Source organism: Streptococcus sp. CF8_Ac1-9, assembly GCF_024295565.1.
Classification (GTDB): Bacteria; Bacillota; Bacilli; order Lactobacillales; family Streptococcaceae; genus Streptococcus; species Streptococcus parasanguinis_X.
This window is the reverse complement of record NZ_JANCOY010000001.1, coordinates 576,588-634,258: the sequence shown is the minus strand read 5'-3', so window position 1 is coordinate 634,258 and position 57,671 is coordinate 576,588. Positions and strand designations below refer to the sequence as shown.

Sequence of the window (57,671 nt, the reverse complement as noted above, 5' to 3'; positions counted from 1 at the left end):
TTGATTACCAAGTTAGTAGAACTTGGAAAAGAAGTCTTCCAAAAACACGAAGCGCATTTGTTGTAAGAAAAGAGAGAGTGGGACAAAAATCGGTAATTCGTTAGAATTCGATTTCGTCGTCCCACCTCCGCACAGTTGAGTAGGGCTGTAAAAGCTGATGAAATCCGCGTAGTAGAGCCCACTCAACCACTGCGTCTTGCTCGACAATCCAAAAACAATCAAGAGGCTAGGACTTCTGTCCCAGCCACTTTTTTTGTGGTCTAGAATATGGTATAATGAGAAGAATTTGATAGGAGTGTCCAAATCTTAGAGGACGCTACGGAGAACTGAGGAGTCGGATATGAATCTCACATTACATGAAGTTGCTCATCTAGTACATGCAAAAAATGATATCAGCCAATTTGAAGATGTGGCCCTCGTCAAGCCGGAATTTGACAGCCGTTTGATTGGGCCTGGAGACCTGTTTGTTCCTTTAAAGGGAGCGCGTGATGGTCATGACTTTATTGAGACTGCTTTTGAAAACGGAGCCGTAGCCACTTTTTCAGAGAAAGTGGTAGAAGGCCACCCTTATATTTTGGTGGAAAATGTGCTGAGCGCTTTTCAAACACTTGCTGCAGCCTATCTTCAAAAGACAAAAGTAGATGTTTTTGCAGTGACGGGGTCAAATGGTAAAACCACCACAAAAGATATGTTGGCACAGCTTTTGTCCACTACTTACCTAACCTATAAAACACAGGGAAACTATAATAACGAAATTGGTCTTCCTTATACGGTTTTGCATATGCCAGAAGGGACAGACAAACTGGTCCTTGAAATGGGGCAAGACCATCTAGGAGATATCCATCTCTTGTCAGAACTGGCGCATCCAAAAGCTGCTATTGTCACCTTGATTGGGGAAGCCCATTTGGAATTCTTTAAAGATCGAAGTGAGATCGCAAAAGGAAAACTCCAGATTGCGGATGGCATGCCAGAAGGCGGTCTTCTGGTAGTTCCAGCTGATCCAATCGTGAATGCCTACCTCCCTGAAAAACAAAAAGTGGTCCGCTTTGGTCCAGACGAGGAGATTTTTATTACCGAGTTAATCGAGCGAAAGGATAGCTTAACTTTCCGAGCGAATTTCTTAGAAGAAGCGATTGATCTTCCAGTAACAGGAAAATACAATGCGACCAATGCCATGATTGCAGCTTATGTTGCCCTGCAAGAAGGGGTGAGTGAAGCTGCGATTCGTGACAGTTTTGAAACCTTGCAATTGACGCGCAACCGCACAGAATGGAAGAAGGCCAGTAACGGAGCGGATATCCTATCCGATGTCTACAATGCTAATCCGACGGCTATGCGCCTAATCTTAGAAACCTTCTCAACTATTCCTGCCAATCCAAATGGTCGAAAATTAGCTGTCCTGGCGGATATGAAAGAACTAGGGGAGCAATCCATTGATCTGCACAACCAAATGATTCTCAGCCTCTCGCCAGATGTCTTGGATACGGTTATTTTCTACGGCCAAGACATTGCGGGATTGGCTCAGTTAGCGAGTCAGATGTTCCCACTCGGACATGTCTATTATTTCAAGAAAACAGCTGAGGAAGACCAGTTTGAGGACATGGTCAAACAAGTCAAGGAAAGCTTGAAAGAGCAAGACCAAATCCTTATCAAGGGAAGCAATTCCATGAATCTAGCCAAATTGGTAGAGGAGTTGGAGAATGGTAAGTAATAATGTACTGAAGGACATTCAGCGCTTGATTTCAATCACCAATACAGGCTTAGCCTTCTCAAAAGATCCATTTGATCAAGAGCGCTACCAGGATATTCGTGAAATTTTACAGGATCTTGTGAGAGAAACGACTGATCTGAATTCACAAGAATTATCAGATTTGTTTCGACCGACAAACTATTATGACACCCCCTTAATTGATGTTAGGGCTTGGATTGTCAAAGATAGAAAACTTTGTCTGGTGAAAGGTCAGGGAGAAGAGACCTGGGCTTTGCCGGGTGGTTTTGGTGAGGTTGGCTATTCTCCTAAAGAAAATATTTTAAAGGAAATTCAAGAAGAAACGGGCTATGTAGCACGTGTCAATCGGTTGTTGGCAGTATTTGATACCAATCGCTACCAATTGCAAAGCCGCCAATATGTGAAATTGGTATTTGAATGTGAATTGCTGGATGGAAGTTTTCAACAGAATCAGGAAATTTCCGATCTTGCATTTTTTGAGAGAGAGAAAATGCCTGCTCTTTCTACCAAGCGCAATACAGAAGAACAATTGAATTTCCTTTGGGAGGTTTATGATGGGAAACGAGATTTGTATTGTGATTAAAAACGATTTATAAATTAAAGGGATATAAAATGACACTTTGGGATTTATTGTTTACGAACCAAAAATCAGCCCCGCCTGAGTTTGGTCTCTGGTATTTCATTTTGCCAGCTTCTTTGTTGGTGGTTGGCTACTTTTCCATCAAATATGCGCAGTCCAAAAGCTACCAACGCTTTTGGTACGGGGCACAATTGATTCAAGTCTTGACCATCAATGCTTGGTATATTCTCGCCCACATGCCTCTGACAGATAATTTGCCTTTTTATCATTGTCGCTTGGCCATGCTTGCGATCCTCTTTGCACCGAGAGGAACCTATATCAAGCAATATTTTGCCTTGTTGGGAGTTCTAGGATCCATCGCGGCCTTGGTTTATCCAGCCTTTGACCCCTTCCCATTCCCCCATATTACCGTGCTCAATCTGATTTTTAGTCACTGGGCCTTATTTGCTAATAGTTTGATTTACCTGCAAGATTTTTATCAGTCGGAAAAACAAGACAGCTTGAGAATTTTCAAGATTACTTTTGGCATGAATGCCTTGATTTTCTTGGTCAACCTTTTGACGAAAGGAGATTACGGCTTCTTACGACGCCCACCAATCATTGGAGACCACGGTGCTCTCTTGAACTACCTCTTGGTCAGCATCGTGATGGTAGCTGGTATTTGCTTGGTCAATCAACGCTATAAATACAAATACAAGATGGTCGAAGAGAGTATAGTTTCGCGTTCAGAATAAAAAGAGCAGATAAGGGAAAGAAATCATGACACTTTGGGACTTATTTTTCACCAGTCAACCAACGGCCCCTCCTCAATTGGGGGTCTGGTATTTCTTATTGCCGACTTCATTGGTAGTAGTGGGAGTTCTGTCCATTCGATTTGCTCACTCTAAAGGCTACCAAAACTTTTGGTATTGGGGGCAGTTGATCCAGCTGCTCATCATCAACTCTTGGTATCTAGCTGCTCGCTTGCCTCTTTCAGAGAGTCTTCCTTTCTATCATAGCCGGATGGCCATGTGGATTATTCTTTTGGCGCCCAAGGGTAGCTTCAAACAATATTTTGCCCTCGTGGGAGTCTTTGGTTCCATTATGGCCTTGGTTCATCCCATCTTTTATCCTTATCCTTTTCCTCACGTATCCTCGATCAACAATGTCTTTGGTCACTGGGCTCTCCTGGCCAACTGTTTGATCTATCTGGTTCAATCCTACCAGGTGGAAGAAGGGGCCGTTTGGAAGATCTGTCAGATGACGTTTGGGGTCAATGCCATTATTCAGCTTGCGAATCTCGCAACAGGCGGAAACTACGGCTTTATGCGTCGCCCTCCTGTGATCGGTGACCATGGCCTTGTGTTCAACTATTTGATCGTGACAGTTCTCATGACGGGGACACTGATTTTCATCAATACGATCGTTCAGTACAGTAAGAAAAGAAGAATACCTAAATCTGTTTAAAATAAGGAGATTTTATGCATCATTTTTTCACTACAGAATCAACAGCACCACCAGCAATCTCAGCACTTTGGTATAGTGTGATGGTCTTGTTCGTTGTGACAGCGATTATGATGTCACTTCGCTATTATCAGAATGAGCAATTTCGCAAATGCTTTCAATACTTACAAGGCTTCCAGTTAATTTGCTTGTATCTTTGGTATTTTGCCTACCACATTCCATGGTCCAATAGCTTACCATTTTATCATTGCCGTTTGGCCATGTTTGCGGTCTTGTTTTTACCAGACCGCTGGAAAAGCAAACAGTTCTTTGCCTTGATGGGAGTGAGTGGAGCCATCTTTGCTTTGGGCTATCCAGTCTTTGATCCCTACACTTTCCCTCATATTACGAGTTTTTCTTTCCTTCTCGGACATTACTGTCTCCTCATCAATTCCTTGATTTATCTCTTGAGATGGTATGATCGAAACCTCTTAAAAAATAGTCAGATTGTTCTCTATACCTTTGCCTTAGATTTATTCCTGGTTGGAGTCAATCAATTGACGGGAGGAAATTATGGCTTGATGGCCCGCCCTCCGATTATGAGAGGGGATAAGGTGTGGCTCAATTATCTGGTTGTATCCAGTATTTTAGCCCTTGCTTTATTACTCTTTAATCAGTTCTTCAGTCGCAGAAGTGAGCGGGTGAAAGTGAGAAAATAACAAGTAGGAAGGTTGGGACATCTCGGTCTCAACCCTGTTTTATATTAAAGGAGAATATATGAAGCGTTTCTTGCTAATGATTTCCCTCATTTGGAGTTTAGTTTGTACAATCACGATCGCACATGCAGATGATGAAGTTCGCTATTCGATTGAATCCTATGTAGGACACCTCCAATTGCAGGAAGATAGCCAAGCAACATTTACACAAGAGATTACCTATCAGTTTCAGACAGGCTATCATGGTCAATATGTGACCCTAGGAAGCGCAGATCCTCTTCCAAAAGGGTTTAAGATTCATCGTCATCCTGAGGTGGAAGCCTATGTGGATGGGGAAAAACGTGATATTCGTGTAGAGGAGACAGACCTGGAAGATGGTCGGCAATTAAAAATATACAATGCCCGTATCGTCGGAGGAACGGTCAAGATCAAAGTAAAATGGAAGATTGATCATCTCTTGACTTTCTACAAGGATATTGCAGAATTGAATTGGTTTCCTATTTCAGATGGAGATGAAAAAGTCGCGAAATTAGATTTTTATGTGGATGGCTTGGATGCCAAGCAGGGAAAACTGTATGCCCATACTGGTTACTTTAATCCACCAGCCCAAGTCGAACGGACTGAAACTGGTTATCATATTTGGGCAAAAGATTTTCCTAAAAATGGCAAGCTTGAACTGCATGCCTATTGGCCAATGACGGAAGCCCTGCGTCGAGAACAAGCAAATGAGATTAACAAGGGAAATGGGAAAGAGAAATTTCTCAAAAAAGAGAAATCCATTGAACAAAAAACGTTCCTCTATCGGACCCTTCTACTTAAGGTTGTACCAATTGTATCGATTCTTTTATTTATCCTCGCTTTCATTCCATGGATCCGGTATTTTATCAGTACCAGAACTCGTCGGATTGCAAAAGGAGTACGATTATACGAACCACCACAGAATTTACCTCCTCTTGTCCTAGCTAAGGCACTGTATCAACTTGATTTTGAACGGATGGTGATATCTAGAGAGAAAGGACCATTAACATTCAATCATCTCATCCAAGCAACTATATTGGATCTCATTGATCGAGGAAATCTTCGTTTGACTAGGAATGAAAATGGGGAAACCTTGACCTGTCTCCATTATGAAGGCTTGGCTGATTTTGAATTAAAGTTTATTGAAATGATTTTTAATCAAGAATCTGCAATCAATATCAGTGAGGTATTCTCAAAGTATAAAATTGATAAAGTAGCCCTTAAAAAAGACTTTCGAGCTGCTAAATCGGACACGCAACGAGACCGTATTCGAAAGATCGGAAATGAAGTTCAATCCATTTTAAAAAAGGATGCCCAGCAATTGTCAAAAGGTGTAGAAAAGGAAATTGCAAAATTAGGATTGCCTTCTTATTTTAGAGACTTATCTGAAAAAGAAGAAGCTTTTTCTAAAACAGGCTGTGCCTTACATTTTTGGCTCTTACTGATCTTATTTGTGAGCATGTGTTTCTTATCTCTTGGATTTGGTTCATATCTATCTTCCTTCTATTTTTGGATTATTTTACTTTTGGTTTTGTTATTCATTCCATTTTATATTGTTGTGAAAATCCGTGAAGATCATCTACAATCCTTAGAGAACTTGGATTCACAATTCCAATGGATGGCCTTTCGAAATATGATCGAAAGTATTCCAAATTTCAACCAAGCAGAACTTGAGAGTGTCATCCTATGGAATCGCATCTTAGTCTATGCAACCATGTATGGCCAAGCAAAAAAAGTGAGCCAGGTACTCCAAAATCATCAGATTCCCTTACCATATGAAGACTGGGACACTGTTCTTTGGCTAACAACCTCCCCAAATACCTTCCTAGACGGCTCTACCTTGATGAACTATGCAGATGATTCCTATAGTGTTTCAAGCTTCTCTATTAACTCTTCAGATGGCAGTGGCGGCTTTGACGGCGGTGGCTTCTCTGATGGTGGCGGTGGCGGAGGATTTGGTGCCTTTTGATAGCCGTGAAAAGAAGACTAGAATCTACGGATTTTAGTCTTTCTTTTTGCTCTCAAAGAAGAATCATCGTTGAAAAAAGTGCCTATTTTCGCTATAATAGGACAGATAGAGAAATTGAGGAGAGATCCGATGTAGAGATGAATTTGTAAATTTATCAAAAAATAAGAAGAGAAAGAATTAGGAACATGAACGTACAAGAAGAAATTAAAAAACGCCGTACTTTTGCCATCATCTCCCACCCGGATGCTGGTAAAACGACGATTACTGAGCAGTTGCTCTACTTTGGTGGGGAGATTCGGGAAGCCGGTACCGTAAAAGGAAAGAAAACAGGAAACTTCGCTAAATCCGACTGGATGGACATTGAGAAACAACGTGGGATTTCGGTAACCTCATCTGTCATGCAGTTTGACTACGATGGCAAGCGCGTGAACATCCTAGATACTCCAGGGCACGAGGACTTCTCAGAAGATACCTATCGGACCTTGATGGCAGTGGATGCGGCGGTTATGGTGGTGGACTCTGCCAAGGGTATCGAGGCCCAAACCAAGAAATTGTTTGAAGTTGTGAAACACCGTGGTATTCCAGTCTTTACCTTTATGAACAAGCTGGACCGTGATGGACGTGAGCCATTGGACCTCTTGCAAGAATTGGAAGAAGTCTTGGGCATCGCTAGTTACCCAATGAACTGGCCGATCGGGATGGGGAAAGCCTTTGAGGGGCTCTATGACCTTTATAACCAACGCTTGGAACTCTACAAAGGGGATGAACGCTTTGCCAGTCTAGAAGATGGAGACAAGCTCTTTGCTAACAATCCATTCTATGAACAAGTGAAAGACGATATAGAACTTTTGCAAGAAGCTGGAAATGAATTCTCAGAAGAAGCCATCCTTGCGGGTGAATTAACACCAGTCTTCTTCGGATCCGCTTTGACGAACTTTGGGGTACAGACTTTCTTGGAAACCTTCCTCAAGTTTGCTCCGGAGCCACACGGCCACAAGAAGACAGATGGCGAACTTGTCGATCCTTATGATAAGGATTTCTCAGGCTTTGTCTTTAAAATCCAAGCCAATATGGACCCTCGTCACCGCGACCGGATCGCCTTTGTGCGGATCGTATCTGGCGAATTTGAGCGTGGGATGAGCGTCAACCTGCCTCGTACTGGTAAGGGTGCTAAGTTATCTAACGTGACTCAATTTATGGCCGAAAGCCGTGAAAATGTCAGCAATGCTGTAGCAGGAGACATCATCGGGGTTTACGATACCGGTACTTATCAGGTTGGAGATACTTTGACAGTGGGCAAAAACAAGTTTGAATTTGAACCACTGCCAACCTTTACGCCTGAAATCTTCATGAAAGTGTCAGCCAAGAACGTCATGAAGCAAAAATCCTTCCACAAAGGGATTGAGCAATTGGTGCAAGAAGGAGCTATTCAGCTCTATACCAACTACCAAACAGGTGAATACATGCTTGGTGCCGTTGGTCAATTGCAGTTTGAAGTCTTTAAGCACCGGATGGAAAATGAATACAATGCCGAAGTGGTCATGAGCCCAATGGGTAAAAAGACAGTTCGCTGGATCAAACCAGAAGACTTAGATGAGCGCATGTCTTCAAGCCGAAATATCTTGGCGAAGGACCGCTTTGACCAACCTGTCTTCCTCTTTGAAAACGACTTTGCCCTCCGCTGGTTTGCGGATAAGTATCCAGACGTTGAGCTGGAAGAAAAGATGGGGTAAGGAATTTTTCAAAACTGATCCATAACAAAAAAATAAGAAAACGAAAATCTATCCGTTTTCGCTTATAAAGGAGAAATGATGGGATTATTAAGTGGTTTGATGGGCAATGCCTCTCAAAAAAATGTTGATAAAGTAGAAAGAGATCTGGAAGATATCTTGGTGCCGGGAGAGCAAGTCACACTTGCTTTTAGCTTGATTCGTGATTTAATCGTCTTTACAGAGTTTCGTTTGATCTTGGTGGATAAGCAAGGAGTAACAGGAAAGAAAACGTCCTACAAATCCCTTCCTTATCGCTCGATCTCTCGATTTTCAGTCGAAACTTCCGGTCATTTTGATTTGGATGCCGAATTAAAAATCTGGGTCTCTTCTGCAGTCGAGCCTTCAGAAGTTTTACAATTCAAGAGTGACAGCAGCGTCATTGAAATCCAGCAAGCATTAGCCAGTGCAGTTTTTAAATAAAAATATCATTTTGATAGAGAACAGTTGAGAAAGGAGACGGAATGTTTATCGAAAAACAATTGGGTCAAGATCGGAAATGGATCAATATCGACTCGGATATGATTGCTGAAAACTCATATCTTTATAAAAAATACGAGATTGACAAAGAAACCATTGAGTACGCGATGGATAAGAACGAACGTGCCCATATGGATTATAATCGAGAAAACGGTACGATCACATTTATCTACAATGTATTGGATTTAGAAAAGGACAAGGAATACTACGAAACCATCCCTATGACCTTTATCGTTCAAGATACGCGACTCGTGACCATCAGTAACCAGGACAATGCCTATATCATTGAACAAATGGTTCGCTATTTGGAAAGCCATGGGGAGTTGTCGATCTATAAGTTGCTTTTTGCAGGTCTTGAAATGATCAGTAATGCTTATTATCCGATTATTGATCGCTTAGATAAGCACAAGGATGAACTCAATCGTTTGCTTCGAAAGACAACGACGACCAAGAATCTTTATGCCCTGTCTGACCTTGAGACCGGTATGGTGTATCTGGTCGCAGCAGCCAAGCAGAATCGGATGTTGCTAGAACATATTAAAGCGCATGCCATTTATCGCAGGATGAATGATGTTGAAAAAGAGCAGTTTGATGATGCCATGATCGAAGCGCGTCAGTTGGCTTCGATGACTGAGTTGATTTCCAATGTCTTGCAACAGTTGTCAGGATCTTACAACAATATCCTAAACAACAACTTGAATGACAACTTGACAACCCTAACCATCTTTGAAGCCTTGTTGGCGGTTTTAGCCGTTATCACCGGTTTCTTTGGAATGAATATCCCTCTTCCGATGACAAAGGATCCCAATGCTTGGATTTATGTATCCGTATGTAGCTTTATATTATGGCTCATTTTGGGAAAGGTTATGCGGTGGATTGTGAAACAAAGATAAAAAAGAGGCTTGGAGAAATCCGAGCCTCTTCGTATCTAGAATAATCTGAGAAATAGGAACCATCTAGACACCTGCCCTCCTCTCCAAAGAAGGGGCAGTGTGAATAGTTCATTGACTGTACAAAATCTTCTTGGAAATAGTAGGAGTAGATTTAATAGTACTGAGTGGTTCTAAATAAATCAGAACTTAGAATAAATCGTTGAATCAGATAAAATGATCCTATTTCTTTATACAGAAATATTTTAGATACTAACTGTATTATACATATTTATTTGTAAAAACGCAAGAACTACCAAAAAAAGTTTTTCCGAAGTTTTTATACTCCAATGATGAAGTATATTAGATGATTGCATGAAGAAAACCTATCCCGGCTAGGTTTTGTGTCACTTTTATGATTTAAAGCTATCTAAGATTTTTTCCTAAAAAATAAAATTAGTCTCCTGTGACTATCATTTACCTCTTCATTGTGTTATACTAGATAAGTTGCAAACTTGTATGAGAGAAATGCTAGGGAGGCAGAACAGATGGAAGGATTCTGTTCGAAAGAAGACTCCCGCAAGTAGGATCTTGTGGCCTATTTGTTTGAAAAACGATACTAGCCAACAACATCCGTTAGGACGCAAAACATTTTTCTCTAAAGAAATTGTAGTCTTAAACAGACGGACTAGTTTTTCTTTAGATGAGTCTTGCGACAGGTGACCGGGAAGGTGACTTCCTATGCAATCAGTGCGTTTTCGCATTGAAAGAAGTGTGATAAAGTGGCTTCGCACCACTTTTTAGAAAGAAGAAAGAATTGAAATTCAATGAATTTAACTTATCTGCTGAATTATTAGCAGAAATCGAAAAAGCTGGCTTTGTAGAAGCAAGCCCTATCCAAGAACAAACCATTCCTTTGGCCCTTGAAGGAAAAGATGTCATTGGTCAAGCGCAAACAGGGACCGGTAAAACAGCTGCTTTCGGTCTTCCAACTTTGGAGAAGATTGATGTCGATAACACAGTAATCCAAGCCCTTGTTATTGCCCCGACGCGTGAGTTGGCGGTTCAAAGTCAGGAAGAACTCTTCCGTTTTGGACGCAGCAAGGGTGTTAAAGTCCGCTCTGTCTATGGTGGATCAAGCATTGAAAAGCAAATCAAAGCCTTGAAGTCAGGTGCTCATATCGTTGTGGGAACACCTGGCCGTTTGCTAGATTTGATCAAGCGCAAGGCCTTGAAACTTAATCATATTGAAACCTTGATCTTGGACGAAGCAGATGAAATGCTCAACATGGGCTTTTTGGAAGATATCGAAGCCATCATTAGCCGTGTCCCAGAAACACGCCAAACCTTGCTCTTTTCAGCAACGATGCCAGAAGCCATCAAACGAATCGGTGTTCAGTTTATGAAAGAGCCAGAACACGTTAAGATTGCGGCCAAAGAATTGACAACCGATTTGGTCGATCAATACTATATTCGTGTCAAAGAAGGCGAAAAATTTGATACCATGACTCGTCTCATGGACGTGTGGCAACCAGAGCTTGCTATCGTCTTTGGTCGGACAAAACGCCGGGTCGATGAATTGACTCGTGGCTTGAAGATTCGTGGCTTCCGAGCAGAAGGAATTCACGGTGATTTGGATCAAAACAAACGTCTCCGAGTCCTTCGTGACTTTAAAAATGGGAACTTGGACGTCTTGGTAGCAACAGACGTTGCGGCACGTGGCTTGGATATTTCAGGTGTGACCCATGTCTACAACTACGATATTCCACAAGATCCAGAAAGCTATGTTCACCGGATCGGACGGACAGGTCGTGCTGGGAAAACAGGGCAATCCATTACCTTTGTATCGCCAAATGAAATGGGCTATTTGCAAATCATTGAGAACTTGACCAAAAAGCGGATGAAGGGAATGAAACCTGCAACAGCAGAAGAAGCCTTCCAAGCGAAAAAACAAGTAGCGCTGAAGAAAATTGAGCGAGACTTTGAAGATGAAAAAATCCGGACCAACTTTGAGAAGTTTGGCAAGGATGCTCGCAAATTGGCTGCAGAATTCACTCCTGAAGAATTGGCCATGTATATCTTGAGCTTGACTGTTCAAGATCCAGACAGCCTTCCAGAAGTTGAAATTGCGCGTGAAAAACCATTACCATTTAAACCATCCGGTGGTGGCTTTGGTGGAAAAGGCAAAGGTGGCCGTGGAAATGGCCGTCGTGGAGACCAACGTCGTGACCGCAATCGCAGAGATGACCGTGAAGGTGGACGCCGTGATTTCAAACGTAAGTCCAATAAAAATAGCCGAGACTTTGAAGGCAAGGGCAACAAACGTCCTCATCGTACTTCCAATGAAAAGAAAAATGGATTTGTCATCCGCAACAAAGGGGATAAATAAGCCCTAAGAACGGTCTAGCAATAGGCCGTTTTTTTAATGAAAATCAAAAATACAAGGGTTAACCAGCTGTTAACCCTTGTATATTTATAAGGAGACCTAAATGATAACTGACTCTTTTAGAAAAATGTATCATGATAAGGAGCATCCAAAAAAGTCAGACAACAGAAAGAATGAATTCCTAAAATGGAATATTTCTGTTAACATATTAAGTCTACAATTATTTCCAAGCCTTGTCAAGGATTTTTTCTTATTTTTTTAAAATTTTTGACTAGAAAAATAAAAATTGACAATCTCTTCTAAAAGGTTATAATGAATATAATAACTATACTAATTAAAAAGAGGTGTCGCCCATGGTGATTGCATTAAAAAATGGTGATCTAGAATTACAATTTAAGACATTTGGTGGGGAATTGAGCTCCATTCGAAGTAAGGAAGGCATAGAATATCTTTGGCAAGGGGATCCAGAGTATTGGTCAGGACAAGCGCCGGTTCTGTTTCCGATTTGCGGGAGTGTTCGTAATGGTCAAGTGCAGTATCATCTAAAAGATGGAGTGAAGACAGGCCAGCTTCCAAGACACGGCCTTATTCGGAAGAGAGAGTTTGAACTCAAAGAACAAACAGACCATCGTCTTGTCTTTGAAATTACCTATAACGACGAAAGCTTACAAAATTATCCCTACCATTTTCGAGTGGAAATTATCTATGAATTGCAGGGGAAAGAGATCACCATCACCTATCGCGTGCAAAATTTAGAGTCAGATCAAGTCATGCCTTATTTCATTGGAGGGCATCCAGCCTTTCGTTGTCCCCTTTTAGCAGATGAAGACTATGAAGACTACGAGTTGATTTTTGAAAAAGAAGAAAGCTGTAGCGTTCCTCTCTTGTTCACAGAAACCGGGTTGGTTGATCGCCTGCAGCGGACGCCATTTTTAGACCATAGTCGTAGCCTACCTTTGCGCCATGAACTATTTGAAAAAGACGCCATTATTTTAGATCAATTAGCTTCTAAATCTGTGCAGCTCCTCTCGAAAAAATCTGGTAAAGGTTTGGAATTTGCCTTTGCAGATTTTGAGAATCTCGTCCTTTGGTCTACCAATAACAAGGGGCCTTTCATTGCCTTGGAGCCTTGGACGGGTATTTCCACATCTGCAGAAGAGGGCGATTTCTTCGAAGATAAAAAAGGTGTGATCCAGTTGGCTCCTCAAGAAACACGGAGTCACCAGTACCGTATCACCATTTTGTAAATGAAAAACCGTTGGACTAAGGAGTCCGACGGTTCTTTTTGATATAGTTTAGCTTTGCTTGGCGTGATTTCTTTTTAAAGAGAGCCTCGGCAGACATAGCAGAGGGTTTATCTGGATAGGATTCTTGGTAAAGAAGTTTAACGGGGAGGCGAGCCCGTGTATATTTGGCGCCTTTTCCAGCATTGTGAGTCTTTAGGCGTTTTTCAACATCCGTGGTGTAGCCAGTGTAGAGGGAGCCATCCGCACACTCTAGGACATACATGTAAGCCTTAGTTTCCATAGTAGATCTCATGAATCTCGTCTGTATAGCTGCCGTCTTCATTGTGAATAAAGAGGGGAGGCAGAATTTTTAAACCATCCAGTGAGCCATCCTTGATCGCCTCAATCAACAACATATTCGCCTCTTTGGTCACTTTGGGATAGACAAACTGGATCCGCTTAGGTGCAAGATTGTAACGTTTCATGGTTTCGATGATATCCAAGAAGCGATCTGGACGATGGACCATCGCTAAGCGGCCATTTGATTTAAGAACTCGCTGAGCCACATGGCAAATCTCATCTAAATTGGTCGTAATTTCATGTCGAGCTAAGAGGTAGTGTTCACTCTCATTGAGATTGGAATGCTCATCCACCTTGAAATAAGGGGGATTGCAGAGGATAATATCCACCTTACTGCCCTTGATATGTTGGGGTAAATGCTTGAGATCATCGGTGATCATGGACATTTGCTGGTTCAAGCCATTGAGAGCAATGGAGCGGGTTGCCATATCCGCCAGACGTTCCTGTATTTCGACACCAATGATCTGGGCTTCTGTCCGAGTACTCGCAAAAAGTCCCACGGCCCCATTTCCAGCGCAGAGATCTACGATCAAGCCCCGCTTGGGCAATTTTGGAAAGCGCGAGAGCAGGACGCTATCCACGGAATAACTAAAGACTTCCCGATTTTGTATAATTTTCACATCACTTGAAAAAAGTTGATTGACGCGCTCGCCGTCTTTTAATTCGATATCTGTCATGGCTCTATTATAGCATGAAAAGAGGCCTGGGGAAAGATCGATAAAACATAAAAAGTTGAGAGTTTTTACTCTCAACTTTTTTAATCAAATTCATATTTTTGGAGAATTGTAGTGAGGATAAAGACTCCTGTAAAGATGGCCATCAATGCCAGATAAACTGGGAAAGTAGTGGCTGTAAGGAGGGAAATCTCGATCAAGTTTTTCAACACGATCGCAGATGCGTAGAATCCTACTACAGAGAAGAGGATGAGGAGGGCCCGCCAGATATTTAGTGGCAGGCAAGCACGGATAACGGATAGGAAACCGATGGATCCAAGTAAGTAGTAGGATACAGTAGACATATCGGCTGCAGACCAACCATGGCTTGCTCCCCAAAGGCGAATGAACAAAACACTAAAGACGACCATCAAGGCGCTTGGTAAGGCTAACAGAAGGGAACGTCTCAAGAAGTGTTTTTCAACCGGTTTGATATTGCGTTCAAAGGTCAACACAAATGGTGGGAATCCTTCGACGAATTGGTCAATCAGGGTGATTTGAATAGGGATGAAAGGGAAAATCAGCAAATAGTTGACGTTAAAGAAGAGAGCACTGGCAATACAGATGATAGCCAAGAGGAAGGAATAGATCGTTTTGATAAAGAAGATTGGAGCGATTCGTCCAATGTTATTCACCACACGACGGCCTTCAAAAAGAATTTCTGGAACGTCATTAAAGTCAGAGTTCAAAAGAACAATATTGGCAATTTGACGGGTTGCAGGATCTCCCTCAGCCATTACGATGGAGCAGTCTGCTTCGCGAAGAGCAAGGATATCATTGACCCCATCTCCTGTCATAGCAGTTGTCCGACCAGCTGCTTTCAAGGTTTGGATAAGCAGTTTTTTCTGGTGAGGGGACACGCGCCCAAAGATAGCTGTTTCTTCTGCTTGATCCACTAATTGATCATCAGAAATTTTTGAACAATCAATGTAGTTCTCATAATTTTTGAAGCCAGCTTGTTGAGCGATATAAGAGACCGTCACAGGGTTGTCACCGGAGATGATTTTGAGATCCACTCCTTGAGAGCGCAAATACTCAAGAGTATCTGAAGCCCCTTCACGAATGGGGTCTGTAATCTCAATAACTGCAATCCCTTCAAGATTTTCAGGCAGTTTCAATTCCTGCATGCTGATCAGTTCTGAACTGTGAGCCAAGACGAGCACGCGCGATCCACGAGCTTGTGCTTCGACGACAGCAGCTGGATTTTCTTTCAGGAGCATTTCAGGAGCACCGAGAAAGACGGTTCCAAGGTTGGATAGGTGCATGGCTCCCCATTTCCGATCACTTGAGAAAGGAATAATATTTTCCGCAGTATAGGCATGCTCCAACTCCCCATAAGCCTTGCGAATAGCTTGAGCAGTAGGATTGGTGTCCTCGCTATTTTGCATGTAAGCTGAAAGGATAACTTTGATGGTTTCCTCAGAAAAATGATCAGATAAGCTATGGAGAGCTTCAACTGTCATCTTCCCTTGGGTGATGGTACCGGTCTTATCAAGGCACAAGGTATCCACACGCGCCAGGGTTTCTACTGAGTACATTTCTTGGACAAGAACCTTGCGCATGCCGAGCTTAATAACCGCTGTCAAAAGAGACGTAACTGTCAGTAAGGCAATTCCTTTTGGCAACATTCCCAGGAGAGCTGTGGAAGAATTCACGACAGAATCTTTGATTGGCAGCATCTTGATCAACAATGCTTCAAAGAAGAGGGCAAGGCCAAATGGAATGATAATTTTACCAGTGAAGCTTGAAATTTTCGCTAAGTTATAAAGAATACGCGAATTGATAGGTTTCAAGGTCTTGGCTTCCATCATCAGTTTGTTGGCATAGTTGTTTGCTCCAACTCGCTTGACACGGGCATAGACTTGACCACTGGCAATATAACTACCAGAAAGCAGTTCATCACCAACTTCTTTTAAGACCAGATCACTCTCACCAGTCAGCATAGCTTCATTGGCTTCAGCGATACCAGACATGACTTCGGCATCACTAGGGATCTGCTCACCCGAAGACAAGAGCATTAAATCACCTAGAACAAGCTTTTCTGGTGGAATCGCATCTTTTTCCCCGTCACGAATGACAGTCACTAGCTCACGACTCATGAGGTTGAGCTTATCAATCATCCGCTTGGCGCGCATCTCGGTCATGATCCCTGTAATGGCATTGAAGCAAATGACTGCGAAAAAGATCATATTGCTCCAGGCCTGTACAGCAGCCAAGGCCACAGCAATCACAAAGTTTAAGGTATTAAACAAGGTGAAGACGTTGCGCTTGATAATTTGCCAGGTACTGGTACTTGTATTCGTTGTAAAATCATTGGTTTGTCCGCGATCCATTTTCTTGCGGACTTCACTGAGGGACAAGCCCTTTAAATCAATAGTTTCCATAGACAATATGATATCATTTTTTTGAGAAAAAGACTATCTAGAATCGGTCCGCTGAGACAATTTTTATCTAAAAAAGGTTTGCGGTCAAAATCAGGATACGGTATAATAAGAAAGAACCTTTTACAGGATGGAATATCTTGTAGAGAGACGAATGAAATGGATTTGAGGAACAACTATGTTTTATACCTATTTACGTGGCCTTGTTGCCTTTATTCTGTGGGTTTTAAATGGGAATGCCCATTACCATCATAAGGACAATATTCCAGATCGGGAAGAGAACTACATCTTGGTATCCCCTCACCGGACTTGGTGGGATCCGGTCTATATGGCCTTTGCAACCAAGCCAAAGCAGTTTATCTTTATGGCGAAAAAAGAACTCTTCACCAATCGTATTTTTGGCTGGTGGATTCGCATGTGTGGGGCATTTCCGATCGACCGTGAAAATCCGGGAGCAGAAGCCATTAAGTATCCTGTCAATATGCTGAAAAAGAGCAACCGTTCCTTGATTATGTTTCCAAGTGGAAGCCGTCATTCTCAAGACGTAAAAGGCGGTGTTGCCATCATTGCCAAAATGGCGAAGGTCCGTATCATGCCAGTGACTTATACTGGTCCAAGAGACTTGAAAGGGTTGGCAACGGGTGAACGCATTGATATGAACTTTGGACATCCCATTGATATTTCGGATATTAAAAAGATGAATGACGAAGGAGTGGCAGAAGTTGCCCGCCGTATCCAAGAGGAGTTTGACCGTTTGGATGCGGAAGCGCAAGCGATCAACACCCCAACAAAACCTTTTATCTTGATTCGTTTGTTAAAAATCCTTTTGATTCCCCTTGTCTTAGTCGTTGGCATCTTGACCTTGCTCTTTAGTTACCTAGCAAGCTTTGTATGGGATCCAGACAAACATCGGAAAAACAAGTAAAAAAACTGAGAGTTTTTCTCAGTTTTTTTTATTTTTACGAATAATAAAAGTGAGAGGAGGTTTCTTATGGAGGATATCATCGAAAAAATCAAAGAATATAAGCTATTTTTAGCTCTTACTGCTATCGGACTCTTACTTGGAGGGTATTTTCTTTTTCATCGACCTCAGTCAAGTGCATCCACCATACCGGATCTTTATCAGGCTTCTAGTTCAACTTCGAGCAAAGAAAAGGTGCAGACCACTAGTTCCAAAGAAGAAAAGACGGCGACTTCTGTGTCTGATGCACCCGAGATCATTACGGTCGATGTCAAAGGAGCCGTCAAACAACCAGGTGTCTATGAGTTGCGCTCCAATAGCAGAGTCCACGATGCTATTTATAAGGCAGGCGGGATGACAGCAGATGCCAATAGTCAATCGGTCAACTTGGCGCAAAAACTCTCCGATGAAGCAGTGATCTATGTTGCTAAAGAAGGAGAGGATGTTCCAGAACTTGGAAGTTCAGAAAGTCCTGCAACTTCGTCAGCACCAGCAGAAAAAACAGGCAAGGTCCATTTAAATCGAGCAACCGAATCAGATCTCCAGACAGTATCAGGCATTGGCCAGAAACGTGCCCAGGACATTATCGCCTATCGCGAAGCAAATGGTCCTTTTCGATCAGTGGATGATCTGAAGAATGTTTCAGGAATCGGAGAGAAAACACTGGAGAAACTAAGAGATGCTTTCACGGTGGATTAAAGACCTTCCTTTTTCGCTTGTCCATCTCGCCTTTGTGCTCCTATGGCTGTATTTTAGTATCTATCAACCATCTTGGCTTTCGATCAGCGGTCTAGTAGTAGTGGGAGTTTTAGCGGTTCATCTCTATAAAGGGGAGCGCTCAAGTTTGCTAGGGCTTGCTTTAGCAACCCTTTGTTTTGCGGCCTTCTTTGTCTTTCAGCGACTACAGGATCATCCAGTACAAGCAGAAAGTCAGCCCCCATCCCACTTACGCCTGATTCCAGATACCATCAAGATCAATGGGGACGCCCTGTCTTTTCGTGCTAAAAATCAGGGAAGGACCTACCAAGTCTTCTACACTTTAAAATCAGAAAAAGAAAAACAGCAGTGGCAAAGTCAAACCCGCTTGATGGAGTTGACATATAAAGGTGTTATAGAAGAACCAGAAGGGCAACGAAATTTTAGAGGATTTGACTACCGGTCTTATTTGGAAACACAGGGAATTCACTATCAAATAAAAATTGAAGCGATCCAATCTGCGGTTCCCATCCAAACGTGGAATGTTTTTGACTGGCTATCTCAATGGAGGCGCCAAGCCATTGTTTGGAGCAAGGAGCACTTTCCACAGCCGATGAACCAGTATATGACCGGCCTTCTTTTTGGTTATTTAGATACGGATTTTGAAGAGATGGATCAGCTTTACACGAGTTTGGGCATCATCCATTTGTTCGCCTTATCTGGGATGCAGGTCGGCTTTTTCATCAATGGGATCCGGAGAGCTCTCTTACGTCTAGGAATCTTGCAAGAGACAGTCGATATCTGGATGCTTCCAATTTCTTTGGTCTATGCTGGCTTGACAGGTTTTTCAGTTTCAGTGGTTCGTAGTCTCTTGCAGAAGATCCTCTCTCAAAAGGGGATCCGAGGGATGGAGAATATGGCGATGACCTTGATGATCTTAATGGTGCTCATGCCCAAGTTTCTTCTGACAGCTGGAGGGGTCTTGAGTTGTGCCTACGCCTTTATTTTGACCTTGGTAGATACCAGTTCTTATTCAGGACTTAAAAAGCTACTAGTGGAAAGTTTCTGGATTAGCCTGGGAATTTTGCCCCTTTTGACCTATTACTTTAGTGTCTTTCAACCGTGGTCACTCCCTTTAACCTTCCTCTTTTCTTTCTTATTTGACCTTGTCCTTCTTCCAGGTTTAACGGTGCTATTTATCTTATCGATTCTAAAGCCCCTTACAATTTTTAACAGTTTCTTTCTTCTCATAGAGGAGTGTATTCGTTGGATTTCAAAGCTCACGTCGCTACCTTTGGTATTTGGTCAGCCGACGGGACCAGCTCTGATTGCTCTCTTCCTTCTTTTAGGAATCTTGTATGATCTTCGAAAGCAAAAAAAACGTCGTTTCCTGTTAATAGGCATGATTCTACTCATCTTTTGTTGGACCAAGCATCCTTTAGAAAATGAGATTACCATGGTGGATATTGGTCAAGGAGACAGTATCTTTTTACGCGATTGGAAAGGAAGAACCATATTGATTGATGTCGGAGGACGTGTCACTTTTAAAAGTGGAGAAAAGTGGCAAGAGCGCAGTCAATCTGCCAATGCGGATCAAACCTTGATTCCCTATCTCAAGAGTCGTGGTGTTGGAAAACTCGATGCTTTGGTCTTGACTCATACAGACCAGGACCATATGGGCGATATGGTGGAGGTTGCCAAACAAATCCCAGTTAAAAAAGTGTATGTCAGTCCAGGTAGTCTAACTAATTCTCAATTTCGAGAGAAATTGAAACAGCTTCATAGTCCGATTAAAGTAGTCCAGAGAGGAGATCAACTACCTATTTTTGATCATCATCTAGAAGTCTTATCCCCTGATGAAGTGGGGGATGGTAAAAATGATGATTCAATTGTCCTCTATGGGCAGTTCTTTCAGAAACGATTTTTGTTCACGGGTGATTTGGAAGAAGCTGGAGAGAAAAAACTATTGAAAAACGATCCACAATTACAAGTAGATGTCTTGAAAGTAGGCCACCACGGTTCTAAAGGTTCCTCTAGTGATGTGTTTTTAGATCAGTTACATCCTCAGTTGGCCTTGATCTCTGTTGGAAAGAAAAATCGCTACCAACATCCCCATAAAGAATTGCTCGATCGTCTAGAGGAACGCTCTATTTCTTACCTTCGTACCGATGAAAGGGGAGCGATTCGCTTGATTGGGTGGGACCATTGGAGGGTAGAAACGGTCCGCTAGAGACGAGGAGAGGTTTGCTTTCTATGCTGAAAATTGCTATTATAGAAAGTGAAATCAATGTAAAGGTAGAATCGTATGAACGCATTTAAGCAATTTTGGATACAGTATGCAGATTTTTCAAGTAAGACCAGTCGGGCCCATTTTTGGCTAGCTTTTTTATGGAATTCCCTGATTTCTTTGCCTCTTTGGGTTTTTTACATCGTGACCTCTTTATCCCATCAAAATGCTCAAGAAACGCTCAATTTTTCAACTGTTCATTCTAAGACAGGTTTATGGGCGCTCGCTTTCTTAGCATTCTTTTACTTCCTCATTTTGGTACCCAGTCAAGCCATTTGTGTACGTCGCTTGCGGGATGCGGGAATCCATTGGTCTTGGATCTTTTTGAACCTTGGTCCGGTTCTGCTCTATTTGTTGACGGGGCTAGATATTTTCCTATTTCTTTGGGGGATTACAGTTATTTCTCTCTTGATTCTCATGATGCTTCCAGGGAAAAACACCTTCCCACAACCAGTAGAAACTCCTATGGGAGTGGCTTCTGAACCACAGGTCACAGCGACAGGGGGGAGCTTTGGAGGCAACTCGTTTGAGCAAATCCCTAATTTTGTAGCAGCACCTGATTTGTCTGATGAAAAACCACCATTGGAACAAAGAATGGCTGCTGAACACGAAATCCACTAAAGTGATAAAGATAAGAGAGTTTCATGCAAGCAATTACCGACATTAAACATCTGACGGTTCAAACTCTGCCTCCTATTCTTGTCTTGACGGGTGAGGATGTAGGTCAATTTGAATGGTTAAAAAAAGACATTTTAAAAAAAATAGGCTATGATCCCTCAGATTTGAATTATTCTTATTTTGATATGAAGGAAGCCTCCTATGCTGAAGTCGAGCTGGATTTGGTCAGTCTTCCCTTTTTTGCAGATGAAAAAATTGTGATTTTGGATCACTTATTGGATTTGACCACTGCCAAGAAACGCAATTTAACCGATGAAGATCTGAAGCAATTTGAAAACTATTTGGAAAATCCTTCTGAATCGACCCGTTTGGTGATATTTGCAGAAGGAAAATTAGATAGTAAGCGTCGCTTAGTCAAACTCCTAAAACGGGATGCCCAGATCATTGAAGCAACATCTCCTAAAGAGCAAGATTTAAAGTGTTATTTTGCAAGTCAGGCACAAGAATTGGGCATACAGTTTGTGGGCGATTCCTTGGACCAGCTACTCTTAAAATCTGGCTATGATTTTGGAGAGTTACAGAAGAATCTCGCTCTGTTGCAGGCTTATAAAGAAGATGGTCAGATTACCCTCCAAGATATTGAGGAGGTTGTTCCAAAGTCCTTGCAAGATAATATTTTTGATCTGACACAGATGATTCTCAAACGCCAAATCGATCAAGCCCGGAATTTGGTTAAGGATCTCCGCTTACAAGGAGAAGATGAAATAAAATTGATCGCTATTTTGTTGGGACAATTCCGAATGTTTTCTCAAGTTAAAATTTTCTCAGAAGAAGGTCAATCCGAAAGCCAAATTGTAGCGAGCTTGTCGGAGTTGTCAGGACGCAAGGTCAATCCTTATCAGGTGAAGTTTGCCTTACGGGATAGCCGCAGGCTTTCCTTGTCCTTTTTGAAGCAAGCTATGATGACCTTCATCGAGACGGATTATGCGATTAAAAGTGGAACATATGAAAAAGACTACTTATTTGATTTGGCCCTGTTGAAAGTAGCTAATAGCGTCTAACGATGAATGAAATCGCAAGCAGATTAGTTGAATAATTTAGCTGTTTACGTTATCATCAAGTCAGTAATAAAGAAAAGAGGACCATAAAATGGCTATCATTTTACCAGAATTACCATATGCTTATGATGCATTGGAACCTTATATCGATGAAGAAACCATGCATTTGCACCATGATAAACACCATCAAACATATGTAAACAATGTGAATGCAGCTCTTGAAAAACATCCTGAAATTGGAGAAGACCTTGAAAGCTTGTTAGCTGATGTTGAATCCATTCCAGCTGATATTCGCCAAGCTGTGATCAACAATGGTGGTGGTCATTTGAACCACGCTCTTTTCTGGGAATTGATGACTCCAGAACAAACAGCTCCTTCAGCAGAACTTGCTGCAGCGATTGATGCTACATTTGGTTCATTTGAAGACTTCAAAGCAGCCTTCACAGCAGCAGCAACGACACGTTTTGGTTCTGGCTGGGCATGGTTGGTTGTTAACAAAGAAGGCAAACTCGAAGTAACTTCAACAGCAAACCAAGATACACCAATCTCTGAAGGTAAAACACCAATCCTTGGTTTGGATGTTTGGGAACATGCCTACTACGTGAAATACCGTAACGTACGTCCTGACTACATCAAAGCTTTCTTCTCAGTGATCAACTGGAATAAAGTTAATGAATTGTTTGCAGCAGCAAAATAATAAAATGAAGGAATCTATAAGAGCATGTATTGGCTCTTATAGATTTTTTTATGTGCATCCGGAAAATCGGAGTATAATTTCTTGCGTTTGGTCAGGAAAATGATACACTAGTAGGAGTGTGTCTTACTTGTCTGAAGCCTGGTTTGAAGGGCCTAGGCAAGGAAAAGATAAACCTTAAAATGAAAACTGAAACATTCAGGGAGAAATGAAATGACTAGTATTACTATTACCAAAGGAGCCGTTGAGACGCCTATCTATTTGCGGATGTTGAATCGTCATGGCTTGATTGCAGGTGCAACAGGAACAGGAAAAACGGTTACTCTCAAGGTCCTAACAGAAAAATTAAGCAAAGAAGGCATTCCGGTCTTTCTAGCCGATATCAAGGGAGATTTATCTGGCTTAGCCAAAGCCGGGCAATGGACGCCAAAACTGGAAGAACGCTATAAGCTTCTTGGGATCACAGAACCGTTTGAGCCACAAGCATTCCCAGTTCGATTGTGGGATGTTTTCGGCCAAGCTGGTCATCCTGTTCGGGCGACTGTCGAAGGGATGGGGTCATTGCTTCTTTCTCGTCTGCTTGATTTGAATGAAACCCAATCAGGAATTCTCGCAATTGTCTTTAAAGTAGCCCAAGAGAAAGATTGGCCTTTAATTGATTTGAAGGACCTGCAAAGCCTTTTAAAGGAAGTCTATGAGCACAGTTCAGACTATTCAGCCCAATATGGCAATATCACCAAACAATCTGTCGGAGCCATCCAAAGAAGTCTCTTGGTTCTTGAAGAAGAAGGAGCAGATCAGTTTTTCGGAGAGCCAGCACTTGATTTAAATGATTTCATGCAACTCGATGCATCTGGTCGTGGGTATATCAATATTCTTTCGGCTACAAAGCTCTTTCATTCACCAAAATTGTACTCAACCTTTTTGATTTGGATGCTGTCTCGTCTTTTTGAAACACTTCCAGAGGTTGGGGATCCTGAAAAGCCAAAATTGGTCTTCTTCTTTGATGAAGCGCATCTCCTCTTTAAGGATGCAAGCAAGCTCTTTCTTGAGAAGGTTGAGCAAGTGGTACGCCTAATTCGTTCGAAGGGTGTAGGGATTTACTTTATTACCCAAAATCCTCAAGACCTTCCAGAATCTGTTTTGGCACAGCTTGGAAATCGTGTTCAGCATGCACTTCGAGCTTATACACCAAAAGAAATGAAGGCGATTAAGGTGGCTGCCCAAAGTTTTCGTCCGAATCCAGATTTTGATACAGAAACAGTGATCACAGAGTTAGGGACAGGGGAAGCCTTAGTTTCTTTCCTCAATGAAAAGGGACAGCCTAGTGTGGTTGAGCGTGCTTATATTCTCTCTCCTCAATCGAGTTTTGACCTCTTAAATGAAAGTGAACAATTGGCCTTGATCACGACATCGCCTTTCCATCAAAAGTATGCGACGACGATTGATCGGGAATCTGCCTATGAAAAATTAGCAGCTAAAGCAAGCAAGGAAGCACAAGAAGAAGAGCAAAAAGAAGCAGCAAAAGAACGAGCTGCGGCGGAAAAAGCAGAGCAAAAACGCAGTCCGGGTCGTCCAAGAAAATCTAGTCTTGAAAAGGCAAAAGATTCCTTCTTAAGTTCCTTATTCCGGACGATTGCGCGTGAGATCGCTAAGCTAATTATGGGCTCCTTTAAACGGAAATAACCCTTTTATGAAAAGAAAAAAACTTTTTAAAAAGAAACCGTTTTCTCTTTCTGATAATTCTTGTTATTTTCAGTAGAATCTTTTATAATTAATCTCGTATGAAAAAATATTTTAATCTACGCTCGATCATGATTGCGGTCAGTATTTTATTGTGCTTAGTGGGAACAAGCGCACTGGGCTACTTGCATGTTACGCAACCAACAGCATCAGCAATTGAAAAAAAAGCAAAGAAAACAAAAGAAGTAAAAGAACAAGATATCGAAAAGTCTACCCCTGAGACGAAAAAACCACGTGTCAAATCTCCTGAAGCTAAGCAAGCAGTAGTAGATGCAGACATGGAAACGATGAGTGCTTATGGCCTTGTCTATGATTATGCTAATAAAGGTTTGGTAGAGGTTGTCCAGGATTTCCTAGCGGAAAGTGGAATTGATCCGTCACAAGTTGCCTTCACGTATCGCAATGCCATTACTGGAGAGCAATTTGCCATGAATGATCTTCAACCAATGACGGCAGGTAGTACCTATAAGCTACCGTTGAACATGTTGGTGGTGGATGAAGTCGCAAAGGGCAAACTGAATTTAACAGACCGGTTTGACATTACCAACACCTACTATGAATATGTAGGGGAGCATGACAATTACGTTGCTGCCTTTGATGGAGCTATGTCTATCCCTGATATGCAGCGCTATTCATTGGTTTACTCTGAAAATACCCCAGCCTATGCTTTGGCAGATCGTTTAGGGGGGATGGAGCAAGCGCGCAAGTTATTCAGTCGTTATGGTCAATCCCGTTCACCAGAAGTCAAAACCTTTAGCGAAGATAATAAAACGACAACGGATTATTACATCCATGTCTTGGAATATCTTTGGAATCATCAAGAAAAATATGCAGATTTACTAGAACTGATCGGGGAGTCTTTCCCAGGTGAGTACTATAAGAAATTCTTGCCAGATTTGGTGATTCAACAAAAACCAGGGTATGTTGCTGAAGCACTTAATGTGGATGCGATTGTTCGTGAATCGACTCCTTATTTGGTTGCCATTTACACTGCAGGACTTGGAGGTACGACTCCAGAAAGTTCTGAAATCAGTGGCGTTGGTCTTTATCAATTGGGACAATTGGCTTATGTTATCAATGAATGGCATCGTGTCAATATGAATGAATAATCGACAAAAGGTCTGAGTTTTGCTCAGACCTTTTCTTCTAACAAAGTATCATGAAAATGACTTGGTGTTTCGAATTACTTTTCTGTTCTAAAGAGACTTCTTTCCCTTTTCTATAAAAAGTATGTTATACTAATAATAGTAATAAGAGGAAGTATAGACATGATTACAAAGGAAGATTACCAATTGCTCCGCTCGCATCCAGCCTTTTCTGCGCTACCAGTGGAGCTATTTGATAAATTAGCTGTTGAAATTCATGCCAGGGATATCCCTAAAGGACAAATTTTGTTTTATGCAGGAGATAGGCGGGAGCGCATTTTTCTTCTGGCAAAAGGCTTTGCTCGTATTGAGCAATTTGATTCGTCGGACCAATTCTCCTATATGGATTATATAAAGAAGGGGGCTCTGTTCCCTTATGGTGGGATGTTCCAGGATGAGCGTTACCATTATACAGCTAGTGCGGTGACGGATTTGCGTTGTTTCGTGATTCCCGTCAATCTCTATGAATTATATGCCCAAGAGAGCAAGGAGCAGTTGCTCTTTATTATGAGAAAGCTCTCCTCCATCCTAGAATTTCAAGAGTTGCGCTTGCGCAATGTCGTGACAGCTAGTGCCAGTGAGCGTGTGATTCAATCCTTAGCCATTCTGTGCAAGGACTATGAAAGTCTTGGAAATCAACTTCCATTTCCAATTAGTATGAAGGAAATGGCCAAATTAGCAGCCACAACTCGAGAAACTGTCAATCAAGTTTTAAAGAAACTCATCGATTCTCATAAGATCCAGTATGAGAGAAAACAACTAACTTTTCTAGATACAGCCTACTTTTTAAAAAGTTTTGAAGAGATCAACTAATTTGTTGATCTTTTTTTATTTTTTACAAAAAAATATATATTCATAAAAATAATATAAAAGACAAAATATGCAAAGAAAACGCTTCATATTAACTAAAAAATAGGAAGGATTCAAAAAAACGCCAAATTCTTTGCATTCAAAAAGCAGAATCCTTTGTGAAAGCGGTACCAATAAAGAATATAATAACAATTGTAATAAGCTTGTGAACAAGCTCAAAGAAAAAAGGAGGATGACAGATGTCAACTAAACCAATTCATGTTTTCTCAGAAATTGGAAAACTGAAAAAAGTAATGTTGCACCGTCCAGGTAAAGAGTTGGAAAACTTAATGCCTGACTATCTAGAGCGTCTTCTTTTTGATGATATTCCATTCTTGGAAGATGCACAAAAAGAACACGACAATTTTGCTCAAGCGCTTCGTAACGAAGGAATCGAAGTACTTTATCTTGAAAAATTGGCAGCTGAGTCATTGACTACTCCAGAAATTCGCGAACAATTCATCGAAGAATATCTTGATGAAGCAAACATTCGTGGACGCCAAACTAAAAACGCTATTCGTGAAATCCTTCGTGGTATTGAAGACAACCAAGAATTGGTTGAAAAAACAATGGCTGGTTTCCAAAAAGCTGAACTTCCAGAAATTCCTGAAGAAGCAAAAGGATTGACAGACCTTGTTGAATCTGACTATCCATTTGCAATCGACCCAATGCCAAACTTGTACTTCACACGTGACCCATTTGCTACAATTGGTAATGCAGTATCATTGAACCACATGTACGCAGATACACGTAACCGTGAAACTTTGTATGGTAAATACATCTTCAAATACCACCCAGTATATGGTGGTAATGTAGATTTGGTATACAACCGTGAAGAAGATACTCGTATCGAAGGTGGGGACGAATTGGTCCTTTCTAAAGATGTCTTGGCAGTTGGTATCTCACAACGTACAGACGCTGCATCAATTGAAAAATTGTTGGTAAACATCTTCAAGAAGAACGTTGGCTTCAAGAAAGTCTTGGCCTTCGAATTTGCGAACAACCGTAAATTCATGCACTTGGATACAGTATTCACAATGGTGGACTACGATAAATTCACCATCCACCCAGAAATCCAAGGCAACCTTCGCGTCTTCTCTGTAACATATGAAAATGAAGCATTGAAGATTGTTGAAGAAAAAGGTGATTTGGCTGAATTACTTGCTGAAAACCTTGGTGTTGAAAAAGTTACATTGATCCCTTGTGGTGATGGCAATGTGGTTGCAGCTGCTCGTGAACAATGGAACGACGGATCAAATACTCTTACAATCGCACCTGGTGTGGTAGTTGTATACGATCGTAACACAGTCACAAACAAGAAATTAGAAGAATACGGACTTCGTTTGATTAAGATCCGCGGAAGTGAATTGGTTCGCGGTCGTGGTGGACCTCGTTGTATGTCAATGCCATTTGAACGTGAAGAAATCTAATAGAGAAGACCGAGAGCTGGTCTTTGAGGATCAGCTCTTTCTTCTTACTGATCAATACTAGAAAGAAAATAGGAGACAAATAGAATGACAAATTCAGTGTTCCAAGGACGTAGCTTCTTGGCAGAAAAAGACTTTACACGTGCAGAGTTAGAGTACCTTATCGGACTTTCAGCTCACTTGAAAGACCTTAAAAAACGCAACATTGAACACCACTATCTTGCTGGTAAAAACATTGCGCTTTTGTTTGAAAAAACTTCAACTCGTACTCGTGCTGCCTTCACAACAGCAGCTATCGACCTTGGTGCTCACCCAGAATACCTAGGTGCAAACGACATCCAACTTGGTAAAAAAGAATCTACAGAAGATACTGCTAAAGTTCTTGGACGTATGTTTGACGGTATTGAATTCCGTGGTTTCAGCCAACGTATGGTTGAAGAATTGGCTGAATTCTCAGGTGTTCCAGTATGGAATGGTTTGACTGACGAATGGCACCCAACTCAAATGCTTGCAGACTACTTGACAGTTCAAGAAAACTTTGGACGTTTGGAAGGTTTGACACTTGTATACTGTGGTGATGGACGTAACAACGTTGCGAACAGCCTTCTTGTAACAGGTGCTATCCTTGGTGTGAACGTACACATCTTCTCACCAAAAGAACTCTTCCCAGAAAAAGAAATCGTTGAATTGGCAGAAGGATATGCAAAAGAAAGTGGCGCTCATATCTTGATCACTGAAGATGCCGATGAAGCTGTGAAAGGTGCAGACGTACTTTACACTGACGTTTGGGTATCTATGGGTGAAGAAGACAAATTTGCAGAACGTGTTGCCCTTTTGAAACCTTACCAAGTAAACATGGATTTGATTAAGAAAGCTGATAACGAAGACTTAATCTTCTTGCACTGCTTGCCAGCCTTCCACGATACAAATACTGTTTACGGTAAAGATGTTGCTGAAAAATTCGGCGTAGAAGAAATGGAAGTTACTGACGAAGTGTTCCGCAGCAAATATGCTCGTCACTTTGACCAAGCTGAAAACCGTATGCACACCATCAAAGCGGTTATGGCAGCTACTCTTGGTAACTTGTACATTCCAAAAGTTTAAGACTTTATAACCGTATACCAACAGCTATAGGGGCTGGACTGCTAGCTTTAGTCCTGCCCCTATTTTTTATAGAAAGGGAAAATTTATGTCAAGAAAAATCGTCGTTGCTTTGGGAGGAAATGCTATTCTCTCATCTGATCCTTCTGCTCAAGCTCAACAAGAAGCACTTGTAGAAACAGCAAAACACTTAGTCAAATTAATCAAAAACGGGGATGACTTGATCATCACTCACGGAAATGGTCCTCAAGTAGGGAACCTTTTGCTCCAACACTTGGCAGCAAACTCTGAAAAAAACCCTGCTTTCCCATTGGATTCATTAGTTGCTATGACCGAAGGAAGTATTGGCTACTGGCTTCAAAATGCTCTTCAAAATGCTCTTCATGAAGAAGGAATCGAAAAAGATGTGGCTTCTGTTGTGACACAAGTCATTGTTGATAAGAACGACCCAGCTTTTGTCAACCTCAGCAAACCAATCGGTCCATTCTACTCAGAAGAAGAAGCAAAAGCAGAAGCTGAAAAATCAGGAGCAACTTTCAAAGAAGATGCTGGTCGTGGCTGGCGTAAAGTCGTGGCTTCACCAAAACCAGTGGATATCAAAGAAATCAATACCATCCGTACTTTGTTGAACGACGGTCAAGTCGTTGTGGCAGCCGGTGGTGGTGGTATCCCAGTTGTGAAAGAAGCAGATGGTAGCTTATCTGGTGTTGAAGCGGTTATCGATAAAGACTTTGCATCTCAACGTTTGGCTGAATTAGTAGAAGCAGACCTCTTCATCGTCTTGACTGGTGTCGATTATGTCTTTGTGAACTACAACAAACCAGACCAAGCAAAATTGGAACATGTTAATGTGGCTCAATTGGAAGAATACATCAAACAAGACCAATTTGCACCAGGAAGCATGCTTCCTAAAGTGGAAGCTGCCATTGCCTTCGTCAATGGTCGCCCAGAAGGAAAAGCAGTTATTACATCACTTGAAAACCTTGGAGCTTTGATTGAGTCTGAAAGTGGAACAATCATCCAAAAAGACTAATGAAAAATTAGGAAAAAACTAGTATTTTAAAGCTTATTGTGATAGAATAAATCTATAGGTAAGCGTTTTACAAGAGACTCTTGTAAAACATCACTCACACTTTGTTGCGTTAGGAGGAAGACAAATGAGTGAAAAAACGAAAAAAGGATTTAAGATGCCTTCATCTTTTTCCGTATTGTTAATTATCATTGCTATTATGGCAGTGTTAACTTGGATTATTCCAGCTGGTCAATACAAGGTTGACGATGCAGGTGCTATCATTGCAGGTAGTTATGAATCTGTAAAAGCACATCCTCAAGGGATTTGGGATGTCTTGATGGCCCCAATCAATGCCATGCTTGGTAAAGCACCAACTAGTGCAGCGATTGACGTAGCCTTCTTCATCTTAATGGTCGGTGGTTTCCTTGGTGTTGTGAACGAAACAGGTACCCTTGATGTAGGGATTGCTTCTATCGTTCGTAAATACAAAGGCCGCGAAAAAATGTTGATTTTGATCTTGATGCCATTGTTTGCCCTTGGTGGTACAACTTATGGTATGGGTGAAGAAACCATGGCCTTCTATCCACTTCTTGTACCTGTTATGATGTCCGTTGGTTTTGACAGCTTGACAGGGGTAGCCATTATCCTTTTAGGATCACAAATCGGATGTTTGGCGTCAACATTGAACCCATTTGCGACAGTTATCGCATCTGATACTGCAGGTATCTCAAGTGCTTCAGGTCTCTTACTTCGTGTGATCTTCTGGATCGTATTGACAGGACTTAGCACATACTATGTATACCGTTATGCAGATAAGGTTCAAAAAGACCCAACCAAATCTCTCACCTATGCAACTCGTGAAGAAGATTTGAAACACTTCAATGTTGATAGTGGCGAAGAAATTCCTTCACAAATGAACAAGAAACAAAAACGTGTCTTGGTCGTCTTCATCTCAACATTCGTTATCATGGTTGCTGGATTTATCCCATTCAAAGATTTGGGTATTACATTCTTTAACAACTTTAACGAATCTCTCCATAAAATTCCAGTACTTGGTCAATTGATCGGTAACACAGATGCTCTTGGTACATGGTACTTCCCACAAACAGCTATGCTCTTTGCCTTCATGGGAATCCTCGTTGGTATCATTTATGGCTTGAAAGAAGATAAAATCATTTCATCTTTCATGAATGGTGCAGCTGACCTCTTGAGTGTTGCTCTTATCGTAGCGGTAGCACGTGGTATCCAAGTCATCATGAACGACGGTATGATCACTGCGACAATTCTTCACTGGGGTGAAGAAGGACTTAAAGGTCTTTCATCTCAATTGTTCATTGTCTTGACTTACATTTTCTACTTGCCAATGTCATTCTTGATCCCATCATCATCTGGTCTTGCCAGTGCAACAATGGGTATCATGGCACCTCTTGGTAAATTCGTCAATGTACCAGGTAGCTTGATTGTCACAGCTTACCAATCTGCATCTGGTGTCTTGAACTTGATCGCACCAACTTCAGGTATCGTAATGGGAGCTCTTGCTCTTGGACGTGTTGACTTGAGTGCATGGTGGAAATTCATGGGTAAATTGGTCGTAGCGATTGTTGTGATCACCATTGCCCTTCTTCTACTAGGAACTGTGGTTCCATTCTTGCAATAGAATAAAGTAGGTGTTTCATGAAAAATAGAATAAAGAACGATGTAAAAGAGCAGTTTTTAAACTCGCTTCAAACCATCATTTCTTACCCTTCTGTATTAAATGAAGGGGAAAATGGAACACCGTTTGGACAAGCTATCCAAGATGTCCTAGAAAAAACCTTAGAGCTTGCTCGAGAATTAGGTTTTCAAACATATATAGATCCTGAAGGATACTATGGATATGCAGAGATCGGTCAGGGGGAAGAACTCCTGGCCGTTCTTTGTCACTTGGATGTTGTTCCAGCCGGTGATTTACAAGATTGGCAAACGCCACCTTTTGAAGCGACTATTGTCGGTGATTATCTAGTAGGTCGTGGTGTGCAGGATGATAAGGGACCGTCTCTTGCTGCCCTCTATGCAGTCAAGAGTTTACTGGATGATGGCATCCAGTTTACCAAACGAATCCGCTTTATTTTTGGGACGGATGAAGAAACCTTGTGGCGCTGTATGAACCGCTACAACCAAATCGAAGAGCAAGCAGATCTTGGATTTGCACCGGATTCCTCTTTCCCATTAACCTATGCTGAAAAAGGCTTATTACAAGTGAAATTGCATGGTCCAGGTTGGGATGATATTCCCTTACAGGCTGGTCAGGCCCTCAATGTTGTTCCAGACAAGGCGACCTATGCTGGTCATCGTTTGGAAGAGTTGCTTCCTGTTTTGGATCAAAGTGGGGTTCAGTATAGCCAAACAGAAGATTCTGTAACGGTTTTGGGTGTTTCCAAGCACTCTAAAGATGCAGCTGAAGGAGTGAATGCTATTGTCGGTTTAGCGGAAAGTTTATCCCTCATCCAACCCCATCCAGCTTTGCTATTTATCGCAGATGCAGTTGGTGAGGATGCAACTGGTGAGGCTCTATTTGGCCCTATTTCAGATGAACCAAGTGGCGATCTTTCCTTTAATCTTGCGACCCTTGTGATCGATCAAGAACAATCGGAAATCGGGATTGATATCCGGATCCCCGTCTTAGCAGATAAGGATGCCTTGGTAGCTCGTTTGCAAGAAATTGCAGCTAGCTATCAGTTGGAATATGAAGAGTTTGATTATCTGGCTCCTTTATATGTTCCTTTGGATAGTCCTTTAGTCAGCTCTTTGATGGCCGTCTATCAGGAAGAAACTGGTGATAAGACACCAGCTATGTCTTCTGGTGGTGCGACATTTGCGCGGACCATGGAAAATTGTGTCGCTTTTGGGGCTCTTTTCCCAGGTGCAGAACAGACCGAGCACCAAGCCAATGAACGTGCAAAAATTGAAGATCTCTACGCAGCGATGGAAATCTATCGAGAAGCCATTCAACGCTTAGCTACAACGTAAAAAATTTGGAAACCAAGTTTCTAAACTTTCAGATTGAAGACAAACTTATACTAAAAACTTTCCTTAGGTGAGTACGGACGTCAGCGAACTTCTACGAAGTTCCAAGACTAAATCAAGATACTAAGGGCGTCTGCGGATAAAGTCAAAATAGGAAGTTTGACGCGGAATCTTTCGATTCTAGGAGAACTTATCTTTTTGACACAATCCGCAGCCCGTGTTCAATTTGTATTGAGCCCCCTCGCTCTTTAATTTCTGGGCTCAGGCTAAAACAGTTTCCCAAACTGTTTTACTCTCAATAATTCCGAGTGCCTGAAACAATTTTGTTTCAGGCACTTTTCTCTCAGCGGAAAGTTTCAGTGTTTTCTTAATTCATTCAAAAAATTAGAACACATTTTAATTTTTTTGCAGAATCGCTAACCTTATTTTAAGATAGTTTGTCTACATTTTAAAAAGTTTGGAAACTTGGTTTCCAAACTTTTTATTTACTAAAGAAGAAGGGTGGGGTGAATTCTTTTAATTTTTCAAAGCAATCCAAAGCTCCTTGGTTGTCTTCGCAGATGACCAAACAGACATCGTCTCCACAGATGGTGGCTACAATCTCTTGGAGTTCTAGTGCATCTAAGATAGCTCCAAAGGATTGGGCAAGACCTGGAAGAGTTTTTACAACGACCTGGTTTTGAACGGGCCGCAACATGACTAAGGCATCTTCCATATACATCCGCAGGCGCTTTTCCCAACGGGAAGGAGCGATGGTGTTCATGGCATAGTAGGAACTATCCCCCTCGTTAATTTTTACTAGATTCAAGGATTTGACATCCCGTGAAAGGGTGGACTGGGTAACGAGAACGCCATTAGCTTCTAAGGCTTCTTGAAGTTCTTGTTGGGTATGAATCCTACGCTCAGAAATGATCGAGCGGATCAAGCGGTGGCGGCTTTCAATTTTATTCATGAGAGACTCCTTTACTTGATGAACATAGCATCCCCAAAACTGAAGAAGCGGTAGCGTTCTTGAATCGCATGGTGGTATGCTTCGAGGGTTAATTCACGGCCGGCAAAGGCAGAAACCAACATGACCAGAGTTGATTTTGGAAGGTGGAAGTTGGTTGAAAAGGCATCGACGACTTTCCATTCATAACCTGGTTTGATAAAGATATTGGTCCAGCCTGAATCGGCTTGGATATCTCCATCAAATTTGTTGCCAATCGTTTCAAGGGTCCGAATAGAAGTCGTTCCGACGGCCACGATGCGTTTTCCTGCAGCTTTTACTTGACGAAGGGTCGCAGCAGCCTCTTCTGAAAGTTGGTAAAATTCAGAGTGCATCTCATGGTCTTCGAGATTGTCCACTGATACTGGACGGAAGGTACCAAGCCCTACATGAAGGGTCAAGTAAACAAGATGAACACCCTTTGCTTCAATCTTTTGGAGCAATTCTTGGGTGAAATGTAGGCCTGCTGTTGGGGCTGCAGCAGAACCGTTTTCTTTAGCATAAACGGTTTGGTAGCGTTCGCGGTCAGCAAGCTTTTCGTGAATATAGGGAGGGAGTGGCATTTCACCAAGGCTTTCCAAGACTTCTAAAAAGATCCCTTGATAGTGGAAGCGAACGATGCGGCCTCCGTGCTCCAATTCTTCCTCAACGGTTGCAGTCAAACGACCATCTCCGAAGCTGACTGTGGCCCCTACCTTTAAGCGTTTTGCAGGTTTTGCCAAGACTTCCCAACAGTCATCCTGGGTATTTTTAAGGAGAAGGAATTCGACGTGACCACCTGTTTCTGGTTTGACACCATGAAGACGGGCAGGCAGTACGCGCGTATTATTCATGACAAGAGCATCTCCTGGCTCCAATTCATCCAAAATGGCATCAAAATGACGGTCTTGGAATTGCCCTGTTTTTCGATCGAGGATCAAGAGTTTAGAGGCATCTCGTTTTTCAAGAGGGGTTTGGGCAATCAGTTCTTCAGGCAAATCAAAGTCAAAGTCGTTGGTATTCATTTGCGCTCCTTTTATAATAAATTTGTGAGTAGATAGATGGTAGTCCCGACAGCTAAGAGCATCAGGCAGATTCCCATCAAAAAGATCAGGACCTTGAGAATCTTTCTTTGATGAATCAAGAAAGATAAGAGAAAGACAAGGAGTCCGATCAAAAAAATGATGAATAATAGTGATACAATCATACCTTTCATTATATCACGAATCGACTTGAAAATGAAAAAAATGCCAGAAAAAGATAGCGGTTTCACTTGACAAAAATTGGTCTATACCATATAATAAAAGCATAGAGAAATAGGAGGTCTATCCAATGAAAATTATTGAAGTAAAGGACCAAATTGAGGGTGGAAAAGTTGCCTTTGATATATTGAAAGAAACTTTAAAGGAAGGTGCTCAAACCTTAGGTCTTGCGACTGGAAGCAGTCCCCTTGAGTTTTATAAACAAATTCGTGAAAGTGATCTGGATCTGTCTAATCTAATCAGTGTGAACTTAGATGAATACGTAGGATTGACGGGAGATGATCCTCAATCTTATCGGTATTTCATGGAGAAAAATCTCTTTGATGCCAAACCATTCAAAGAAAGTTATCTCCCATCAGGTGTAGAAGAATCTGCCGATCAAGAAGTGATCCGTTATAACAAAATACTCGAAGACCATCCAGTGGACCTCCAAATCTTGGGAATCGGACGCAATGGGCATATCGGTTTTAATGAGCCAGGTACACCTTTTGATAGTCAGACCCACTTAGTCCAGTTGGATGCCTCTACGATTGAAGCTAATTCTCGTTTCTTTGATAAGATCGAAGATGTACCAACCCAAGCCATTTCGATGGGGATTGCCAATATCTTAGCTGCGAAATCAATTGTCTTGTTTGCTTATGGGGAATCAAAAGCCCAAGCAATCAAAGGTACAGTAGAGGGTGAAAGGACAGAAAAAGTGCCAGCTAGTGCCCTTCAAGGACATCCAAATGTGACCATTATTGCGGATAAGGAAGCCTTGAGCTTGTTAAGTCGATAAAAAACAGGACCTATCGCCGATTTATTCGGGCCAGATAGGTTTTTTTCTGCTTCAAAATATGGTACAATACAAGTAATTATCTGCTGGGATTAGCTCTTTTCATCTACTGGGAGACAAGAGGAAAGGGCATGAGGGCTAGAAGCTTATTTTAGCCTCCAGCTGATTAGTCTGTTATAAAGGAAAAGTTTATGATAAAAAAATATTTGATCCATATTTGCCTCCTTCTGAGTCTCTTATGCCAGCCAATTCTAGCGAGTGCGGATGAATTGGTGGATATGGCGCAAAAGATGTATCCAAATGACAATGTCCAAGCCATTAACCGTCCACATTCTTCGCTTATTATTGACGGAAATACGGGCAATGTTCTTTGGAAAGACAATATCGATGAAGTCAGAGATCCTGCCAGCATGAGTAAGCTCATGACGCTCTATCTCTTGTTTGAAGATATGGCAAATGGCAAGATCAGTAAGGATACAGTGATCAAGGCGACCGCTTCAGACCAAGCGATCGGAAAGATCTATGAGATCTCCAACAATAATATTGTTGCTGGGGTAGACTACACAATTCCTGAGTTGATTACCATGACAGTGGTTCCATCCTCAAATGTATCGACCCTCATGTTGGCCAATCTCATGTCCAACAATGATCCAGATGCCTTTATCGAGCGCATGAATGCCAAGGCTAAGGAATTAGGGATGACCAATACGGTCTGGAATAACCCGAGTGGGGCGGCCATCTCCACCTTGCAGGGCTACTATCAGGTCAACAATTATCCAAATGATGCGGCCAACCAGACAACTGCGCGTGATTTAGGGATTCTGGTTTATCATTTTATCAATCAATACCCAGATATTTTAAACTATACCAATCAAGCACAAGTCACGGTCAAAAAAGGGACTCCATATGAGGAAACCTTTGATACCTACAATTATTCATTGCCAGGAGCCAAGTATGCCTTGAAAGGTGTGGATGGTTTGAAAACTGGTTCAAGCCCTCGTGGAGCTTTCAACTATATCGCGACCATCAAACGGGGCAATCAGCGCTTAATTGCTGTCATTATGGGCGTAGGAGATTGGGCAGACCAAGATGGGGAATATTACCGTCACCCGTTTGGCAATGCCTTGATCGAAAAAGCCTATAAAGATTTTGGCTATAAAAAATTGCTAGATGCAGGTGTCCAGAAGATTGACGGCAAGACCTATACACTTGAAAAACCCTTCTATGCAACGGTCAAAAAAGGTGCTAAAGAACCGACCCTTGCGGTAAAAGATGGCTATCTGACAGTAGATAATGATCTCTACACGTTGTCTGAAGGTATCCGAGATGATATGAAGGTAGAAGAAGGGGCCAAGCCAGAGCTTGTCAAAGAAACAGCAAGTGGGAAGAAGACAACGGCTAAGCACAGTAAATGGCTTTCGCTGGATCACTTCCTGATCTTGATTCCAATTCTCATTCTTGTCATCATTCTCTCGATTGAAAAACAAAGTCGTGAGAGACGCAAAAAAGAGGCTCAAAAGCGCTATAATAAAGAGTAAAATAAAACCTAACTGATTGTCAGTTGGGTTTTGTCATTGTCTCATTCCGATATTTTTAGAAAGGATTTATATGAAAACATTCCGAAATTCTTATACGGCTTATATGCTACTCTATAGTTTTTATTTTATGTCCACATCTCTCTTTACGACTCTTATTTCCGTTTATTTGATGGGAAAGCACTATAGTGCAACTCAAGTGTCGACCTTGGTATCGGTTGCCTTTTTCTTATCTATGGTAGCCCAACCCTTCTTTGGGTATATCAATGAGCGATTTGGAATCGTAAAAATGACGACCCTCAGTCTGAGTGTGATCATTGGTGGTGTCTTCGGTTTTCTTTGGGCCCCCAATCTCTTTTGGCTGACTGTTTTTTACGGAATTGTTCTAGTCTGTTTGAATGGGACAGCTCCCATGATGGAAGTTTTTGCAACGCAAAGTCCATACGCTTTTGGGAAGATTCGCGTTTGGGGAACCATTGGCTACTCGGTCGGTGTCCAAATAGCTGGCTGGGTCTATCATCAGTTTAGCCCCCAAGCAGTCTATTATACGGTTTTGATCACCATTGTACTCAGCATTTTCTGTCTAAGTGCCGTTCGAATGAAGAAAAAAGAGACAGTCGTAGAAAAGGAAAAACACCCTGTCTCTATTCGTCCTCTTCTTCACAATGGACCTTATCTCTTCTTTATTGTGTTGATTGGGTTGGCTTCAGGGGTTGGAAATATTGGTCATACCTATATTCCTGAGCTACTCATGGATAGTGGTCTACCAGTGCATATTGCCTCAACAGTTGTGGCTGTCTCCGTCGTAGTGGAAGCCCCCTTGATCTTTTTCTCTGATCGATTCATGGACCACTGGCCTTTACGGGTTTTGATCGCTCTTCCAATCGGGATTATTTTTGCTCAATATGTTGTCTACGCTCTTCCAAGTCCTGTCTTCTTAAAAGTGCTTTTGACTCTTTTAGCCAAGCATACAACAGGGATGGTTTTGATTATGGTCTCCTTACGGTTTATTGCCCAACAGGTGAATGGCAAAGACTTGGTTCTTGCCATGGCCATTGTCCAAGGAGCTCGTTATTTAGGAACCATTCTTTTACAACCCCTCGCAGCCCTCTGTATTGAAAGAGGTGGTTACCAAGTCATGAGTTTCTTTTTAGCAGGGGTTGTAGGGATCGTCTTTTTGCTGAGCTTTGCCTTAAAAATGCCCCAAGGGAAAGCTCACGGACTTTTTGGTGGCAAAGTAGACTAATGAAATTGTTACAATTGTATGACTAATCATCGAGGAGTTGGACAGAAACACTGATTTCACAGTGTTTTGTCCAACTTTTTTGCTATTATTAAGAACTAGTGATTAATTTGACAGTCAAAGTATTCGATGGTAGAATGAGGTAAAATAAATATAAAGGAGACCATTTTATGAAAAAAATGATCTTATCGACAGCTGCTCTTTTGACGATCTTTTCCCTAGCTGCTTGTTCAAACAAACAAGACACAAAGAAAGAAACTTCAAACAGTCAATCAACGACTAAAGTGACGAGCAAATCTGCCAACACTTCAAAAAGTAAGGATAATTCAACAGATTCAGAAGATACGTCATCTTCTAGCCTCTTAACAGATGCTGAAATCAACAAGGCTAAGACAGTTGGAGACTTCAAAAAGTTGTTTGCAAAATTAATGGATCATTCTGTTTCTATTACTGAAGAAGCAGGCACTTCTGTGACAGGTTCTGCAAAAGAACAATACGATGCAATGATTAGTACCTTAAAGCAAGGATTAGAAAACCAAAAAGATATCTTTAATGAAGGCTTGGAAAGCATCGGTTCAGATAGTACAGTCGTTCCTAAAGAAGACCGTGAAGCTTTGATCGAAATCTTGAAAGATGCTCGTGAAGAGTTGGAAAGTACTCGTAAAGAAATGAAAGATATGCAGAAAGAATTGAGTAAATCTCCTGTTGCTGATGATTCTAGTGATGATTCAGATTCAGATTCTGAAGAATAAAAAGAAGAAAAGGTTGGAATTTCCAGCCTTTTTCCTATTTTTTTTTCGAATGATATAGATGAGGAGGTGGGCCTATGTTTATTGCCATGGATAACAATCAAAAGCGGTGGAACTGTATGGAAGAGATCCCAGCTGTGACAGAAGGTCCCTTCTATTGCTTGGCTTGTCATAGTCCAGTGCGTCTAAAAAATGGCTCGGTTCTACGGGCTCATTTTGCTCATATAAAATTACAGCATTGTCCCTATCATCACGAAGCTGAGAGTTTTGAACATCTGGAATTAAAAGCTTGTCTTTATGATTGGGCCTCTAAGGAATCTCATACAGAGGTAGAAAGTTATTTAGCAGACTTTCAACAAATTGCCGATCTTTTGGTAGTAGACAAGAACTTAGCTTTGGAAGTGCAGTGCAGCTCCTTATCTTTAGAACGCTTGAAGGAGAGGAGCGATGCTTATCGATCCAACGGTTACCATGTCTATTGGTTACTTGGTAAAAAGTTGTGGCTCAAGGAAAGACTAACAAAGCTGCAGGCTGGCTTTCTTTATTTTAGTCAGAATCGAGGGTTCCATCTTTGGGAATTGGATCTGACAAAGAAAGAGCTACGTCTGCAATACCTCATCCATGAGGATTTACGAGGGCGATTGCATCATCAAACAGAAATTTTCCCTTTTGGTCAAAGGTCTTTACTGGATGTCTTACGGACCCCTTATCTTTCGCAACCCATGCAGCATATGGCAGTCGAGCTCGATCGTACATTTTTAACCTATATACAGCAGCAACTCTTTTATCGTCACCCAAAGTGGCTGAAGCTTCAGGAAGAACTCTATTTGCAGGGACACCATCTGATGGAACTGGGGCTAGATTTCTTTTATCCTCTTTGTCGTCCGATCCTTTCACAGAACTTGCTCCAAATTAAAGAGGATGTAGAAGGTTACTACCAGCAGTTTATGACCTATTATCAGTCGCAAGGGATCCAACCTGTTCAGATCCTCTATCCCCCACGTTTTTATGCTCAGCAGAAAAGCTAACTTTCTAAGATAGAAATCCTCCCGAAATGTTTATTTTTATGCTAAAATAGTACCATTGGAGGATTAATCGAAATGGTAAAACAACGTAATGAAATTGATGAAAAATACCAATGGGATTTGTCGACAATTTTTGCGACAGATCAAGCTTGGGAAGAAGAAGCAGCCAGCTTAGCTGCAGATATTAAAGCAGCAAGCCACTATGCTGGTCATTTGTTGGATTCAGCGCAAACACTGTTGGATACAACCAATGCTTATTTGGAATTGAGCCGTCGTTTGGAAAAGGTCTACGTCTATGCTCATATGAAAAATGACCAAGATACACGTGTGGCTAAATACCAAGAGTACCAATCAAAAGGGATGTCTCTTTATAGCTTGTTAGGTGAAACCTTTGCCTTCTATGAGCCTGAATTCATGGCCATTACGGATGAGCAATACAAAGCCTTTGTGAGTGAGGTTCCAGCCTTAGAACAATATGGTCATTATTTTGATCGTTTGCTAGAGAAAAAAGAACATGTCTTGTCTCAAAAAGAAGAGGAATTACTTGCAGGAGCGGGTGAGATCTTTGCGGCTGGTGGTGAAACCTTTGAAATCTTGGACAATGCAGATATTGTTTTCCCAACTGTACATGATGACAAGGGTGAAGAAGTTCAATTAACCCATGGAAACTATATTTCTTTGGTAGAATCAAAAGATCGTGCCGTTCGTAAAGAAGCTTACGAAGGTCTCTACAAGGTCTATGAACAGTACCAACATACCTACGCAAAAACCTTGCAAACCAATGTGAAAGTTCACAACTTCAATGCCAAAGTTCGCAAATTCTCATCTGCTCGTGAAGCGGCCCTTTCTGACAACTTTGTACCAGAAAGTGTTTATGATAGCTTGGTAGCAGCTGTGAACAAACACTTGCCACTCTTGCAACGTTATGTGCAATTGCGTTCAAAAATTCTAGGAATCTCAGACTTGAAGATGTACGATATGTATACGCCATTATCCGATACAGACTACAAGTTTACCTATGAAGAATCGTTGGCCAAAGCAGAAGAAGTCTTGGCTGTTTTGGGTGAGGACTACCTTTCTCGTGTGAAACGTGCCTTTAGCGAACGGTGGATTGATGTGCATGTCAACCAAGGAAAACGCTCAGGTGCCTATTCAGGTGGTTCTTATGATACCAATGCCTTCATGTTGTTGAACTGGCAAGATACATTGGATAATCTCTTCACCTTGGTGCATGAAACTGGTCACAGTATGCATTCTAGCTATACCCGTGAAACCCAGCCTTATGTCTATGGGGACTATTCCATCTTCCTTGCCGAAATCGCCTCTACAACCAATGAAAATATCCTGACCGAACGTCTGTTAGAAGAAGTAGAAGACGATGCAACTCGTTTTGCTATTTTGAATCACTTCTTGGATGGCTTCCGTGGAACCGTCTTCCGTCAAACGCAGTTTGCTGAATTTGAGCATGCCATCCATAAAGCAGACCAAGAAGGTACCGTTTTGACTAGTGAGTTCTTGAACAACCTCTATGCAGAGCTCAATGAAAAATACTATGGTCTTTCAAAAGAAGACAACCCTGAGATCCAATATGAATGGGCTCGAATTCCTCACTTCTACTATAATTACTACGTCTTCCAATATTCAACTGGTTTTGCAGCAGCTTCAGCCTTAGCTGAAAAAATTGTTCATGGAACACAAGAAGATCGTGATAAATATATCGACTACTTGAAAGCTGGAAATTCTGATTATCCACTCAATGTCATCCGCAAAGCAGGTGTGGATATGGAAAAAGAAGACTACTTGGACGCAGCCTTTGCGGTCTTTGAACGTCGGTTGAATGAATTTGAAGCCCTAGTAGAAAAATTAGGACTCGCATAAGATGGTAGAGTCTTATAGTAAAAATGCCAACCACAATATGCGCCGGCCAGTGGTTAAAGACGAGATCGTTGACTTTATGCGCACGCGTCAAAAACCGGTAGCAGGTGCCTTGGAGGAGTTAGAAGCATTCGCCCGCAAGGAAAATATTCCGATTATTCCGCATGAAACGGTAGCTTACTTTAGATTACTCCTGCAAGCCCTACAACCAAAGAAAATCCTGGAAATTGGGACAGCAATTGGATTTTCAGCGCTCTTAATGGCTGAAAATGCTCCCGATGCACAAATTACCACTATTGATCGGAATGAAGAGATGATTGGCTTTGCCAAGGAAAATCTGGCTAAATACGATCAGAGAAAACAAATCACCTTGCTTGAAGGAGATGCAGTAGATGTCTTGCAGGATTTAACAGAGACCTATGACTTTGTCTTTATGGACTCTGCTAAGTCTAAGTACATCGTCTTTTTGCCACGAATTCTCGAACTCTTAGAGGTTGGGGGAGTCGTGGTATTGGATGATATTTTCCAAGGAGGAGATGTTGCCAAGGACATCATGGAAGTGCGTCGTGGGCAACGAACCATTTACCGGGGGCTTCAGAATCTCTTTCATGCGACTCTCAATCATCCAGATTTGACCGCTAGTTTGGTGCCACTTGGAGATGGTATTTTGATGATTCGGAAAAATGCAGAGACGGTAACCTTGCCAGATCCTAGCTCTTTTTAGGTAAATTTAAGGTATTCTCTCTAATTTGTGGTAAAATAGAAGAAGTTTAAAAAGGAACGGAGAATAATTTTCATGAAGAAAAAACTTGTAGCAGGTGCTGTGACCTTGCTATCAGTCGTAACACTAGCAGCGTGTACCAATGGCACAAACAAAGATATCGTGACCATGAAAGGGGACACGATTACAGTTTCTGATTTCTATGATGAAATCAAAACCAACCAAGGTGCTCAACAAGTTCTTTTCCAAATGACCATCAATAAAGTCTTTGAAAAAGAATATGGATCAAAGGTTTCTGATAAAGAAGTCGATAAAGAATTGGCTAAACAAAAGAAACAATTGGGGAACCGATTCGATGCTTACTTGGCGCAACAAGGCTTGACGGAAGAAACAGCGAAGAAACAAATCCGTAGCAATATGTTGTTAGAATATGCAGTCAACCAAGCTGCTAAGAAAGATATCAAAGAGTCTGACTACAAGGCGGCTTTTGAATCTTACACACCAGAAGTAACAGCACAAATTATCAAGTTAGATTCAGAAGACAAAGCAAAAGAAGTCTTGGAAGCAGCTAAAGCGGAAGGTGCAGACTTTGCCCAAATCGCCAAAGACAATTCGACAGATACTGCTACAAAAGACAAAGGTGGCGAAGTCAAGTTCGATTCAGGAACAGCAGATATTCCATCTCAAGTCAAAGAAGCTGCCTTTAAGTTGGATGAAAATGGGATTTCAGATGTGATCACAGTTTCAGCAGGTCAAAACTATTCTGCTAGCTACTATATTGTCAAATTGAATAAGAAGACAGAAAAAGGTTCTGACTGGAAGAAATACGAAAAACGTTTGAAAGAGATCATTGTTGACGGTCGTAAGCAAGATACTAACTACATCCGTAGCATTATTGCAAAAGCGATGACCAATGCCAATATCAAGGTCAAAGATGATGCCTTCAAATCAACCTTCAACCAATATTTGCAAAATATCGGTGTTCAAACGAGCGATAGCAGTTCATCATCTAAAAAATAGTTGACGGTTCCTTTTGGAACTTGTATAATGAAATAGTTGAGAATAAATCATTGTTACTCGGAATCAGAGAAGTGGCGGGGGTGCGAGCCATGGAAGAGAAATGATTTTGCTACTCGGCTGAGACAATTGCATACAAAATGAAGAATGACAAGTTCATTGAATGAAGGTGGTACCGCGGTTTTTCGCCCTTCGTTTAGTGGCTTGTCTTTTGTTTATGGGCAGTTGTCTGGAGCTTTTTAAAGGAGATCAAAAGATGCGAACCTATCAAGTGAAACAAAAATTTCGATTGGGTGGCGAGCGGTTCGATATCAAAGATGAGTTGGGAAATGTTGAGTACCAGGTTGAGGGATCTTTTCTTAAGATTCCCAAGACTTTTACCATCTATGATAAGAATGGACAAGAAGTGAGCCACATTACTAAAAAAACAATCAGCTTTCTTCCCAAATTTGTGGTTGAGTTGAAGGATGGGGACCGCTTTTTTATCCATAAAAAACTGACGCTCTTTAGAGACAAATACGATATCGAAGATTTGGGACTGAGGGTACAAGGAAATATCTGGGACCTAGAATTCAAATTGTTTGATGATCGGGATCAAATCGTCGCTGAGATTAGCAAGGAACTCTTTCATCTAACCTCTACCTACCAAGTATCGGTGTATGAGGATGAATACGCTGATTTAGTCATCTCACTTTGTGTCGCCATCGATTATGTCGAAATGTTAGAAGCTAGCGCAAATTAAGCTTAAAAAAATTAGGAGAAAAATATGAAACAATTATCTAGTGCACAAGTCCGTCAAATGTGGCTTGATTTCTGGGCAAGCAAAGGCCACTCAGTAGAACCATCTGTTAGCTTGGTTCCAGTAAACGACCCAACGCTTTTGTGGATCAACTCAGGGGTTGCCACTCTTAAGAAATACTTCGATGGAACCATCAAACCTGAAAACCCACGGATTACCAATGCCCAAAAAGCTATCCGTACCAACGATATCGAAAACGTGGGGAAGACTGCCCGTCACCATACCATGTTTGAAATGTTGGGGAACTTCTCTATCGGAGATTACTTCCGTGATGAAGCCATTACCTGGGCTTATGAGCTTTTGACAAGTCCGGAATGGTTTGATTTCCCTAAAGACAAACTTTACATGACCTATTATCCTGACGACAAGGATTCATACAACCGTTGGATCGCTGTTGGGGTAGATCCAAGTCACTTGATCCCAATCGAAGACAACTTCTGGGAAATCGGTGCAGGGCCTTCTGGACCAGATACAGAAATCTTCTTTGACCGTGGAGAAGCCTTTGACCCTGAAAATATCGGTCTTCGTCTGCTTGCAGAAGATATCGAAAACGACCGTTACATCGAAATCTGGAACATTGTCTTGTCACAATTTAACGCAGACCCTGCTGTTCCTCGTAGCGAATACAAGGAATTGCCACACAAGAACATTGATACGGGCGCTGGTTTGGAACGTTTGGTAGCCGTTATCCAAGGAGCGAAGACCAACTTTGAAACAGACCTCTTCATGCCAATCATCCGTGAAGTGGAAAAGATGTCTGGTAAGACCTATGATCCAGATGGCGATAACATGAGCTTCAAGGTGATTGCTGACCACATCCGTTCGCTTTCATTTGCGATTGGTGATGGGGCTCTTCCAGGTAATGAAGGACGCGGTTACGTTCTTCGTCGTCTCCTCCGTCGTGCTTCCATGCATGGACAAAAATTGGGGATTGAAGGAACCTTCTTGTATAAATTGGTTCCAACCGTTGGGAAGATCATGGAAAGTTACTACCCAGAAGTACTTGAAAAACAAGACTTTATCGAAAAAATTATCAAGAGTGAAGAAGAGTCATTTGCTCGTACTTTGAATTCTGGTCAACACTTTGCCCAAACCATCGTTGAAGACTTGAAAGCCAAAGGTCAAACAGTGATTGCTGGTCAAGATGTCTTTAAACTTTATGATACATACGGATTCCCAGTAGAATTGACAGAAGAAATCGCTGAAGAAGCTGGAATGACAGTCGATCGTGAAGGTTTTGAAGCAGCCATGAAGGAACAACAAGAACGTGCGCGTGCATCTGCTGTCAAAGGTGGATCTATGGGGATGCAAAATGAAACCCTTCAAAACATTACAGTTGAAAGTAGCTTCAACTACAATGCTAGCCAATTGCCTTCTAAGTTGGTGGCTATCGTAGCGGACAATGCAGAAGTAGAGGCTGTTTCAGAAGGAACTGCATCACTGATCTTTGCAGAAACTCCATTCTACGCTGAAATGGGTGGACAAGTTGCGGACCATGGTCAAATCTTGGATGCTGCAGGAAACGTCGTAGCGACGGTGACAGATGTTCAAAAAGCACCAAATGGACAACCACTCCATACGGTTGAAGTTCTTGCTCCTCTTGCCTTGAACCAAGAATACACCTTGGCTATCGATACCAATCGTCGTCATCGTGTCATGAAGAACCACACTGCGACTCACTTGCTCCATGCGGCTCTTCACAATATCCTTGGTAACCATGCAACCCAAGCAGGATCTCTTAACGAAGTAGAATTCCTTCGCTTTGACTTTACCCACTTCCAAGCCGTGACTCCAGAAGAATTGCGTGCTATTGAGCAACAAGTCAATGAAAAGATTTGGGAAGCGATCGCAGTCGAAACGATTGAAACAGATATCGATACTGCTAAAGAAATGGGAGCTATGGCCCTCTTTGGTGAGAAATACGGTAAGGAAGTTCGCGTAGTCACTATCGGGGACTACTCTGTTGAGCTCTGTGGTGGTACCCACGTAGGCAATACTTCTGAAATTGGACTCTTCAAGATTGTCAAAGAAGAAGGTATCGGATCAGGAACTCGTCGTATCTTGGCAGTGACTGGTAAGGAAGCCTTTGAAGCTTATCGTGAACAAGAAGATGCTCTGAAAGCAGTCGCAGCAACCTTGAAAGCACCTCAACTCAAAGAAGTTCCTCACAAGGTGGAAGGACTTCAAGAGCAACTCCGTCAGTTGCAAAAAGAAAATGCAGAATTGAAGGAAAAAGCAGCAGCAGCGGCAGCAGGTGATGTCTTCAAGAATGTTCAAGAAGCAAATGAACACCGTTACATTGCTAGCCAAGTTTCTGTATCAGATGCAGGTGCCCTTCGTACCTTTGCGGATAACTGGAAACAAAAAGACTACTCTGATGTGCTTGTTCTTGTCGCAGCCATCGGTGACAAGGTCAATGTCCTTGTAGCCAGCAAGACAAAAGAGGTCCATGCAGGTAATGTGATCAAAGAATTGGCTCCAATCGTCGATGGACGTGGTGGTGGTAAACCAGACATGGCCATGGCAGGAGGAAGCAACCAAGCGAAGATCCAAGAATTGTTGGATGCTGTAGCAGGTAAATTGTAATCATCGGAGAGGTTGGATCTTTGTCCAACCTCTTTTTTCAAAAAGAAGCAGATCCAATTAGAAAAAGATTGCAACAAAAAAACCTTTCCGTCTGGAAAGGTTTCAGATTGAAGATAAAGTCTTCTAAAAAACTTTCCTTAGGTGAGTACGGACGTCAGCGAACTTCAAAGAAGTTCCATGACTTAGTTTTGGACCTAAGGTTCCAAAACTCCCGAGTGCTAGAAACATGATTGTTTCTAACACTTTTCTCACGGCGGAAAGTTTTTAATCTTCAAAAAATAAAAGTCATTTTTTGAAAATCATCTATCTGTTTTATGTAAAACAATAGGTTGTCTATATTTAAAAACCTTTCCGTCTGGAAAGGTTTTTGTCTTATAGTCCGTAGTTATAATCGTCATCCTGCATGGCTTCTACTTCACCGAGAAGGTAACCATTTCCGACTTGAGAGAAGAAGTCGTGGTTAGAGGTACCGGTTGAGATTCCGTTCATGACGATTGGGTTAACGTCATCTGCTGAGTCTGGGAAAAGCGGATCTTGTCCCAAGTTCATGAGGGCTTTATTGGCGTTGTAGCGAAGGAAGGTCTTGACTTCCTCAGTCCAGCCCACACCGTCATAGAGGCTCTCTGTGTAGCCTTCTTCGTTTTCATAGAGGGTGTAGAGAAGATCATACATCCACTCTTTGAGTTTTTCTTGTTCTTCTTCTGGTAATTCGTTAAATCCAAGTTGGAACTTGTAGCCGATATAGGTTCCGTGAACTGATTCGTCCCGAATGATCAACTTGATGATTTCAGCTACGTTGGCCAATTTGTTGTTTCCAAGATAGTAGAGAGGTGTGAAGAAACCAGAGTAGAAGAGGAAGGTCTCAAGGAAAACACTGGCGACTTTCTTTTCAAGAGGGGTTCCATTGAGGTAGATTTCGTTGATGATTTCTGCCTTCCTTTGAAGGAAAGGATTGGTGTTGGTCCATTCGAAAATCTCTTCGATTTCTGACTTGGTATTCAAGGTCGAAAAGATAGAAGAGTATGACTTAGCATGGACTGATTCCATAAATTGGATGTTGTTAAAGACAGCTTCTTCATGGGGAGTACGAATATCCGCACGAAGAGCTTGAACACCTGTTTCAGATTGCATGGTATCTAGAAGGGTCAATCCCCCAAAGACTTTACCAACTAGGTCTTTTTCTTTATTCGACAACTTTCTCCAGTCATCCAAGTCGTTTGACAAAGGGATACGTGTATCCAACCAGAATTGCTCTGTCAGTTTTTCCCAGGTCGATTTATCGATGACATCTTCGATCGCATTCCAGTTAATGGCTTTGTAGTATGTTTCCATTTGCATCACTTTCTTTTTCAATTCATTCAATCGTTACTATTCTACCATAAATTGATAGAATACCGCACAAAAAGTCGGCGAACCGACTTTTGATAGCTATCTAGGATAGCGGATTAGATGACACAGCTTTCACATTGGTTGGCGCCAACTTCTCCACCATCATCTGTAAAGGTACGGACGTAGTAGATAGACTTGATACCCTTGTTAAAGGCGTAGTTCCGAAGGATAGACAAGTCACGAGTGGTTTGTTTGTTTTCAGTTTTCCATTCGTAAAGACCCTTTGGAATATCGCTACGCATAAAGAGAGTCAGTGAAAGACCTTGGTCTACGTGTTCAGTTGCGGCAGCATAGACATCGATGACTTTTCGCATATCCATGTCGTAGGCAGAAGTGTAGTAAGGAATCGTTTCCGTTGACAATCCTGCTGCAGGGTAGTAGATCTTACCGATTTTTTTCTCTTGGCGTTCTTCAATCCGTTGTGTAATTGGGTGGATAGAAGCAGATACGTCATTGATGTAGCTGATAGATCCATTTGGTGCGACAGCTAGGCGGTTTTGGTGGTAAAGACCATCTGCTTGAACTTTAGCACGCAGTTCTGCCCAATCCTCAGCACTTGGGATAAAGATGTCTTTAAAGAGTTCTTTGACGCGATCAGATTTTGGTACAAATTCTCCAGTCGTGTACTTATCAAAGTAAGTACCGTTGGCATAGTCTGATTTTTCGAAGTTGTGGAAGGTAACACCACGTTCACGCGCAATGTTATTTGATTCTACGAGGGTCCAGTAGTTCATGAGCATGAAGTAGATACTTGTGAACTCAACAGACTCAGGTGATCCGTATTCAATCAATTGTTGCGCAAGGTAGCTGTGAAGTCCCATAGCTCCAAGTCCGAACGAATGCGCCAGTTTATTTCCGTGGTCAATGGTTGGAACGGCCACGATATGAGAACTATCGGTAACGAAGGTTAAAGCACGAACCATGGCACGAATCGAACGTCCAAAATCAGGTGAAGTCATCATGTTAACTACGTTGGTTGAACCAAGGTTACATGAGACGTCTGTTCCCATTTGGACAAATTCTTGGGCATCGTTGATCAAGCTTGGTTCTTGAACTTGGAGGATCTCTGAACACAAGTTACTCATGATGATTTTTCCATCAACTGGGTTGGCCCGGTTAGCAGTATCGATGTTGACTACATATGGATAGCCAGATTCTTGTTGCAATTTAGAAATTTCAGTTTCCAAATCACGTGCCTTAATTTTTGTCTTGCGGATGTTTGGATTAGCAACCAACTCATCGTATTTTTCAGTGATGTCGATGTAGTTGAATGGTACTCCGTATTCACGTTCCACAGAGTATGGGCTGAAGAGGTACATTTCTTCATTTTTACGAGCCAACTCGTAGAACTTGTCTGGCACGACGACCCCAAGTGAGAGAGTCTTCACCCGAACTTTTTCATCAGCATTTTCTTTCTTAGTTGAAAGGAAGGCGATGATGTCTGGGTGGAAGACGTTGAGGTAAACCACCCCAGCCCCTTGGCGTTGTCCCAATTGGTTAGAGTAAGAGAAGCTATCTTCGAAGAGTTTCATAACTGGAACCACTCCAGAAGCGGCTCCTTCATACCCTTTGATTGGTGCTCCAGCTTCACGAAGGTTGCTGAGGGAAATCCCAACCCCACCACCGATACGTGAAAGTTGAAGGGCAGAGTTGATGGAACGTCCGATCGCATTCATATCATCGGTTACTTGGATCAAGAAACATGAAACCAATTCTCCACGGCGGGCACGTCCAGCGTTTAAGAAAGAAGGAGTAGCTGGTTGGTAGCGTTGGTGGATAATTTCGTTTGCGATGTCTCGCGCGATAGCTTCATTTCCATCTGCAAAATAGAGAGCATTGAAGAAGACACGGTCTTCCATGCTTTCAAGATAGTATTCTCCATCATTTGTTTTCAAAGCGTATTGGTTATAGAATTTGTAGGCCGCCATGAAGGACTTGAATTGGAAGTTTTGGTCTTTGATAAATTGGGCCAATTCCTCTAAAAATTCAGGACGGTATTTCTCGATAAAAGCTCTCTCAATGTAATTGTGCTCGAGAAGGTACTGAATCTTGTCTGTAATCGAGTCAAAGGCTTTAGTATTTGGTACAACATTTTCTTTAAAGAATGCATCCAAAGCTTCTTTATCCTTATGAAGCATGATTTGGCCGTTTACTGGACGGTTGATTTCATTGTTAAGACGAAAATACGTCACATCTTCAAGAGATTTTAATCCCATAATAATCCTTTTCTAGTTCAAAAAAATGAAGAGGAGAAGTCCTCTCTTCCCAAGTAAAAAGTCTAGTGTTAGGTTGCTAACGCTAGACCCTATTTAAGCAAAATACTGTGTTTATTATGAAAGTTTCTTCAACTTAGCTGGTTGAAAACCAGAAAATACTTCATCCGGTGTTTGAATAACTGGAGCAGCATTGAAGCCAAGGTTCTTAACATGCTCTACAAATTCTGGCTGTTCGTCTAAGTTAATTTCGCGGTATTCCACATGATTGCTATCGAGGAATCGCTTGGTCATTTTGCATTGAACACAATTATTTTTTGAATAAATGGTTACCATTTCTTTTCCGTTCTCCTATCGAAATATAAATCTGTAAACAGTATAAACAAAATCCAGCAACTTGTCAACAAAATAAAACTAAATATTGTGCAAAGAGATGAAATGGAGTTTTCAAAGCACAATATATTGTGGTGAGTGAAAAGTGTGAAAATCGAAGAAATGGGATAGGAATAGGCTTTAAAGCATCTTTAATTAGTTATAATTTTTTGGTGAATCAATATCCTGTGGTTAAACAGCTTCTTTTCATTGAAAGCGGAGGAAAATGTTACTTATAATATAGTAGAAAATTGAAAAGATATTTTCTCTGTTCTTCAGTTGCTTCTTAAAATGTATCTAAATTGGGATTTTTCGCAGTCTTTTTCTGTAAGTCAGTGATAAAAATCTTGAAAAAAATTTCAAAAGATGATATAATACCAAATTGTAAGGGTTATCAAAAGGTAACTCAAAAACTATTTTTAAAAAGGAGAGTCAAACTATGGCTTCTAAAGATTTCCACATCGTGGCAGAAACAGGTATCCACGCACGTCCAGCAACTTTGTTGGTTCAAACTGCTAGCAAATTTGCTTCAGATATTACTCTTGAATACAAAGGTAAATCAGTTAACTTGAAATCAATCATGGGTGTTATGAGCCTTGGTGTTGGTCAAGGAGCAGACGTTGTAATCTCTGCAGAAGGTGCTGACGCTGATGATGCGATCGCAGCTATTTCAGAAACAATGACTAAAGAAGGATTGGCTTAAAAATATGACAAAAATGCTAAAAGGAATTGCAGCATCTGACGGTGTTGCCGTTGCTAAGGCATATTTGCTCATTCAACCAGACTTATCATTTGAGACTGTTTCAGTCGAAGATACAAGTGCAGAAGAAGCTCGTTTGGATGCAGCTCTTGAAGCTTCACAAAACGAGCTTTCTCTTATTCGGGAGAATGCAGTAGCAAGCCTTGGTGAAGAAGCAGCGCAAGTTTTTGATGCGCATATGATGGTTCTTGCTGACCCTGAAATGATTGGTCAGATCAAAGAAACGATTCGTACGAAAAAAATCAATGCAGAAGCTGGCTTGAAAGAAGTCACTGACATGTTCATTGCGATCTTTGAAGGAATGGAAGACAATCCTTACATGCAAGAACGTGCAGCAGATATTCGTGACGTTACCAAACGTGTCCTTGCCAACTTGCTTGGGAAGAAATTGCCAAACCCTGCTTCTATCAATGAAGAAGCAATCGTGGTTGCGCATGACTTGACTCCATCTGATACAGCACAGTTGAACAAAAAGTATGTAAAAGCTTTTGTCACGAATATCGGTGGACGTACCAGTCACTCAGCTATCATGGCTCGTACACTTGAAATCGCAGCTGTTCTTGGTACAAATAACATTACAGAACTTGTCAAAGATGGCGATGTTTTGGCTGTTTCAGGGATCACTGGTGAAGTTGTGATCAACCCTACTGAAGAACAAATCGCAGAGTTCAAAGCAGCTGGTGAAGCTTATGCTAAACAAAAAGCTGAATGGGCTCTCCTTAAAGATGCGAAAACAGTGACTGCTGATGGAAAACACTTCGAGTTGGCTGCTAACATCGGTACACCTAAAGATGTTGAAGGTGTGAACGATAACGGTGCAGAAGCTGTTGGTCTCTATCGTACAGAATTCTTGTACATGGATTCTCAAGACTTCCCAACGGAAGATGACCAATACGAAGCTTACAAAGCTGTTCTTGAAGGTATGAATGGTAAACCTGTGGTTGTTCGTACAATGGATATCGGTGGGGATAAAGAACTCCCTTACTTTGATCTTCCTAAAGAAATGAACCCATTCTTAGGTTTCCGTGCTTTGCGTATCTCTATCTCTGAGACAGGTAACCAAATGTTCCGTACACAATTGCGTGCCTTGCTTCGTGCATCTGTTCACGGTAAATTGCGGATCATGTTCCCAATGGTTGCTTTGTTGACAGAGTTCCGTACGGCTAAAGGTATTCTTGAAGAAGAAAAAGCTAAATTGCTTGCTGAAGGTGTTGCTGTGGCAGATGATATCCAAGTAGGGATCATGATTGAAATCCCAGCTGCTGCAATGCTTGCGGACCAATTTGCTAAAGAAGTTGATTTCTTCTCAATCGGTACAAATGACTTGATCCAATACACAATGGCTGCTGACCGTATGAACGAACAAGTTTCATACCTTTACCAACCATATAACCCATCAATCCTTCGTTTGATCAACAACGTGATCAAAGCAGCTCACGCTGAAGGCAAATGGGCAGGTATGTGTGGTGAAATGGCCGGTGACCAAACTGCTGTTCCACTTCTTGTCGGAATGGGCTTGGATGAGTTCTCTATGTCAGCGACATCTGTCCTTCGTACACGTAGCTTGATGAAGAAACTCGACACAGCTAAAATGCAAGAATACGCTAACCGTGCTCTGACTGAATGTTCAACCATGGAAGAAGTGCTTGAACTTTCTAAAGAATACGTGAACGTAGACTAAGAATGAATCAAATACTAAGACACATCTGTCTTAGTATTTTTTTTGATTTTTTTACTTTTTTTATAAAAATGTCCATTTCATTCGTAATAAACTAGTTAGTAATAAAAACATTGACTAAAATGTTCGGTTTTTTGTTTAAATTTCCTCGTATATATAGTATAATCGTAAGTAAGAAAAGGGGGATGACCAAGGAAGGATAGAAAAGGTTCGGGAAAGAAAATGGAAAAACTTTTCCTGATATTTTTACATGATTTTACAGGAATCAACTTGAAAATTAAGTGATTTTATAGTAAAATAATATCAAATAGAAAACGCTTTCAAAAGCAAAGAGGTGAGTATATGGATAGAAGCACAGACTTATGGACATTTGGAAGAGGGGATAATTTCCATCTTCAAGAGTACTTAGGAGCTCACAAGGAAACAAGGGGAGAACAAGAAGGCTTTACCTTCCGTGTTTGGGCTCCCAATGCTCAGGCGGTGGATCTGATTGGTGATTTCACTGATTGGGAAGCTCGTAAGATTCCAATGGTTCGTAATGAAGGAGGCGTCTGGGAAGTCTTCTGTTCCGATGCAAAAGAGGGAGATATATACAAGTATTTGGTGACTCGACAAAATGGTCATCAGGTGCAAAAAATCGATCCTCTAGCGTTATGGATGGAAAAGAGACCCAATACAGGATCTATTATTAAGACCATTCCAGAGAAAAACTGGAAAGATGGTCTCTGGAGAGCACGCCGTAAAAAACTTGGTTTTAAGGAACGACCTGTTAATATTTACGAGGTTCATGCAGGATCTTGGAAACGAAATGAGGATCACAGTTCCTACACCTTCAAACAACTAAAAGATGAACTCATTCCGTATCTGGTAGAGATGAACTACACCCACGTGGAATTTATGCCGGTGATGGCCCATCCATTGGGCTTGAGTTGGGGCTATCAGCTTATGGGATATTTTGCACTCGAGCAGACTTATGGTAGCCCAGAAGAGTTTCAAGACTTCGTGGAAGAATGCCACCTCAACAATATCGGAGTGATCGTGGATTGGGTACCAGGACATTTCATTATCAATGATGATGCCTTGGCGTATTATGATGGAACACCAACCTTTGAATACCAGGATGAACATCGGGCCCATAACTACGGATGGGGAGCCTTGAACTTCGATTTAGGAAAGAATCAAGTACAGTCATTCTTGATTTCTAGTTTGAAGTTTTGGATTGAAACCTATCATTTAGATGGAATTCGGGTCGATGCTGTGAGCAATATGCTCTATCTTGATTACGATAGTGGTCCATGGACTCCGAATATTGATGGAGGAAACCTCAATTATGAGGGCGTTCATTTCCTTAGACGTTTGAATGCTATTATAAAAAACGATCATCCAGATGTCATGATGATTGCTGAAGAAAGTTCTGCTGGTCAAAAGATCACAGGTCCTGAAGAAGAAGGCGGCCTAGGCTTTGACTATAAATGGAATATGGGTTGGATGAATGATATTCTACGCTTTTATGAGGAAGATCCCGTCTATCGGAAATATGATTTCAATCTGGTAACCTTTAGTTTCATGTATGCATTTTCCGAAAATTTCTTACTACCATTTTCACACGATGAAGTGGTGCACGGTAAGAAGAGTTTGATGCACAAGATGTGGGGAGATCGCTACAATCAATTTGCTGGTCTTCGCAATCTCTTAACCTATCAGATCTGCCATCCAGGAAAGAAATTGCTCTTTATGGGTTCAGAATTTGGTCAATTTTTGGAATGGAAGTCAGAAGAGCAACTGGAATGGGGCAATCTAGAGGATGAAATGAATGCTAAGATGCGTCGTTTCACAGCTCAGCTTAATCATTTCTACAAAGAACATAAAGAATTGTGGGAGATTGATGATAGCTTTGATGGCTTAGAGATTATTGATGCGGATAACCGTGATCAGAGCGTCTTGTCCATGATCCGGAAAAATCGAAAAGGCGATCTTCTGGTGTGTGTCTTCAATATGGCGCCAGTGGAACGCAAGGACTTTACGATCGGTGTTCCTGTATCAGCGATCTATGAAGAAATTTGGAATACAGAATTAGAAGAATGGGGAGGTGTCTGGAAAGAGCACAATCCGACAGTTCAGTCTCAAGATGGACTGTGGAAGGATTATGAACAAACTTTGACCTTTACTTTGCCGGCTTTAGGGGCTAGCATTTGGAAGGTGAAACGGAAGGTTCGCAAAACGAAATCTAAAACATCAGATAAAAAATGATGATCGGTTGACTCTAAGGGAGTCCAAGCTTTAAAAAGAGGAAGTAGTCAATGAAGAATGAAATGCTCGCTTTAATTCTTGCCGGTGGGCAAGGAACACGTCTTGGAAAATTAACCAAAAACATCGCGAAACCTGCGGTTCAATTTGGTGGGCGCTATCGGATTATCGATTTTGCTCTCTCAAACTGTGCCAACTCAGGAATTCACAATGTTGGTGTGATTACACAGTACCAACCACTTGCCCTTAACAGCCATATTGGGAATGGTTCCAGCTGGGGCTTGGATGGAATCAATACGGGTGTATCTATTCTCCAACCTTATTCAGCTAGTGAAGGAAATCGGTGGTTCGAAGGAACTAGTCATGCCATTCTCCAAAACATCGACTATATCGATAGCATCAATCCGGAATATGTCTTGATTCTATCTGGGGATCATATCTACAAGATGGATTACGATGACATGCTTCAAGCACACAAGGATAATAACGCAAGCTTGACTGTTGCCGTCCTAGATGTTCCTTTGAAGGAAGCAAGCCGTTTTGGAATCATGAATACAGATGCCAATAATCGGATTGTCGAATTTGAAGAAAAACCAGCTGAACCAAAATCAACTAAGGCTTCAATGGGGATTTACATCTTTGACTGGGCTCGTCTGCGCAATATGTTAGTTGCTGCTGAAAAGAGCGATATCGATATGTCAGACTTCGGTAAAAATGTCATTCCAACTTATCTAGAATCAGGCGAAAGTGTTTATGCTTATGAATTCAATGGCTATTGGAAAGACGTTGGTACAATTGAGTCTCTTTGGGAAGCCAATATGGAATATATCGATCCAAATAATGCCTTGGATAGTCGCGATCGTCACTGGAAAATCTATTCACGCAACCTCATTTCTCCACCAAACTTCTTTGGGGAACATGCTCACATCGAAGATTCTCTTGTCGTCGATGGTTGTTCGGTAGACGGTACAGTCAAACACTCCATCTTATCAACAGAAGCTCAAGTTCGTGAAGGAGCAGTTGTCGAAGATGCTGTCGTGATGAGCAATGCCATTATCGGTAAAGGAGCTGTTGTGAAACGCGCGATTATTGGAGAAGGCGCAGTCATTGCAGAAGGTGTCGTGATTGATGGAACAGAGGAAGTACAAGTTGTCGGTTACAATGAAAAAGTGGGGGTAGCAACAGATGAAGATTGATAAATATTCAGCCATTTTAGGAAATACAGTTGGGTATCATGATATGT

Annotated in this window: 49 protein-coding genes (2 of these 49 cut by a window edge); 41 read left to right on the top strand and 8 right to left on the bottom strand. The window is 41.6% G+C overall.

The features are described 5' to 3' along the window. From NML76_RS03115 to NML76_RS03060, 12 genes are all read left to right on the top strand, one after another. A protein-coding gene (locus NML76_RS03115) for a D-alanine--D-alanine ligase (RefSeq protein WP_155198978.1) crosses the window boundary here: on the top strand, positions 1 to 66 show its 3' end. It extends 981 nt beyond the left edge of the window; the window shows 66 of its 1,047 coding nt (coding positions 982-1,047); its start codon lies beyond the left edge, outside the window; it ends in the stop codon at positions 64 to 66. Between the two features lie 274 nt (positions 67 to 340). After that, positions 341 to 1,711 (top strand): UDP-N-acetylmuramoyl-tripeptide--D-alanyl-D-alanine ligase, encoded by a 1,371-nt coding sequence (gene murF / locus NML76_RS03110; RefSeq protein ID WP_254732638.1) that lies wholly within the window; start codon positions 341 to 343, stop codon positions 1,709 to 1,711. Continuing rightward, on the top strand, positions 1,701 to 2,312 hold the full coding sequence (locus NML76_RS03105) for an NUDIX hydrolase N-terminal domain-containing protein (protein ID WP_003015213.1): 612 nt from the start codon (positions 1,701 to 1,703) through the stop codon (positions 2,310 to 2,312). The genes murF and NML76_RS03105 overlap by 11 nt, the downstream gene beginning before the upstream one ends. Positions 2,313 to 2,341: 29 nt before the next feature. Next, on the top strand, positions 2,342 to 3,043 hold the full coding sequence (locus NML76_RS03100; protein WP_155198980.1) for a TIGR02206 family membrane protein: 702 nt from the start codon (positions 2,342 to 2,344) through the stop codon (positions 3,041 to 3,043). Positions 3,044 to 3,068: 25 nt separating this feature from the next. Beyond that, complete coding sequence (locus NML76_RS03095; RefSeq protein WP_155198981.1) at positions 3,069 to 3,755, top strand: YwaF family protein; 687 nt, start codon at positions 3,069 to 3,071, stop codon at positions 3,753 to 3,755. Positions 3,756 to 3,769: 14 nt separating this feature from the next. Next, positions 3,770 to 4,450, top strand: a complete 681-nt coding sequence (locus NML76_RS03090; RefSeq protein ID WP_003006294.1) for a TIGR02206 family membrane protein — start codon at positions 3,770 to 3,772, stop codon at positions 4,448 to 4,450. A 58-nt stretch (positions 4,451 to 4,508) separates the two neighbouring features. Beyond that, the gene (locus tag NML76_RS03085; protein ID WP_155198982.1) at positions 4,509 to 6,434 is read left to right on the top strand and encodes a DUF2207 domain-containing protein; all 1,926 of its coding nucleotides are present in this window, start codon (positions 4,509 to 4,511) and stop codon (positions 6,432 to 6,434) included. Positions 6,435 to 6,619: 185 nt separating this feature from the next. Further along, on the top strand, positions 6,620 to 8,167 hold the full coding sequence (locus NML76_RS03080; RefSeq protein ID WP_023917622.1) for a peptide chain release factor 3: 1,548 nt from the start codon (positions 6,620 to 6,622) through the stop codon (positions 8,165 to 8,167). Positions 8,168 to 8,245: 78 nt separating this feature from the next. Then, positions 8,246 to 8,626 (top strand): PH domain-containing protein, encoded by a 381-nt coding sequence (locus NML76_RS03075; RefSeq protein ID WP_004219989.1) that lies wholly within the window; start codon positions 8,246 to 8,248, stop codon positions 8,624 to 8,626. A 41-nt stretch (positions 8,627 to 8,667) separates the two neighbouring features. Beyond that, positions 8,668 to 9,576 (top strand): magnesium transporter CorA family protein, encoded by a 909-nt coding sequence (locus NML76_RS03070; RefSeq protein ID WP_003006305.1) that lies wholly within the window; start codon positions 8,668 to 8,670, stop codon positions 9,574 to 9,576. 793 nt (positions 9,577 to 10,369) lie between these two features. Next, positions 10,370 to 11,941, top strand: a complete 1,572-nt coding sequence (locus tag NML76_RS03065; protein ID WP_254732636.1) for a DEAD/DEAH box helicase — start codon at positions 10,370 to 10,372, stop codon at positions 11,939 to 11,941. A gap of 350 nt (positions 11,942 to 12,291) precedes the next feature. Next, positions 12,292 to 13,185, top strand: coding sequence for an aldose 1-epimerase family protein (locus NML76_RS03060; RefSeq protein WP_214259756.1), 894 nt, complete (start codon positions 12,292 to 12,294; stop codon positions 13,183 to 13,185). A gap of 16 nt (positions 13,186 to 13,201) precedes the next feature. On the opposite strand, the gene NML76_RS03055 is transcribed toward NML76_RS03060, so the two are convergent. The 3 genes from NML76_RS03055 to NML76_RS03045 all read right to left on the bottom strand — a co-directional run bounded on the left by NML76_RS03055 (position 13,202) and on the right by NML76_RS03045 (position 16,621). Then, the gene (locus NML76_RS03055; RefSeq protein WP_004219743.1) at positions 13,202 to 13,465 is read right to left on the bottom strand and encodes a GIY-YIG nuclease family protein; all 264 of its coding nucleotides are present in this window, start codon (positions 13,463 to 13,465) and stop codon (positions 13,202 to 13,204) included. Next, positions 13,455 to 14,201 (bottom strand): tRNA1(Val) (adenine(37)-N6)-methyltransferase, encoded by a 747-nt coding sequence (locus tag NML76_RS03050; RefSeq protein ID WP_021152863.1) that lies wholly within the window; start codon positions 14,199 to 14,201, stop codon positions 13,455 to 13,457. Before NML76_RS03050 ends, NML76_RS03055 begins: the two co-directional genes overlap by 11 nt. An 80-nt stretch (positions 14,202 to 14,281) precedes the next feature. Next, positions 14,282 to 16,621 (bottom strand): cation-translocating P-type ATPase, encoded by a 2,340-nt coding sequence (locus NML76_RS03045; RefSeq protein WP_070673820.1) that lies wholly within the window; start codon positions 16,619 to 16,621, stop codon positions 14,282 to 14,284. A 175-nt stretch (positions 16,622 to 16,796) separates the two neighbouring features. On the opposite strand from NML76_RS03045, the gene NML76_RS03040 reads away from it, so the two are divergent. The 14 genes from NML76_RS03040 (at position 16,797) to NML76_RS02975 (ending at position 33,218) form a co-directional block, all read left to right on the top strand. Continuing rightward, positions 16,797 to 17,543 (top strand): 1-acyl-sn-glycerol-3-phosphate acyltransferase, encoded by a 747-nt coding sequence (locus NML76_RS03040; RefSeq protein ID WP_003006324.1) that lies wholly within the window; start codon positions 16,797 to 16,799, stop codon positions 17,541 to 17,543. A 66-nt stretch (positions 17,544 to 17,609) separates the two neighbouring features. Beyond that, complete coding sequence (locus NML76_RS03035) at positions 17,610 to 18,278, top strand: helix-hairpin-helix domain-containing protein (protein ID WP_150905697.1); 669 nt, start codon at positions 17,610 to 17,612, stop codon at positions 18,276 to 18,278. Beyond that, a complete protein-coding gene (locus tag NML76_RS03030; RefSeq protein WP_254732634.1) occupies positions 18,259 to 20,505 on the top strand; it encodes a DNA internalization-related competence protein ComEC/Rec2 in 2,247 nt (748 codons plus the stop codon). The genes NML76_RS03035 and NML76_RS03030 overlap by 20 nt, the downstream gene beginning before the upstream one ends. Positions 20,506 to 20,580: 75 nt before the next feature. After that, on the top strand, positions 20,581 to 21,183 hold the full coding sequence (locus NML76_RS03025; RefSeq protein ID WP_118228367.1) for a DUF805 domain-containing protein: 603 nt from the start codon (positions 20,581 to 20,583) through the stop codon (positions 21,181 to 21,183). A 23-nt stretch (positions 21,184 to 21,206) separates the two neighbouring features. Further along, a complete protein-coding gene (holA, locus tag NML76_RS03020) occupies positions 21,207 to 22,241 on the top strand; it encodes a DNA polymerase III subunit delta (RefSeq protein WP_049497253.1) in 1,035 nt (344 codons plus the stop codon). Between the two features lie 88 nt (positions 22,242 to 22,329). Next, positions 22,330 to 22,935: a superoxide dismutase SodA gene (gene sodA / locus NML76_RS03015; RefSeq protein ID WP_003006336.1), complete on the top strand. Its 606-nt coding sequence runs from the start codon at positions 22,330 to 22,332 to the stop codon at positions 22,933 to 22,935. A gap of 210 nt (positions 22,936 to 23,145) precedes the next feature. Then, the gene (locus NML76_RS03010; protein WP_070589468.1) at positions 23,146 to 24,618 is read left to right on the top strand and encodes a helicase HerA-like domain-containing protein; all 1,473 of its coding nucleotides are present in this window, start codon (positions 23,146 to 23,148) and stop codon (positions 24,616 to 24,618) included. 98 nt (positions 24,619 to 24,716) lie between these two features. Further along, the gene (locus NML76_RS03005) at positions 24,717 to 25,784 is read left to right on the top strand and encodes a serine hydrolase (RefSeq protein ID WP_070589465.1); all 1,068 of its coding nucleotides are present in this window, start codon (positions 24,717 to 24,719) and stop codon (positions 25,782 to 25,784) included. Positions 25,785 to 25,943: 159 nt separating this feature from the next. Then, positions 25,944 to 26,633: a Crp/Fnr family transcriptional regulator gene (locus NML76_RS03000; RefSeq protein ID WP_070589464.1), complete on the top strand. Its 690-nt coding sequence runs from the start codon at positions 25,944 to 25,946 to the stop codon at positions 26,631 to 26,633. Positions 26,634 to 26,869: 236 nt separating this feature from the next. Beyond that, positions 26,870 to 28,099, top strand: coding sequence for an arginine deiminase (gene arcA / locus NML76_RS02995; RefSeq protein WP_070589462.1), 1,230 nt, complete (start codon positions 26,870 to 26,872; stop codon positions 28,097 to 28,099). A gap of 84 nt (positions 28,100 to 28,183) precedes the next feature. Beyond that, the gene (gene argF, locus NML76_RS02990; protein WP_070589459.1) at positions 28,184 to 29,200 is read left to right on the top strand and encodes an ornithine carbamoyltransferase; all 1,017 of its coding nucleotides are present in this window, start codon (positions 28,184 to 28,186) and stop codon (positions 29,198 to 29,200) included. 85 nt (positions 29,201 to 29,285) lie between these two features. Beyond that, positions 29,286 to 30,230 carry a carbamate kinase gene (arcC, locus tag NML76_RS02985; protein WP_024055214.1) on the top strand — a complete coding sequence of 315 codons (945 nt, stop codon included), beginning with the start codon at positions 29,286 to 29,288 and terminating at the stop codon, positions 30,228 to 30,230. A 124-nt stretch (positions 30,231 to 30,354) separates the two neighbouring features. Continuing rightward, the gene (locus tag NML76_RS02980; RefSeq protein WP_049486413.1) at positions 30,355 to 31,866 is read left to right on the top strand and encodes a YfcC family protein; all 1,512 of its coding nucleotides are present in this window, start codon (positions 30,355 to 30,357) and stop codon (positions 31,864 to 31,866) included. A 17-nt stretch (positions 31,867 to 31,883) separates the two neighbouring features. Then, positions 31,884 to 33,218: a dipeptidase gene (locus NML76_RS02975; RefSeq protein WP_254732632.1), complete on the top strand. Its 1,335-nt coding sequence runs from the start codon at positions 31,884 to 31,886 to the stop codon at positions 33,216 to 33,218. Positions 33,219 to 33,696: 478 nt separating this feature from the next. Here NML76_RS02975 and NML76_RS02970 read toward each other — a convergent pair whose 3' ends face one another. Further along, positions 33,697 to 34,167, bottom strand: a complete 471-nt coding sequence (locus tag NML76_RS02970; RefSeq protein ID WP_003006364.1) for an arginine repressor — start codon at positions 34,165 to 34,167, stop codon at positions 33,697 to 33,699. 11 nt (positions 34,168 to 34,178) lie between these two features. After that, positions 34,179 to 35,207, bottom strand: coding sequence for a tRNA preQ1(34) S-adenosylmethionine ribosyltransferase-isomerase QueA (gene queA / locus NML76_RS02965; protein ID WP_003006367.1), 1,029 nt, complete (start codon positions 35,205 to 35,207; stop codon positions 34,179 to 34,181). A gap of 307 nt (positions 35,208 to 35,514) precedes the next feature. Between queA and NML76_RS02960 the strand changes: the two genes are divergently transcribed. The 10 genes from NML76_RS02960 to alaS all read left to right on the top strand — a co-directional run bounded on the left by NML76_RS02960 (position 35,515) and on the right by alaS (position 47,769). Then, complete coding sequence (locus NML76_RS02960; protein ID WP_254732630.1) at positions 35,515 to 36,222, top strand: glucosamine-6-phosphate deaminase; 708 nt, start codon at positions 35,515 to 35,517, stop codon at positions 36,220 to 36,222. 188 nt (positions 36,223 to 36,410) lie between these two features. Further along, positions 36,411 to 37,757: a DUF1958 domain-containing protein gene (locus NML76_RS02955; RefSeq protein ID WP_049490513.1), complete on the top strand. Its 1,347-nt coding sequence runs from the start codon at positions 36,411 to 36,413 to the stop codon at positions 37,755 to 37,757. Between the two features lie 70 nt (positions 37,758 to 37,827). Continuing rightward, positions 37,828 to 39,000 carry an MFS transporter gene (locus tag NML76_RS02950; protein WP_254732628.1) on the top strand — a complete coding sequence of 391 codons (1,173 nt, stop codon included), beginning with the start codon at positions 37,828 to 37,830 and terminating at the stop codon, positions 38,998 to 39,000. A gap of 167 nt (positions 39,001 to 39,167) precedes the next feature. Then, positions 39,168 to 39,749: a lipoprotein gene (locus NML76_RS02945; RefSeq protein ID WP_254732626.1), complete on the top strand. Its 582-nt coding sequence runs from the start codon at positions 39,168 to 39,170 to the stop codon at positions 39,747 to 39,749. Between the two features lie 74 nt (positions 39,750 to 39,823). Then, entirely contained in the window at positions 39,824 to 40,774 is a 951-nt protein-coding gene (locus NML76_RS02940; protein ID WP_254732624.1) for a competence protein CoiA family protein, read from the top strand. A 72-nt stretch (positions 40,775 to 40,846) separates the two neighbouring features. Next, positions 40,847 to 42,649 carry an oligoendopeptidase F gene (pepF, locus tag NML76_RS02935; protein ID WP_254732622.1) on the top strand — a complete coding sequence of 601 codons (1,803 nt, stop codon included), beginning with the start codon at positions 40,847 to 40,849 and terminating at the stop codon, positions 42,647 to 42,649. Position 42,650: 1 nt separating this feature from the next. Continuing rightward, positions 42,651 to 43,370 (top strand): O-methyltransferase, encoded by a 720-nt coding sequence (locus NML76_RS02930; protein WP_003006390.1) that lies wholly within the window; start codon positions 42,651 to 42,653, stop codon positions 43,368 to 43,370. A 72-nt stretch (positions 43,371 to 43,442) separates the two neighbouring features. Further along, entirely contained in the window at positions 43,443 to 44,387 is a 945-nt protein-coding gene (gene prsA, locus NML76_RS02925) for a peptidylprolyl isomerase PrsA (protein ID WP_118397042.1), read from the top strand. Between the two features lie 253 nt (positions 44,388 to 44,640). Further along, the gene (locus tag NML76_RS02920; protein WP_023917679.1) at positions 44,641 to 45,126 is read left to right on the top strand and encodes an LURP-one-related/scramblase family protein; all 486 of its coding nucleotides are present in this window, start codon (positions 44,641 to 44,643) and stop codon (positions 45,124 to 45,126) included. A 24-nt stretch (positions 45,127 to 45,150) separates the two neighbouring features. Continuing rightward, positions 45,151 to 47,769 carry an alanine--tRNA ligase gene (alaS, locus tag NML76_RS02915; RefSeq protein WP_254732620.1) on the top strand — a complete coding sequence of 873 codons (2,619 nt, stop codon included), beginning with the start codon at positions 45,151 to 45,153 and terminating at the stop codon, positions 47,767 to 47,769. A gap of 372 nt (positions 47,770 to 48,141) precedes the next feature. Here alaS and nrdF read toward each other — a convergent pair whose 3' ends face one another. The 3 genes from nrdF to nrdH form a co-directional block, all read right to left on the bottom strand. Further along, the gene (nrdF, locus tag NML76_RS02910; protein WP_031573445.1) at positions 48,142 to 49,101 is read right to left on the bottom strand and encodes a class 1b ribonucleoside-diphosphate reductase subunit beta; all 960 of its coding nucleotides are present in this window, start codon (positions 49,099 to 49,101) and stop codon (positions 48,142 to 48,144) included. 113 nt (positions 49,102 to 49,214) lie between these two features. Next, entirely contained in the window at positions 49,215 to 51,374 is a 2,160-nt protein-coding gene (nrdE, locus tag NML76_RS02905) for a class 1b ribonucleoside-diphosphate reductase subunit alpha (protein ID WP_049472150.1), read from the bottom strand. 114 nt (positions 51,375 to 51,488) lie between these two features. After that, a complete protein-coding gene (gene nrdH / locus NML76_RS02900; protein WP_003006408.1) occupies positions 51,489 to 51,707 on the bottom strand; it encodes a glutaredoxin-like protein NrdH in 219 nt (72 codons plus the stop codon). Positions 51,708 to 52,182: 475 nt separating this feature from the next. On the opposite strand from nrdH, the gene NML76_RS02895 reads away from it, so the two are divergent. The 5 genes from NML76_RS02895 to glgD form a co-directional block, all read left to right on the top strand. Beyond that, positions 52,183 to 52,446, top strand: a complete 264-nt coding sequence (locus tag NML76_RS02895) for a phosphocarrier protein HPr (protein WP_003006411.1) — start codon at positions 52,183 to 52,185, stop codon at positions 52,444 to 52,446. Between the two features lie 4 nt (positions 52,447 to 52,450). Then, complete coding sequence (gene ptsP / locus NML76_RS02890; protein ID WP_003006414.1) at positions 52,451 to 54,184, top strand: phosphoenolpyruvate--protein phosphotransferase; 1,734 nt, start codon at positions 52,451 to 52,453, stop codon at positions 54,182 to 54,184. Positions 54,185 to 54,523: 339 nt separating this feature from the next. After that, positions 54,524 to 56,431, top strand: coding sequence for a 1,4-alpha-glucan branching protein GlgB (gene glgB / locus NML76_RS02885; RefSeq protein ID WP_070673841.1), 1,908 nt, complete (start codon positions 54,524 to 54,526; stop codon positions 56,429 to 56,431). Between the two features lie 50 nt (positions 56,432 to 56,481). Continuing rightward, the gene (locus NML76_RS02880) at positions 56,482 to 57,624 is read left to right on the top strand and encodes a glucose-1-phosphate adenylyltransferase (RefSeq protein ID WP_049523676.1); all 1,143 of its coding nucleotides are present in this window, start codon (positions 56,482 to 56,484) and stop codon (positions 57,622 to 57,624) included. After that, on the top strand, positions 57,614 to 57,671 hold the 5' end (the start) of the coding sequence (gene glgD / locus NML76_RS02875; protein WP_254732618.1) for a glucose-1-phosphate adenylyltransferase subunit GlgD. Its footprint extends 1,079 nt past the window's final position; only the first 58 of its 1,137 coding nucleotides appear in the window; its start codon is at positions 57,614 to 57,616; its stop codon lies beyond the right edge, outside the window. Before NML76_RS02880 ends, glgD begins: the two co-directional genes overlap by 11 nt.

Bases quoted from the DNA above. Each gene is read 5' to 3' on its own strand.
- murF (WP_254732638.1), top strand. From the start codon at position 341: ATGAATCTCACATTACATGAAGTTGCTCATCTAGTACATGCAAAAAAT.
- NML76_RS03105 (WP_003015213.1), top strand. From the start codon at position 1,701: ATGGTAAGTAATAATGTACTGAAGGACATTCAGCGCTTGATTTCAATC.
- NML76_RS03100 (WP_155198980.1), top strand. From the start codon at position 2,342: ATGACACTTTGGGATTTATTGTTTACGAACCAAAAATCAGCCCCGCCT.
- NML76_RS03095 (WP_155198981.1), top strand. From the start codon at position 3,069: ATGACACTTTGGGACTTATTTTTCACCAGTCAACCAACGGCCCCTCCT.
- NML76_RS03090 (WP_003006294.1), top strand. From the start codon at position 3,770: ATGCATCATTTTTTCACTACAGAATCAACAGCACCACCAGCAATCTCA.
- NML76_RS03085 (WP_155198982.1), top strand. From the start codon at position 4,509: ATGAAGCGTTTCTTGCTAATGATTTCCCTCATTTGGAGTTTAGTTTGT.
- NML76_RS03080 (WP_023917622.1), top strand. From the start codon at position 6,620: ATGAACGTACAAGAAGAAATTAAAAAACGCCGTACTTTTGCCATCATC.
- NML76_RS03075 (WP_004219989.1), top strand. From the start codon at position 8,246: ATGGGATTATTAAGTGGTTTGATGGGCAATGCCTCTCAAAAAAATGTT.
- NML76_RS03070 (WP_003006305.1), top strand. From the start codon at position 8,668: ATGTTTATCGAAAAACAATTGGGTCAAGATCGGAAATGGATCAATATC.
- NML76_RS03060 (WP_214259756.1), top strand. From the start codon at position 12,292: ATGGTGATTGCATTAAAAAATGGTGATCTAGAATTACAATTTAAGACA.
- NML76_RS03055 (WP_004219743.1), bottom strand. From the start codon at position 13,465: ATGGAAACTAAGGCTTACATGTATGTCCTAGAGTGTGCGGATGGCTCC.
- NML76_RS03050 (WP_021152863.1), bottom strand. From the start codon at position 14,201: ATGACAGATATCGAATTAAAAGACGGCGAGCGCGTCAATCAACTTTTT.
- NML76_RS03045 (WP_070673820.1), bottom strand. From the start codon at position 16,621: ATGGAAACTATTGATTTAAAGGGCTTGTCCCTCAGTGAAGTCCGCAAG.
- NML76_RS03040 (WP_003006324.1), top strand. From the start codon at position 16,797: ATGTTTTATACCTATTTACGTGGCCTTGTTGCCTTTATTCTGTGGGTT.
- NML76_RS03035 (WP_150905697.1), top strand. From the start codon at position 17,610: ATGGAGGATATCATCGAAAAAATCAAAGAATATAAGCTATTTTTAGCT.
- NML76_RS03030 (WP_254732634.1), top strand. From the start codon at position 18,259: ATGCTTTCACGGTGGATTAAAGACCTTCCTTTTTCGCTTGTCCATCTC.
- NML76_RS03025 (WP_118228367.1), top strand. From the start codon at position 20,581: ATGAACGCATTTAAGCAATTTTGGATACAGTATGCAGATTTTTCAAGT.
- holA (WP_049497253.1), top strand. From the start codon at position 21,207: ATGCAAGCAATTACCGACATTAAACATCTGACGGTTCAAACTCTGCCT.
- sodA (WP_003006336.1), top strand. From the start codon at position 22,330: ATGGCTATCATTTTACCAGAATTACCATATGCTTATGATGCATTGGAA.
- NML76_RS03010 (WP_070589468.1), top strand. From the start codon at position 23,146: ATGACTAGTATTACTATTACCAAAGGAGCCGTTGAGACGCCTATCTAT.
- NML76_RS03005 (WP_070589465.1), top strand. From the start codon at position 24,717: ATGAAAAAATATTTTAATCTACGCTCGATCATGATTGCGGTCAGTATT.
- NML76_RS03000 (WP_070589464.1), top strand. From the start codon at position 25,944: ATGATTACAAAGGAAGATTACCAATTGCTCCGCTCGCATCCAGCCTTT.
- arcA (WP_070589462.1), top strand. From the start codon at position 26,870: ATGTCAACTAAACCAATTCATGTTTTCTCAGAAATTGGAAAACTGAAA.
- argF (WP_070589459.1), top strand. From the start codon at position 28,184: ATGACAAATTCAGTGTTCCAAGGACGTAGCTTCTTGGCAGAAAAAGAC.
- arcC (WP_024055214.1), top strand. From the start codon at position 29,286: ATGTCAAGAAAAATCGTCGTTGCTTTGGGAGGAAATGCTATTCTCTCA.
- NML76_RS02980 (WP_049486413.1), top strand. From the start codon at position 30,355: ATGAGTGAAAAAACGAAAAAAGGATTTAAGATGCCTTCATCTTTTTCC.
- NML76_RS02975 (WP_254732632.1), top strand. From the start codon at position 31,884: ATGAAAAATAGAATAAAGAACGATGTAAAAGAGCAGTTTTTAAACTCG.
- NML76_RS02970 (WP_003006364.1), bottom strand. From the start codon at position 34,167: ATGAATAAAATTGAAAGCCGCCACCGCTTGATCCGCTCGATCATTTCT.
- queA (WP_003006367.1), bottom strand. From the start codon at position 35,207: ATGAATACCAACGACTTTGACTTTGATTTGCCTGAAGAACTGATTGCC.
- NML76_RS02960 (WP_254732630.1), top strand. From the start codon at position 35,515: ATGAAAATTATTGAAGTAAAGGACCAAATTGAGGGTGGAAAAGTTGCC.
- NML76_RS02955 (WP_049490513.1), top strand. From the start codon at position 36,411: ATGATAAAAAAATATTTGATCCATATTTGCCTCCTTCTGAGTCTCTTA.
- NML76_RS02950 (WP_254732628.1), top strand. From the start codon at position 37,828: ATGAAAACATTCCGAAATTCTTATACGGCTTATATGCTACTCTATAGT.
- NML76_RS02945 (WP_254732626.1), top strand. From the start codon at position 39,168: ATGAAAAAAATGATCTTATCGACAGCTGCTCTTTTGACGATCTTTTCC.
- NML76_RS02940 (WP_254732624.1), top strand. From the start codon at position 39,824: ATGTTTATTGCCATGGATAACAATCAAAAGCGGTGGAACTGTATGGAA.
- pepF (WP_254732622.1), top strand. From the start codon at position 40,847: ATGGTAAAACAACGTAATGAAATTGATGAAAAATACCAATGGGATTTG.
- NML76_RS02930 (WP_003006390.1), top strand. From the start codon at position 42,651: ATGGTAGAGTCTTATAGTAAAAATGCCAACCACAATATGCGCCGGCCA.
- prsA (WP_118397042.1), top strand. From the start codon at position 43,443: ATGAAGAAAAAACTTGTAGCAGGTGCTGTGACCTTGCTATCAGTCGTA.
- NML76_RS02920 (WP_023917679.1), top strand. From the start codon at position 44,641: ATGCGAACCTATCAAGTGAAACAAAAATTTCGATTGGGTGGCGAGCGG.
- alaS (WP_254732620.1), top strand. From the start codon at position 45,151: ATGAAACAATTATCTAGTGCACAAGTCCGTCAAATGTGGCTTGATTTC.
- nrdF (WP_031573445.1), bottom strand. From the start codon at position 49,101: ATGGAAACATACTACAAAGCCATTAACTGGAATGCGATCGAAGATGTC.
- nrdE (WP_049472150.1), bottom strand. From the start codon at position 51,374: ATGGGATTAAAATCTCTTGAAGATGTGACGTATTTTCGTCTTAACAAT.
- nrdH (WP_003006408.1), bottom strand. From the start codon at position 51,707: ATGGTAACCATTTATTCAAAAAATAATTGTGTTCAATGCAAAATGACC.
- NML76_RS02895 (WP_003006411.1), top strand. From the start codon at position 52,183: ATGGCTTCTAAAGATTTCCACATCGTGGCAGAAACAGGTATCCACGCA.
- ptsP (WP_003006414.1), top strand. From the start codon at position 52,451: ATGACAAAAATGCTAAAAGGAATTGCAGCATCTGACGGTGTTGCCGTT.
- glgB (WP_070673841.1), top strand. From the start codon at position 54,524: ATGGATAGAAGCACAGACTTATGGACATTTGGAAGAGGGGATAATTTC.
- NML76_RS02880 (WP_049523676.1), top strand. From the start codon at position 56,482: ATGAAGAATGAAATGCTCGCTTTAATTCTTGCCGGTGGGCAAGGAACA.